Origin of the sequence: Nocardioides sp. Root240, from assembly GCF_001428825.1 — a bacterium.
In the GTDB taxonomy this organism is placed as follows: Bacteria; Actinomycetota; Actinomycetes; order Propionibacteriales; family Nocardioidaceae; genus Nocardioides.
In genome coordinates, this window is record NZ_LMIT01000010.1 from 814,591 (window position 1) to 871,983 (window position 57,393).

General features: G+C 72.9%; 51 protein-coding genes (1 of these 51 only partly in view). 24 read left to right on the forward strand and 27 right to left on the reverse strand.

Translation table 11 applies throughout. The features are described 5' to 3' along the window. Positions 1–96 precede the first annotated feature (96 nt). Genes ASE20_RS26045 through ASE20_RS13800 form a run of 5 tightly spaced genes read left to right on the forward strand, consistent with a single transcriptional unit; the run spans position 97 to position 4,582 of the window. Entirely contained in the window at positions 97–822 is a 726-nt protein-coding gene (locus ASE20_RS26045) for an alpha/beta hydrolase (protein ID WP_235538821.1), read from the forward strand. A 4-nt stretch (positions 823–826) separates the two neighbouring features. Further along, complete coding sequence (locus ASE20_RS13785) at positions 827–1,663, forward strand: SDR family NAD(P)-dependent oxidoreductase (RefSeq protein ID WP_056895082.1); 837 nt, start codon at positions 827–829, stop codon at positions 1,661–1,663. Continuing rightward, positions 1,660–2,607, forward strand: a complete 948-nt coding sequence (locus ASE20_RS13790; protein ID WP_056895083.1) for a hypothetical protein — start codon at positions 1,660–1,662, stop codon at positions 2,605–2,607. Before ASE20_RS13785 ends, ASE20_RS13790 begins: the two co-directional genes overlap by 4 nt. Then, positions 2,604–3,092 carry a hypothetical protein gene (locus tag ASE20_RS13795; RefSeq protein ID WP_056895084.1) on the forward strand — a complete coding sequence of 163 codons (489 nt, stop codon included), beginning with the start codon at positions 2,604–2,606 and terminating at the stop codon, positions 3,090–3,092. Before ASE20_RS13790 ends, ASE20_RS13795 begins: the two co-directional genes overlap by 4 nt. Continuing rightward, a complete protein-coding gene (locus ASE20_RS13800) occupies positions 3,089–4,582 on the forward strand; it encodes a flavin-containing monooxygenase (protein ID WP_056895085.1) in 1,494 nt (497 codons plus the stop codon). Before ASE20_RS13795 ends, ASE20_RS13800 begins: the two co-directional genes overlap by 4 nt. Here ASE20_RS13800 and ASE20_RS13805 read toward each other — a convergent pair. The 5 genes from ASE20_RS13805 to ASE20_RS24755 all read right to left on the reverse strand — a co-directional run bounded on the left by ASE20_RS13805 (position 4,572) and on the right by ASE20_RS24755 (position 10,387). Next, complete coding sequence (locus ASE20_RS13805) at positions 4,572–6,206, reverse strand: ATP-binding cassette domain-containing protein (protein ID WP_056895086.1); 1,635 nt, start codon at positions 6,204–6,206, stop codon at positions 4,572–4,574. The two genes, ASE20_RS13800 and ASE20_RS13805, sit on opposite strands and share 11 nt — an antisense overlap. Positions 6,207–6,339: 133 nt before the next feature. Continuing rightward, positions 6,340–7,020, reverse strand: coding sequence for a hypothetical protein (locus ASE20_RS13810; protein ID WP_056895087.1), 681 nt, complete (start codon positions 7,018–7,020; stop codon positions 6,340–6,342). A gap of 4 nt (positions 7,021–7,024) precedes the next feature. After that, a complete protein-coding gene (locus tag ASE20_RS13815) occupies positions 7,025–8,224 on the reverse strand; it encodes an ATP-binding protein (RefSeq protein WP_056895088.1) in 1,200 nt (399 codons plus the stop codon). Positions 8,225–8,301: 77 nt separating this feature from the next. Then, positions 8,302–9,030: a hypothetical protein gene (locus tag ASE20_RS13820; protein WP_056895089.1), complete on the reverse strand. Its 729-nt coding sequence runs from the start codon at positions 9,028–9,030 to the stop codon at positions 8,302–8,304. A gap of 55 nt (positions 9,031–9,085) precedes the next feature. After that, positions 9,086–10,387 (reverse strand): LPXTG cell wall anchor domain-containing protein, encoded by a 1,302-nt coding sequence (locus ASE20_RS24755; RefSeq protein WP_056895090.1) that lies wholly within the window; start codon positions 10,385–10,387, stop codon positions 9,086–9,088. A 132-nt stretch (positions 10,388–10,519) separates the two neighbouring features. On the opposite strand from ASE20_RS24755, the gene ASE20_RS13830 reads away from it, so the two are divergent. From ASE20_RS13830 to ASE20_RS13845, 4 genes are all read left to right on the forward strand, one after another. Continuing rightward, complete coding sequence (locus ASE20_RS13830; RefSeq protein ID WP_056895091.1) at positions 10,520–11,164, forward strand: hypothetical protein; 645 nt, start codon at positions 10,520–10,522, stop codon at positions 11,162–11,164. A gap of 29 nt (positions 11,165–11,193) precedes the next feature. Then, on the forward strand, positions 11,194–11,598 hold the full coding sequence (locus ASE20_RS13835) for a hypothetical protein (protein ID WP_157538527.1): 405 nt from the start codon (positions 11,194–11,196) through the stop codon (positions 11,596–11,598). 58 nt (positions 11,599–11,656) lie between these two features. Then, a complete protein-coding gene (locus ASE20_RS13840; protein WP_056895093.1) occupies positions 11,657–12,535 on the forward strand; it encodes an Fpg/Nei family DNA glycosylase in 879 nt (292 codons plus the stop codon). Between the two features lie 111 nt (positions 12,536–12,646). Further along, the gene (locus ASE20_RS13845; protein ID WP_056895094.1) at positions 12,647–12,985 is read left to right on the forward strand and encodes a rhodanese-like domain-containing protein; all 339 of its coding nucleotides are present in this window, start codon (positions 12,647–12,649) and stop codon (positions 12,983–12,985) included. Between the two features lie 32 nt (positions 12,986–13,017). On the opposite strand, the gene ASE20_RS13850 is transcribed toward ASE20_RS13845, so the two are convergent. From ASE20_RS13850 to ASE20_RS13860, 3 genes are all read right to left on the reverse strand, one after another. Beyond that, positions 13,018–13,641: a hypothetical protein gene (locus ASE20_RS13850; RefSeq protein ID WP_056895095.1), complete on the reverse strand. Its 624-nt coding sequence runs from the start codon at positions 13,639–13,641 to the stop codon at positions 13,018–13,020. An 87-nt stretch (positions 13,642–13,728) separates the two neighbouring features. After that, positions 13,729–14,484, reverse strand: a complete 756-nt coding sequence (aat, locus tag ASE20_RS13855) for a leucyl/phenylalanyl-tRNA--protein transferase (protein ID WP_056895096.1) — start codon at positions 14,482–14,484, stop codon at positions 13,729–13,731. After that, positions 14,481–15,056: a hypothetical protein gene (locus ASE20_RS13860; protein WP_157538528.1), complete on the reverse strand. Its 576-nt coding sequence runs from the start codon at positions 15,054–15,056 to the stop codon at positions 14,481–14,483. Before ASE20_RS13860 ends, aat begins: the two co-directional genes overlap by 4 nt. A 39-nt stretch (positions 15,057–15,095) precedes the next feature. Here ASE20_RS13860 and ASE20_RS13865 point away from each other — a divergent pair, with 39 nt between their 5' ends. Then, entirely contained in the window at positions 15,096–15,794 is a 699-nt protein-coding gene (locus ASE20_RS13865) for an EcsC family protein (protein ID WP_056895098.1), read from the forward strand. Here ASE20_RS13865 and ASE20_RS13870 read toward each other — a convergent pair. The 7 genes from ASE20_RS13870 to ASE20_RS13900 all read right to left on the reverse strand — a co-directional run bounded on the left by ASE20_RS13870 (position 15,755) and on the right by ASE20_RS13900 (position 24,649). Continuing rightward, entirely contained in the window at positions 15,755–16,981 is a 1,227-nt protein-coding gene (locus tag ASE20_RS13870; RefSeq protein WP_056895099.1) for a hypothetical protein, read from the reverse strand. The genes ASE20_RS13865 and ASE20_RS13870 overlap by 40 nt on opposite strands. Next, a complete protein-coding gene (locus tag ASE20_RS13875) occupies positions 16,978–18,126 on the reverse strand; it encodes a hypothetical protein (protein ID WP_056895100.1) in 1,149 nt (382 codons plus the stop codon). Before ASE20_RS13875 ends, ASE20_RS13870 begins: the two co-directional genes overlap by 4 nt. A gap of 20 nt (positions 18,127–18,146) precedes the next feature. After that, positions 18,147–19,079 (reverse strand): hydroxymethylglutaryl-CoA lyase, encoded by a 933-nt coding sequence (locus ASE20_RS13880; RefSeq protein WP_056895101.1) that lies wholly within the window; start codon positions 19,077–19,079, stop codon positions 18,147–18,149. An 11-nt stretch (positions 19,080–19,090) separates the two neighbouring features. Then, on the reverse strand, positions 19,091–20,941 hold the full coding sequence (locus ASE20_RS13885; RefSeq protein WP_056895208.1) for an acetyl/propionyl/methylcrotonyl-CoA carboxylase subunit alpha: 1,851 nt from the start codon (positions 20,939–20,941) through the stop codon (positions 19,091–19,093). 5 nt (positions 20,942–20,946) lie between these two features. Continuing rightward, on the reverse strand, positions 20,947–22,503 hold the full coding sequence (locus tag ASE20_RS13890) for a carboxyl transferase domain-containing protein (RefSeq protein WP_056895102.1): 1,557 nt from the start codon (positions 22,501–22,503) through the stop codon (positions 20,947–20,949). 122 nt (positions 22,504–22,625) lie between these two features. Further along, a complete protein-coding gene (locus ASE20_RS13895; RefSeq protein ID WP_056895103.1) occupies positions 22,626–23,792 on the reverse strand; it encodes a ScyD/ScyE family protein in 1,167 nt (388 codons plus the stop codon). A 113-nt stretch (positions 23,793–23,905) separates the two neighbouring features. Next, a complete protein-coding gene (locus ASE20_RS13900; RefSeq protein WP_200952799.1) occupies positions 23,906–24,649 on the reverse strand; it encodes a polysaccharide deacetylase family protein in 744 nt (247 codons plus the stop codon). Positions 24,650–24,845: 196 nt separating this feature from the next. Between ASE20_RS13900 and ASE20_RS13905 the strand changes: the two genes are divergently transcribed. From ASE20_RS13905 to ASE20_RS13935, 7 genes are all read left to right on the forward strand, one after another. Further along, entirely contained in the window at positions 24,846–25,403 is a 558-nt protein-coding gene (locus tag ASE20_RS13905) for a TetR/AcrR family transcriptional regulator (RefSeq protein ID WP_056895104.1), read from the forward strand. A 60-nt stretch (positions 25,404–25,463) separates the two neighbouring features. Beyond that, complete coding sequence (locus ASE20_RS13910) at positions 25,464–26,414, forward strand: class I SAM-dependent methyltransferase (protein WP_082612385.1); 951 nt, start codon at positions 25,464–25,466, stop codon at positions 26,412–26,414. Between the two features lie 97 nt (positions 26,415–26,511). Further along, complete coding sequence (locus tag ASE20_RS13915) at positions 26,512–27,645, forward strand: hypothetical protein (RefSeq protein WP_056895105.1); 1,134 nt, start codon at positions 26,512–26,514, stop codon at positions 27,643–27,645. Positions 27,646–27,660: 15 nt separating this feature from the next. Continuing rightward, a complete protein-coding gene (locus ASE20_RS13920; RefSeq protein ID WP_056895106.1) occupies positions 27,661–28,776 on the forward strand; it encodes a sensor histidine kinase in 1,116 nt (371 codons plus the stop codon). Next, positions 28,773–29,501, forward strand: coding sequence for a LytR/AlgR family response regulator transcription factor (locus ASE20_RS13925; RefSeq protein ID WP_056895107.1), 729 nt, complete (start codon positions 28,773–28,775; stop codon positions 29,499–29,501). The genes ASE20_RS13920 and ASE20_RS13925 overlap by 4 nt, the downstream gene beginning before the upstream one ends. Before the next feature lie 10 nt (positions 29,502–29,511). Further along, positions 29,512–29,895 carry a hypothetical protein gene (locus ASE20_RS13930; RefSeq protein WP_056895210.1) on the forward strand — a complete coding sequence of 128 codons (384 nt, stop codon included), beginning with the start codon at positions 29,512–29,514 and terminating at the stop codon, positions 29,893–29,895. Beyond that, positions 29,892–31,409: a cation acetate symporter gene (locus ASE20_RS13935; RefSeq protein ID WP_056895108.1), complete on the forward strand. Its 1,518-nt coding sequence runs from the start codon at positions 29,892–29,894 to the stop codon at positions 31,407–31,409. The genes ASE20_RS13930 and ASE20_RS13935 overlap by 4 nt, the downstream gene beginning before the upstream one ends. On the opposite strand, the gene ASE20_RS13940 is transcribed toward ASE20_RS13935, so the two are convergent. Beyond that, complete coding sequence (locus tag ASE20_RS13940) at positions 31,410–32,888, reverse strand: calcium-binding protein (protein ID WP_056895109.1); 1,479 nt, start codon at positions 32,886–32,888, stop codon at positions 31,410–31,412. Positions 32,889–33,187: 299 nt separating this feature from the next. Between ASE20_RS13940 and ASE20_RS13945 the strand changes: the two genes are divergently transcribed. Further along, entirely contained in the window at positions 33,188–33,871 is a 684-nt protein-coding gene (locus tag ASE20_RS13945) for an LpqN/LpqT family lipoprotein (RefSeq protein ID WP_056895110.1), read from the forward strand. Here the strand turns inward: ASE20_RS13945 and ASE20_RS13950 are convergent. Further along, positions 33,861–36,875: a BTAD domain-containing putative transcriptional regulator gene (locus ASE20_RS13950; protein ID WP_056895111.1), complete on the reverse strand. Its 3,015-nt coding sequence runs from the start codon at positions 36,873–36,875 to the stop codon at positions 33,861–33,863. The genes ASE20_RS13945 and ASE20_RS13950 overlap by 11 nt on opposite strands. 168 nt (positions 36,876–37,043) lie before the next feature. Here ASE20_RS13950 and ASE20_RS13955 point away from each other — a divergent pair, with 168 nt between their 5' ends. The 4 genes from ASE20_RS13955 to ASE20_RS13970 are packed head-to-tail and all read left to right on the forward strand — an operon-like array spanning position 37,044 to position 40,268. After that, entirely contained in the window at positions 37,044–37,733 is a 690-nt protein-coding gene (locus ASE20_RS13955) for an LpqN/LpqT family lipoprotein (protein WP_056895112.1), read from the forward strand. Next, positions 37,730–39,100 (forward strand): neutral zinc metallopeptidase, encoded by a 1,371-nt coding sequence (locus ASE20_RS13960; RefSeq protein WP_056895113.1) that lies wholly within the window; start codon positions 37,730–37,732, stop codon positions 39,098–39,100. Before ASE20_RS13955 ends, ASE20_RS13960 begins: the two co-directional genes overlap by 4 nt. After that, on the forward strand, positions 39,088–39,381 hold the full coding sequence (locus ASE20_RS13965; protein WP_056895114.1) for a hypothetical protein: 294 nt from the start codon (positions 39,088–39,090) through the stop codon (positions 39,379–39,381). Before ASE20_RS13960 ends, ASE20_RS13965 begins: the two co-directional genes overlap by 13 nt. After that, positions 39,378–40,268 (forward strand): hypothetical protein, encoded by an 891-nt coding sequence (locus tag ASE20_RS13970; RefSeq protein ID WP_056895115.1) that lies wholly within the window; start codon positions 39,378–39,380, stop codon positions 40,266–40,268. The genes ASE20_RS13965 and ASE20_RS13970 overlap by 4 nt, the downstream gene beginning before the upstream one ends. Positions 40,269–40,279: 11 nt before the next feature. Here ASE20_RS13970 and ASE20_RS24360 read toward each other — a convergent pair whose 3' ends face one another. Genes ASE20_RS24360 through ASE20_RS13995 form a run of 5 tightly spaced genes read right to left on the reverse strand, consistent with a single transcriptional unit; the run spans position 40,280 to position 46,682 of the window. Then, positions 40,280–41,041: a sirohydrochlorin chelatase gene (locus ASE20_RS24360; RefSeq protein ID WP_162261019.1), complete on the reverse strand. Its 762-nt coding sequence runs from the start codon at positions 41,039–41,041 to the stop codon at positions 40,280–40,282. Continuing rightward, positions 41,038–42,156 carry a uroporphyrinogen-III synthase gene (locus ASE20_RS13980; protein WP_225869121.1) on the reverse strand — a complete coding sequence of 373 codons (1,119 nt, stop codon included), beginning with the start codon at positions 42,154–42,156 and terminating at the stop codon, positions 41,038–41,040. The genes ASE20_RS24360 and ASE20_RS13980 overlap by 4 nt, the downstream gene beginning before the upstream one ends. 2 nt (positions 42,157–42,158) lie before the next feature. Then, positions 42,159–42,551, reverse strand: coding sequence for a nitrite reductase small subunit NirD (gene nirD / locus ASE20_RS13985; protein ID WP_056895117.1), 393 nt, complete (start codon positions 42,549–42,551; stop codon positions 42,159–42,161). Beyond that, complete coding sequence (nirB, locus tag ASE20_RS13990; RefSeq protein ID WP_056895118.1) at positions 42,548–45,112, reverse strand: nitrite reductase large subunit NirB; 2,565 nt, start codon at positions 45,110–45,112, stop codon at positions 42,548–42,550. The genes nirD and nirB overlap by 4 nt, the downstream gene beginning before the upstream one ends. Before the next feature lies 1 nt (position 45,113). Continuing rightward, complete coding sequence (locus ASE20_RS13995) at positions 45,114–46,682, reverse strand: FAD-dependent oxidoreductase (RefSeq protein WP_056895119.1); 1,569 nt, start codon at positions 46,680–46,682, stop codon at positions 45,114–45,116. Positions 46,683–46,958: 276 nt separating this feature from the next. Between ASE20_RS13995 and ASE20_RS14000 the strand changes: the two genes are divergently transcribed. Then, on the forward strand, positions 46,959–48,791 hold the full coding sequence (locus ASE20_RS14000; RefSeq protein ID WP_162261020.1) for an alkaline phosphatase: 1,833 nt from the start codon (positions 46,959–46,961) through the stop codon (positions 48,789–48,791). 77 nt (positions 48,792–48,868) lie between these two features. Continuing rightward, positions 48,869–49,399 (forward strand): hypothetical protein, encoded by a 531-nt coding sequence (locus ASE20_RS14005; protein WP_056895120.1) that lies wholly within the window; start codon positions 48,869–48,871, stop codon positions 49,397–49,399. On the opposite strand, the gene ASE20_RS14010 is transcribed toward ASE20_RS14005, so the two are convergent. The 5 genes from ASE20_RS14010 to ASE20_RS14030 form a co-directional block, all read right to left on the reverse strand. Beyond that, positions 49,400–51,463, reverse strand: a complete 2,064-nt coding sequence (locus ASE20_RS14010) for a molybdopterin oxidoreductase family protein (protein WP_056895121.1) — start codon at positions 51,461–51,463, stop codon at positions 49,400–49,402. A gap of 133 nt (positions 51,464–51,596) precedes the next feature. Continuing rightward, positions 51,597–53,180 (reverse strand): MFS transporter, encoded by a 1,584-nt coding sequence (locus tag ASE20_RS14015; protein WP_082612390.1) that lies wholly within the window; start codon positions 53,178–53,180, stop codon positions 51,597–51,599. A gap of 189 nt (positions 53,181–53,369) precedes the next feature. Next, positions 53,370–53,906, reverse strand: coding sequence for a GNAT family N-acetyltransferase (locus ASE20_RS14020; protein ID WP_056895122.1), 537 nt, complete (start codon positions 53,904–53,906; stop codon positions 53,370–53,372). Continuing rightward, positions 53,903–55,894 carry a penicillin acylase family protein gene (locus tag ASE20_RS14025; RefSeq protein WP_056895123.1) on the reverse strand — a complete coding sequence of 664 codons (1,992 nt, stop codon included), beginning with the start codon at positions 55,892–55,894 and terminating at the stop codon, positions 53,903–53,905. Before ASE20_RS14025 ends, ASE20_RS14020 begins: the two co-directional genes overlap by 4 nt. Further along, positions 55,891–57,393, reverse strand: the 3' portion of a protein-coding gene (locus tag ASE20_RS14030) for a GNAT family N-acetyltransferase (RefSeq protein WP_056895124.1). 804 nt of this gene lie beyond the right edge of the window; only the last 1,503 of its 2,307 coding nucleotides appear in the window; its start codon lies off the right edge, out of view — the gene reads right to left on this strand; its stop codon occupies positions 55,891–55,893. The genes ASE20_RS14025 and ASE20_RS14030 overlap by 4 nt, the downstream gene beginning before the upstream one ends.

A 57,393-nucleotide genomic window follows, 5' to 3' on the forward strand; every position in this document is an offset into this window, starting at 1 on the left:
AGCCGGGTGGTCCGCGTCGCCCGGCCCGTGAGCAGCGGACCCTCGCCGCGCGGCGAGTGGGTCCGCGGACCCGGCGCCGAGCGCGAGGACGGCGTGGTGCTCTACGTCCACGGCAGCGCCTACACGATCTGCTCGGCCCGCACCCACCGCGGCATCACCACCCGGCTGTCCGCGAGGACCGGGCTGCCGGTGTTCGCCTGCGACTACCGGCTGGCCCCGAACCACCGCTTCCCCGCGGCGGCCGACGACGTGCGGGCGGCGTACGAGTGGCTGGTCAACGAGGGCCACGAGCCCGAACGGATCGTGCTCGCCGGCGACTCGGCCGGTGGTCACCTCGCCGTCGACCTCGCCCTCGAGCTGATCCGCGAGGGTCGTCCGGCGCCCGCGGCACTCGTCGCGTTCTCGCCCGTCCTCGACCTCAGCATGTCGCTGGCCGCCGCACGCGAACGGATGCGCCCCGACCCGATGATCTCCGCGGCCCGGGCGGCGCGACTGCTCGACCTGTACATCGCCGGCCACGCGCCGACGGCTCCGCGGTTGAGCTTCTCCTTCGACGGCGCGGACCGGTTCCCACCGACGCTGGTGCAGGCGGGGGCGCGGGAGATGCTCGCCGCCGACGCGATCGAGCTCGCCCGCGGACTGGAGTCCGCCGGCGCCGCCTGCCGCCTGGAGGTCTGGCCCGACCAGATGCACGTCTTCCAGGCGCTCTCCCGCGTCGTCCCGGAGGCCGACCGCGCCCTGGCGGTGGCCGCGGAGTTCATCGACGACCAGCTCGAGGTGCAGCGCCGCCGCGCTGCCCTCACCCTGGTGAAGGAGGCCTAGAGCCATGGCACGACGCACGAAGCACGCCGACGCGGTGGTCACCGGCGCCGGCAGCGGGATCGGGCGGGCCTTCGCCCGCGAGCTCGCCCGGCGCGGTGGCCGCGTCGTCTGCGCGGACCTCGACGAGACGGCGGCCAAGGAGACCGTCGCCGCGATCGAGGCGGCCGGCGGTGAGGCGCTCGCCGTGGCCTGTGACGTCGCCGACGTCGCGCAGGTGCAGTCCCTGCACGACAGCGCGGTCGACTGGCTCGACCGCGCGCCCCGCCTGGTCGTCAACAACGCCGGCATCGGTGCCGGCGGCAAGGTCGTCGGTGAGGCGCCGCTGGCCGACTGGCAGCGCACGCTCGGGGTGAACCTCTGGGGCGTGATCAACGGCTGCCACGTGTTCGTGCCGACCCTGAGGGAGGCCGGTCGGGGCGGCGGGGTCATCAACGTCGCGTCCGCCGCGAGCTTCACCGCCGCGCCCCGGATGGGCGCCTACAACGTCAGCAAGGCCGGCGTGGTCAGCCTCTCGGAGACCCTCGCCGCCGAGCTCGCCGGCACCGGCATCGCGGTCACCGTGCTCTGCCCGACCTTCGTGAGGACCAACATCTTCGACGGCGAGCTGATCGACCCCGGCGCCGCCGGCATGGCCCGCCGCATCGCCCGTATCGCCGGGTTCTCGGCCGAGCGGGTCGCGCGGACCACGCTCGACGCCCACGACAAGGGCCGGCTCTACGTCGTACCGCAGCTCGACGCCCAGCTGCTCTGGCGCACCAAGCGCCTGCTCCCCGCCCCCTACACCCGCGCGGCCGGGCTGCTCGGCCGCTTCGTCCCCGATGAGGAAGGTGCTCACCGATGACCACCGCAACGGAAGCGACCTACGACTTCGACGCGATGCTGCAGACCATCAAGGACAAGCAGTGGTCGCTCGCCGACATCGACTGGGACGCCCCGGGCGCCGAGCTGGTGACCGACGAGGTGCGCGCCAAGATGAAGCCGTTCATGGCGGACCTGGTGTGGATCGAGCACGTCGGCGCACGCGGCTTCGCGTCGCTGGCCAAGAAGGCGCCGACGCCCACGATCAAGCGGATCTACGAGTACTTCCACGCCGAGGAGCAGAAGCACGCGAACGCCGAGCTCGCCCTGATGAAGCGATGGGGCATGCTCGACGAGGACGGCAACCCGCCGGAGCCCAACATCAACGTCAAGCTGGCGATCAAGGTGCTCGACGACTTCGGCGACACGCTGCCGCTCACCGGCCTGGCCACGCTGATCCCGCTGCTGGAGTGCGCGCTCGACGGCGCGTTGGTGAAGTTCCTGCTCGACGAGGTGCACGACCCGGTCTGCCACGAGGTCTTCCGGCACATCAACTCCGACGAGGCGCGACACATCACCGTCGACTTCCAGGTGCTCGAGCTGATCGGCGCCGGGCCGCTGCACAAGCTGCTGATCGAGTCGCTCGCCCTGCTGTCGCCACAGGTGGTCATCGGGCTGATCGTGGTGTTCACCCCGCTCATCAACAAGATGCGCGACAACATCGTCGCGATGGGACTGCCGGAGCAGAAGCTCTACAACGCGGTCAAGCGCTTCGCCACGATCGGCTCCCGGGGAGCGCACACGTCGCGGATCCCGGCGTACCACGTGCTGAAGGCGCAGGCCGCGATGATCATCGACCGTTCGTCGCCGTACCACCGGCTGCTGGCCGACCCCATGGTCAAGCTGACCTCGTTCGTCCCGGCGAAGGTGCTCGGCCGGCCGCAGGCGTGGGTCGACGAGCTGACCCACGAGCCGGTCGCCTCGTGACCGCCACGACGACCCGGTACGACGGCGAGCTGCTCCGCGGCGCGCAGTGGCGGGGCCGTGCGTTCACCGGGCTGTCGGTGGCGGTGATCGCGCCCGGTCGCGAGGCCGCGGTGATCGTGCCGGAGGTGGTCCGCACCGCCCGGGCGGTGAAGGTGTTCCAGGAGGAGCCGGACTGGCTGCTCCCGCTGCCGCTCCCGCTCCCCCGCGCGCTCGCCGTACCCGCCGCGCGGTTGAGCCTGCGGCTGCGCGTGCGCGACCCGTGGACCCGCCGACGGCTCACCCCGGACGCCCGCTTCAACCGGCACCGGCCGCGGGTCGACGGCCGCTACTACGCCGCCCTGCAGGAACCCCACTGCACGCTGATCTCCTGGCCCGTCTACGCCCTCGTCCCCGGCGGCCTCCGCAGCGCCGAGGGCATCGAGCACCGTGTCGACTGCATCATCCTCGGCACCACCGCCGCCCACCGAGAGGACCTCCTCGCATGACGCTCCTTGCCCAGCCCGACCACGAGGTCGTCATCGTCGGCGGCGGCTTCTCCGGCATCGGGGCGGCGATCCTGCTGTCCCGAGCGGGCTTCGAGGACTACCTCCTGCTCGAGGCCGGCGACGGCCTCGGCGGTGCCTGGCACTGGAACACCTATCCCGGTGTGGCCGTCGACATCCCGTCCTTCAGCTACCAGTTCTCGTTCGAGCAGGTCGCCGGCTGGTCGCGGGTCTACGCCCCCGGGCGCGAGCTGAAGGCGTACGCCGAGCACTGCGTCGACAAGTACGACGTGCGCCGCCGTACCCGGTTGCGGACGACGGTCACCGCCGCGACCTTCGACGACGAGGCGCACCTGTGGCGGCTCGAGCTGGACGGCGGCGAGGCCGTCACCGCACGCCACGTCGTGAGCGCGACCGGGGTGCTGACCCAGCCCAAGCTGCCCGACATCGACGGACTGGCCGACTACACCGGCACCGTCATGCACACCGCGCGCTGGGACCACTCGGTCGACCTGACCGGCCGGAAGGTCGCGATCATCGGCACCGGCGCCTCGGCCGTGCAGGCGATCCCGCACCTGGCGCGGGCCGCCGAGCACCTCACCGTCTTCCAGCGCACGCCGATCTGGTGCCTCCCGAAGCCGGACGCCCCGCTGCCCGGTGCCGCCCGCGCCGCCCTGCGCCGCGTGCCGGGGGCGAAGCAGGTCTCGCGGCTCGCGAGCCAGTCCTTCGTCGAGCTCACCTTCCCCGTCGCCGCCCACTTCGCCGGCCTCGTCCCGGTCGCCGCGGTCGGCGAGCGGCTCGGCCACGCCTACCTGCGCCGGGCCGTCCGCGACGCGTCGGTACGGGAGAAGCTGACGCCCCGCTACGCCCTGGGCTGCAAGCGGCCGAGCTTCTCGAACTCCTACCTCCCGACCTTCAACCGCGACAACGTCACGTTGTCGACCGACGGGATCGCCGCGGTGACCCCGACCGGCGTACGGACCGCCGACGGCACCGAGCACACCGCCGACGTACTGATCCTGGCGACCGGCTTCAAGGTGTTCGAGAAGGGCAACATGCCGCCCTTCACGGTGCGCGGTGCCGATGGCCTCGACCTCGACAAGTGGTGGGAGGAGAACCGCTTCCAGGCCTACCAGGGCGTCTCGGTGCCGGGCTTCCCGAACTTCTTCACGATCCTCGGGCCCTACGGCTACAACGGCTCGTCGTACTTCAACCTGATCGAGACCCAGGGCGCCCACATCGTCCGGGCGCTCCGACAGGCCCGGAAGGTCGGCGCCACCCGCGTCGAGGTGACCCGCGAGGCCAATGCGGCGTACTTCGCCTCGGCGCTGGGCCGTCGCAAGCACCAGGTGTTCTTCCAGGACTCGTGCGGCCTGGCGAACAGCTACTACTTCGACGACAACGGCGACGTGCCCTTCCGGGCGGCGACGACGCTGGAGACGATGTGGGCGGCGAAGAGGTACCCGCTCGACGCCTACGCCTTCACCGGCTGAGCTCCACGGCTGCGCCGTCCCAGCGCCGGCGCAGCCAGCGGTCGTGCGTGGCCACCACCACGGTCCCGACGCTCTCGCCGATGGCCTCCTCCAGCTCGGTGACGAGGGTGAGGGAGAGGTGGTTGGTCGGCTCGTCGAGGAGCAGCAGGTCCGGGGCGGTGGCGACCGCGACGGCCAGGGCGAGGCGACGGCGCTGCCCGACCGAGAGCAGCACGACGGGCTTGGCGTGCTCGCGCGGGTGGAGCAGGCCCAGGGAGCGCAGCGGGCGCCGTTCGGCGAGCTCGTCGCCGACCAGCGCGGCATACGTCGCCGCCGCGGTCGCGGTCAGGTCCGGGAACACCGGGTCCTGGGTGAGCTCGACGACGCGGCGGGCGCGGACCGACACGTCGCCCGCGGTGGCGGCGACCCGGCCGGACAGGACGCCGAGCAGGGTCGACTTGCCCGAGCCGTTCGCGCCGGTGACGAGCAGGTGGCTGCCGGCGTCGACGCACAGGACGGGGAGCCGGAGCCGGCCGACGACCTCGAGGTCGCGCACGTCGACGACGCGCCCGCTCCCGGCACCGGGTCCGTCGCCGGTGAGGGCCGCCGAGAGCCGCAGCGGCGCCGGGGGCTTGCGCACCTGGACCTCCTCCGCCTCGGCCAGCCGTCGCTCGGCGTCCTTCTTGCGCCGGGCGAGGGCGCGGTCCACGTTCTGGCCCTTGAACGCATGGATGAACTTGTCGTTGTCACGGGGACCACGGCCGGGGGCGATCGCGCTCTTCTCGACCCGGGTCGCCTCGCGGAGCCGGGCCAGCTCGTCCTGCTGCTCGGCGTAGGTCGCCTCCCACCGGCGTCGCGCGGCCGCGCGCTCGGCGGCGTAGGCGGTCCAGCCGCCGCCGTACCGTCGCCCACCGCGACCGTCGGTGCCCATCCCGACCGGGTCGAGGTCGACGAGGTCGGTGCACACCTCGTCGAGGAACACCCGGTCGTGGCTGGTCAGGAGCACGACCCCCGGCAGGTCGCGCAGGAAGGCGACCAGGAGGGCGATCGCATCGTCGTCGAGGTGGTTGGTCGGCTCGTCGAGCAGCAGGCAGGTCGGCCGCCGGGTCATCAGTGTGGCGAGGGCGAGCCGGGTGCGTTGGCCGCCGGAGAGGCTCCCCACCCGCCGGTCCGGGTCGAGCCCGTCGAGGCCGAGCTGCTCGGCCGCGAGCAGGGCGCGCCGGTCGGCGTCCCACGCGTCGTGGGTGAGGGCGTGGTCCAGCGCGGCGGCGTACCGGCGGGCGACATCGGGGTCGTCGAGCCGGTCGGCGAGCTCCTCGACCTGCGCCACCGCGGCCCGCAGCGGCGCGAGCGTGGTGGCCAGCACCTCGGAGACCGACGCGCTGTCGGCGAACGGCGGCTCCTGCGTGAGGAACGCGCGGTCGGGAGGTACGTCGATCGCCCCGCCGAGCTGCGCGGTCGACGGCAGGATGCCGTCGATCGCCCGCAGCAGGGTCGACTTGCCGGCGCCGTTCTCGCCGATCAGGCCGATCCGACGCCCGGGCTGGGCGACCAGGTCGATCCCGTCGAGGACGGTACGACGCCCGAACGCGACGGTGAGGTCGCGGACCACGATCGGGGCGAGGGAGGGGGTCTGTGCTGCCATGACGAAGCCTTCGGGTTTCCGAGGAGGACTCGCCGGGCGGGGCCGCGGACGCGAGTCGAGGTCAGGCAGTCATCAGCATGATGCGTCGAGCCTACGTCGGTGCCCGAGACGGACGCCAATGATTTACGGCTCGTCACAGCTCGTCGAGGATGCGGGCCCGCGCGGCGTCGTACTCGTCGCGGCTGACGAGGTCGCGCCGCAGCAGGTCGTCGAGCCCGGCCAGGCGGTCGGCGGCGGGCCGCTCGTCGGCGGGCCGCTCGTCGGCGGGCGGGACCGGCGGGGTCAGCGAGATGCCGGCCGCCGCGGTGGTCGGGGTGATCACCCGCGCCGCCTCCCAGTCGATCTCCCACTCGTCGGTCTCGGGATCGACCAGCACCGGCAGCGTGCCCGCGTGCAGGAGCGGGATCTGGATGTCCGGGACCACGCTGCGGACCTGGGCCTCGAAGGGGGTGACGCCCTCGCCCTCGATCCGCAGCCGGATCACCAGCATCGGCTGGTCGTTGACCCGCACGTTGGTCTGCTCGAACGACAGCACCCGGCCCTGCGCGCGCCGCCCGTGGGTGCGCAGCTGGTACATCTTCCGCTGCTTCGTGGTGCGGGCGTTGGCGATCGCCAGGGCGATGACGACGTCGAGCGCGGTGATCGCGATGCCGGTCGGGAGCAACCAGCCCGTGTCCGGCTCGTCGTCGGGCACGGCGAGGCCGGCCACGAGGAAGATCGGGCCGACGATGCCGCACAGCAGCATGAAGAGCAGGATCGGGATCAGGTTGCGCAGGAACGACCGCGGCTGGGGGACCTCGCTCGGAGCAGTCACGGGGTCAGGCTAGAGCCTGGGTGCGGAGGTAGCGCCCGAAGTGCGGCACGGTGAACGCGATCCGCCCGCGCTCACCGGAGTAGATCAGTCCCTTCTTGAGCAGCGAGTCCCGCGCCGGCGAGAGCGACTGCGGCTTCTTGCCCAGGAAGGCGGCGACGTCGGAGGTCGCGACCGAGCCGACCGGGTCGTCGTCGTCACCGGCCGCGTCGGCCATGGCGCGCAGGTAGTCGCGCTCGGCGGGTGTCGCGCGCTCGAAGCGCGAGCCGAAGAAGCCGACGGCGAGCTCGCGCTCCGCCTCGGGTCCGGCGACGGCGACGTCGTCGGCGGTGATCGGCGAGCGTGGGGCGAGGTCCCAGACGGAGCGGCCGTAGGCCTGGATGAAGTAGGGATAGCCGCGCGTCGCGTCGTACATCGCGTCGAGGGCCTCGGCGGTGAAGCCGGCCTCCTCCTCGCCCGCGGGTGCGACGAGGGCGCGGTCGGCGGAGTCGCGGGAGAGCCGGTCGATGCGCTGGTAGGAGAACAGCCGCTCGGAGTAGGACTTGCTCGCCGACAGCACGGCCGGCAGGTGCGGCAGGCCGGCGCCGACGACGATGACCGGGAGGCCGTTCTGGCTGAGCTCGTGGCAGGCCGCACAGAGCGCGGAGATGTCGTCGACACCGAGGTCCTGCATCTCGTCGATGAAGATGCCGATGCCCTTGCCGACGTCGGCTGCGAGTCCGCCCACGTCGGTCAGCAGCTCGACGAGGTCGATCTCGACGTCGCCGGAGTCGGCGCGCCCCCGCACCACGGGTACGGCGATGCCGGGGCTCCACCGGTCGCGCAGCTTGGTGTCGGAGCCCGCGTCGCGCTGGGCGAACGAGCGGATCACGCCGAGCACGTGGTCGGTCTCGGCGGGCTCGGGGTGCCCGAGCTCGCGGACCGCCTGGTGGAGCGCCGACGACAGCGGACGGCGCAACGACTGGTCGGGCCGCGCCTCCAGCTTGCCGGTGCCCCAGCCCTTGCGGACGGCGGCCGACCGCAGCGCGTTGAGCAGCACGGTCTTGCCGACGCCGCGCAGCCCGGTCAGCACGAGCGAGCGCTCGGGACGCCCGCGCGAGACCCGCTCGAGCACCACGTCGAACGCGGCCAGCTGCTCGTCACGGCCCGCGAGCTCGGGCGGACGCTGGCCGGCGCCGGGCGCGTACGGGTTGCGGATCGGGTCCATGATCCGACGGTATCCGGCTCTCTAGAGCGAGCCCTAGATTGCCCTAGCGTGTCGCATCGCCGTCGTACGGCGGCCGGTCAGGACGCGTTGACCGTCTTGTCCTTCGGCGGCTTCGGCAGCTCCACGCCGGCGTTCCTCTCCGCCAGGGTCAGCGTGCTCGCGCCCTCGGGACCGGTCCTCACCTGGAGCACCAGCGGCGCGCCCTCGGTCGCGATCGAGACCGTCGACGGCGACCCGTCGGCGTCCTTGCCGGTGAACCTCCGCACCGGTACGCCGCCGACCTCGCCCGTCCCCGCGTCCTCGAAGGTGTCGTACTGGCCGGCGTCCGGCACCAGGTCCGCCAGGTCGCACTCCCGGGCGCCCAGCCGGGGTGCCGCCATCCACTTGCCCTTCAGCGACGCGGCGCGCGCGGCGTCGTACTGCAGGACGGCGCGCATCATCGCCACGTCGGCGCGGACGTACGTCGTGCCGCCCACCGTCCGGCTGACCAGCCGGCCCTGCCGCTTGTTGGTGAACGTGGTCTGGCAGCTGTCGTCGTCGGTCGCGGTGTAGACGGCCGATCCCTTCAGCGCACCCGACTGCCCGGCCAGGGTGACCGTGCCGCGGTAGGTCACGTCGTCGAGGTCGAGCATCGCCTTGCGCGCTGCCTCGAGCGCATCGGCCGGCTTCGCGTCGGCAACGTCGTTGACGGGCGTGCCCGTCGGCTCGTCGCTGCCGCACCCGGTGAGCCCGGCGACGGCGGAGAGCCCGAGAAGGCCGGCCGCGACGAACGCGGCCGGCCTTCTCGTCAGTACGGAGATCCCCATGTGCGGGAGGTTAGCGGTCCTCCCACAGCACCTCCGTGCGTCGCCGCCTGCCTGCTCAGCGGGCGGCGTGCTTCCCACGCCCGCGGACCAGGCCGAGGCCGGCCAGCACGCTCGCGGCACCCAGGCCGAGCATCCACGGCTCGGCACCCGCACCGGTGGCAGGGAGCGCGTCGGCGGCGGGGGTCCGGGACTCGACGACGCCGAGCACCTCGCCCTCCTCCTGGTCGACGACGACGTCGCCGTCCAGCAGGTCCTCCTCAGCCGGCTCCTCGACGGCGGGCTCGTCGGTGTCGCCGGGCTCGTCGGTGTCCTCCGGGTCGCCGTCGCCGTCGGTCGGCTCGGTCGGGCAGTCGTCGGTCGCGGGCACCTCGGGGGTGACCAGTACCAGCTCGGTCCAGGCCGGCTCGTCCTCGCGGTCGTACGCCGCGGCGTCCTCGACCGTCGTCTCCGACCCGGCCACCGGGGCCCAGCCGTCGCCGGCCGGGGCCGTGGCGGAGGTTTCGGTGGTCTGGCCGACGGCGGGAGTGCCGGCGCGGGTGTGGCCCGTGGCGTCGTACCCGTCGGGGGCGAGGTCGCCCTCCAGCAGCCAGATCTCCTCGGTCTGCGCGGCCGCGGTCTGCGTCCACTCGCCGCGGACCCAGCCGTCCCCGGCCGGCGTCTCGCCGTCGGGCAGCTCGACGTCGTCGAGGACGCTGCCGGCCACGCGGGTCGCGCCGGTCGCGGTCGAGCCCACCGGGGCGGCGTCCCCGCCCTGCACCCAGGTGTGCTCGACGTGCGACAGCTCGGTGACCGCGGGGACGCCGGGGACGTCGACGACCGTGACCTGCTCGGTCTGCGCCGGTGTCACCTCCACCTCCTGGGTGGCGCCGGTCGGCGACCAGCCCTTGCCGCCGTTGCCGGCGTTCCAGCCCTCGACCTCCCAGCGGGTGTTCCCGGTCTGCTGCTGGACGTACTCCCACAGCACCGACACGACCGCAGGTACGACGACACGGGTCTCGACGTGCGACTGCTCGTCGACCGCGGGAGCCGCCGCGCGGTCGACGACCGTGCGGACGTACTCACGCTCGAGCACGTCGACACTGCGGCTCCAGGTCCACGTCCCCTGCGCCGCCGCCGTCACCCGGCTGTACTCGACCTCGGTGGTCGGCACGGTGCGCTCCCAGCGCCACTCCAGGTGGGTCACGGCGGGCACGGCGGTGACGACCGCGGGGTGCTGGACGGTGTCGTAGACGGCAGGGGTGCCCGGCTGGCCACAGGCCGCCTCGACGGCACCGGCCGACGGTCCGAAGCCGACGACGGCAGCCGCCGCGAGGGCGACGGGGGCGATGACGAAGCGGGGAAGGTGGCGGGGGTTCATGCCCGACCAACCGGGTGATTCGGGGTCGGGTCACTGCCCGGATGCGGAAACAGGACGAAGTCCCAGGTCGGACCTTCGAGATGTCGGCCGATGCGTTTCATCGCTGCCGGAAAAGGACACACAGGTCCCCTGATGCCCACGCTCCAGGTCTGCCCTCTCGCCGCCCGTCTCGCCGCCTCGCTCGTCCTCCTGACCAGCCTCACCGCCTGCCAGGACGAGAGCACAGGACCCACGAGCCAGCCCACCGTGCCGGCCCCGACCGGGAGTCCGACCCCCGACCGTCGCGACACGACGACGATCGAGGTCACGGAACCCGGAGCGAGGCTCGAGATCGGCGAGGAGGCCGTGCTCCCGCTGTTTGACGGAAGGCGCGGCACCGCTCTGGCGCGGGTGGCGGTCACCGGCATCGAGCCCGGCACGACCGCCGAGCTCCTGGCGGCCGGGGTCCGCAACGCGAGCGCCCACGCCCTCTTCTACATCCGCCTCGACATCGAGCTCCTCTCGACCGGTGACGAGCCCTTCAGCTCCTACTCCCCCCTCAGCAACTTCGTCGGCCTCGTCGGCCCGTTCCAGGCCAACAGCCTGCTCGCCGTCGGCGAGTCCAGCCCCTGCGACATCGATGCCGAGTTCGGCATCGACGCCCAGCACGGCGACACCCTGTCGGGCTGCATCCCGGTCTATGTCAACTCGGGCACCGAGGTCGACGGCGTGCGGTTCACCCTCGAGGGCGACGCCGGCTACGACCTGCAGGACGGCGAACCGGTCCTGTGGCGCTGACCCGGGCAACGCTCGCCGCCCTCCTCGTCGTGACCCTGCCCCTGACCGGGTGTGCCGCCCTGCGCAACGAGTGGTCGGGCAAGCACGGCGGCCCGGACATCGACGCCGAGGTACGGACCGCGGTCCGCAACGCCCTCCCGAAGGCGACGGACGTCTCCGTCGGTACCCACAAGAACGGGTTCACCCAGGAGATGGACGTCGAGGTCACCTATCCCGACGGCACCTTCGACCAGGACGACCTCCTCACGGCCGCGCGTGCCATCTGCGGGGCCGCGACCTTGACCGACGACGTCTTCCTCGAGGTCACCGACGGATCCACCCGCACCGCACTGGACCTGGCGAGCCTCGCCTCCGGTGACGCCGCGGCCCTGGACACGCCGTACGAACCGACCCAGGTCCAGATCGAGGTGGAGGGCGACTGCCCGGGACTCTGACTTCCCGACCCCGGCACAACCCCCGTGGGCCGAGGCAGGAAGCGCATAGGCTGGCGGCGTGCCCGAGCTGCCCGAAGTCGAGGCGCTGGCCCTGGACCTGCGGGGCCGGCTGGACGGACGCGCGATCACCCGCGTCCACGTCTCCGCGTTCAGCGCCCTCAAGACCTATGACCCGCCGTTGTCCGCGATCGAGGGCGCCCTCGTCGACGACGTACGACGCCACGGCAAGTTCCTCGACATCGAGGCCAGCGGCCTCCACCTCGTCCTGCACCTCGCCCGGGCCGGGTGGGTGCGCTGGAAGGACGAGGTCCCCGCGATCCCCCCGCGCCCGAGCACGAAGTCCACGCTCGCGGTCCGCATCGTCCTCGACGAGCAGGACGGCCTGACGCCCGGCCTCGACATCACCGAGGCCGGCACGAAGAAGTCGCTCGCGCTCTACCTCGTCCGCGACCCGCTCGACGTCCCCGGCATCGCCAGCCTCGGCCCCGACCCGCTGACCGACGACTTCACGCAGGAGCGCCTCGCCGCGATCCTGTCCGACGCCGGTCGCAAGCAGATCAAGGGCGTGCTGCGCCACCAGGGCACGATCGCCGGGATCGGCAACGCCTACTCCGACGAGATCCTCCACGCCGCCCGCATGTCGCCCTTCAAGCCCGCCGACAGCCTGTCCGAGGACGAGCTGACCACGCTGTACGCCGCCGTCCGCGACACCCTCGGCGATGCCGTCGAGCGCTCCCGCGGCCTGGCCGCCAGCGAGCTGAAGGCGGAGAAGAAGTCGAACCTCGCCGTCCACGGCCAGACCGGCAAGCCCTGCCCGGTCTGCGGGGACATCGTGCGGGAGGTGTCCTTCGCGGACTCGAGCCTGCAGTACTGCCCGACCTGCCAGACCGGCGGCAAGCCGCTCGCCGACCGGCGGATGAGCAAGCTGCTCAAATGAGCCCGCCGCGCGTGAGCCTGCGAACGCGCGGATGAAGGGCGAAGGGCGTCACGAGACCCATGCTCGCCGCGCGACCTGCTCGACGTACGGGCGTCGTCCTAGGCTGGGCGCATGATCCCCACCATCGAGATCGAGAACGTCCCCGACCCGCTTCCCGAGGGCCTGCTGGTCCTCGACGTGCGCGAGGACGACGAGTGGGCAGCGGCGCACATCGAGGGCGCGGTCCACATCCCGCTGATGGAGCTGCCGGCGCGGCTCGGGGAGTTCGTCGAGCTCGAGGCGCCGCAGACGCTCGTGGTGTGCAAGGCGGGCGGACGGTCGCAGCGGGCGGCGGCGTACCTCGCCCAGCAGGGGTACGACGTCGTGAACCTGATCGACGGGATGATCGGGTGGGAGCGGGCCGGCCGGGCCATGGTGTCGGACACCGGCCAGCCCGCCGTCGTCATCTGACCGCTGCGGTCAGCTGACGGGCCACGGCCGAGTCACTCGGTCGGGATGCCCTCGGTGAGCTCGGCCAGCTCGGACTGCATGCTGGCGAGGTCGTCGGGGTCGATCGACGCGAAGTCGGAGGGGTCGATCGACGGGATGTCGTCGGGGTCGATCGACGGCAGGTCCTCGGGGTCGATCGACGGGACCTCGGTGGCGTCGTCGCTCGAGCCGCTGTCACTGCCCGAGTCGCTGTCGCTGTCGGAGCAGGTCTCGTTCTCGTAGTCGTTGTAGGCCTCGACCTTCTTCTTCTCGTCGCCCGACAGACCGGCCTCGAACGGGTCCTCCTGGTCCTTCATCGCCTTCTCGAAGTCGTCGCCGCTGATGCCCTCGGCCGCGTCGATCTGGATCTCGAAGCCCTCGCGCGCGTCGTCCGGGATGTCCTCGGGCGTGCCCACGTCCTCGATCTCGCCGACGGCGTCCTTGACCAGGTCCGCGGCCTTGTCCCAGTCCTCGTCGGTGACGGCCTTGATGAGGTCGTCGTTGCCCTCGAAGCTGTTGACGGCCTTGCAGTAGTCGTCCTTCGAGGCGTCGGTGGGCGCGCCGCCGCAGGCGGACAGGGACAGGGCGAGGAGCACGGTCGCGCTGGCGGCAACCAGCGGGCGCTTCATCGGGGTCATGGGGGTTCCTTTCGCGGAATCTTTCGGACTCGACGACCCTGCCCCGCACGACTCAGGTTATTCACAGGTTTCGGCGAACAGCAGGTGTCAGACGTCCCACATCCGAGACCGCGGTACGTCGAGCAGCGCGGCCAGGCCGCCGACGTACTCCGCCCGGGGGACCTGCCGCACCCCCAGGCTGGCGAGGTGGGGCGTCACCCACTGCACGTCCACGAGCCGGCGCCCGGCGGCCCCGTCAGGATCGGCGCGGAGGCCCTCGACGAGGCCCATCAGCGCGACCTTCGAGGCGTCGGTCTCGTGGTGGAACATCGACTCCCCGGCGAAGAGGCCGCCGATCGCGACGCCGTAGAGGCCCCCGACGAGGCGGCCGTCGCGCCAGGTCTCGACGGAGTGCGCCCAGCCGAGGCGGTGCAGCTCGGTGTAGGCGCGGGCGATGCGCCGGTCGATCCAGCCGTGCGGGCGGCGCGGGTCGGCGCAGGCCGCGAGGACCTCGGTGAAGGCGGTGTCGACGCGGACCTCGAAGGTGCGGGCCGACCGGCGCAACGAGCGCGACACGCGCAGCTCGTCGAGGCCCAGCACCCCGCGGTGCGCGGGGCACCACCAGCCGACGGAGCGGCCCTCCGGCATGGGGAACAGCCCGGTCCGGTACGCCGCCAGCAGGGTGCCCGGCTCGAGGTCGGCCCCGACCGCGACCAGGTCCGAACCGTCGTGCCCCGCATCGTCCGGGTCCTCGAGCTCATCGAGCTCGTCGGGATCCGGCTCGTCGAGCACCGGCAACGCCGCGAGGTCCTCCCGACGGGGGAAGACCCAGGGCGTCGCCGGTGGCTCGACGGGGTGGGTCACTCCGCGGTGACCGACGACTCCGGCACCGTGGCCGAGGACGCCGCCTGGCCGCCGCCGACGGCGTCGGGGCACTCCTTGACGGCCCACTGGAAGAAGGCCTCGGCCTGGGCGTTCTCCTCCTTGGAGACGCCCGGGATGTCCGAGCTGCCGTCCGCGTCGCCGAAGGCCTTCTTGGCCTCGTCGTAGCTGAGCGAGGTGATCGCCTCGCTGGCGACCTCGAGGCCGGCCTTCTCGTTGGCCGGGATGTCGGCGGGGAGCTCGACCTCGGTCAGGTCGCCGTAGACGTCCTGCAGCTTGCCCCACTCCCCCTCGGTGGGCGTCGTGCCCTGGATGGAGCCGGTGACCGCCACGATGTTGGCGATGGCGCCGCAGAGGTCCTTGGCCTCGACGACACCGCCTGTGGTCGCGTCACTGGTGGCGTCCGAGGTGGCCGCGCTGGTCGGGTCGCTCGGGCTCTTGTCGTCGGACGCCTTCTCGTCGCCGTCCCCGCAGGCGGCGAGCGCCAGCACCAGGAGCGTGGCCGATGCAGCGGAGGCGAGCGGGCGGGTGATGGAGCGCATGCGATTCCTCACGTCGGAGACTCTGTCGGGGTCCACCCTACGATTGGAGTCATGGCTCCCAGTCTGAGGAAGGGGCTGGCCGTCGAGGCGGCCCGCCAGCTCGCCCCCAAGGTGACCCAGATGGCTCCCGGTCTGACGCAGTCGTTCGTGCGCGAGGCGCTGCACCGCGCGATCACCGGCGTCGGACCGCTGCCCCCGGCCGCCCAGGCGGCCGAGGCGCAGCTGCGCGAGCAGCACGGCAACGTCGACAAGGCGGTCCGCGAGGTGATCCAGAACCACGTGGCGTACGCCGGCGTGGAGGGTTTCGCCACCAACCTCGGCGGCCTGGTCACGGCGGCCGTCGTCGCCCCGGCCAATATCGCCGGCCTGGCCCTGATCCAGAGCCGCATGGTCGCGGGCATCGCGCACCTGCGCGGCTACGACCTCGAGGACCCGCGGGTGCGCAACGCGATCCTCGAGTCGATCCTCGGCGAGGACGCGGTCGTGAAGATGGTGAAGAAGAAGCAGCTCCCGGCCCCGCCGATGGCCGTCGCGACCGCGCCGCAGCACGACCCCGCCCTCGACCAGACCATCTCGACGGCTCTCGCCAACGAGCTGATCGGCCGGGTGATCGGCAAGCGCCTCGCGATCACGGTCGGCAAGCGGGTGCCGGTGGTCGGTGGCGCGGTCGGCCTGGTGGCCGACGCCTGGAGCACGTGGCGGGTGGGCCGCTACGCCGACAAGGAGTTCCTGCCCCGCACCTTGCGGTAGGCGCCGAGGGCCTGGCGGCCGCGGTCGCTGCCCTCGAGGCGTCGTACGGTCCACTCCATCGTGCGCATCAGCCGCGGCGTGCGCGCGCGGATCAGCTCGCGGCGGGCGTCCTCGAGCTTGCTGCGGAGCCGGTCGGCCTCGGCCTGGCGCTCGGCGGACTCCAGCAGCAGCGCGCGGATCGCGTCCAGCGCCGCCATGTTGACCTGGCGCTCGACGGGCTTGTCGGGATCGGCCCAGCCCTGCGCCACGGGTTCGTCGCCGCGCAGGTCGGCGAGGTCGCCGACGACGTCGTAGCCGCGCTCGGTGAGCTCGGCGATCCAGGACTCGGTCAGCTCCGCGACCCACGGGTAGTCGCTCGGCGGCAGGCTGAGCCGCGGCGACTGGGTGCGCTTCGACAGCACCTGGTGGGCCAGGAGCTCGCGCACCAGTGGCCGGTAGTGGGCGGGCGAGATGTCGCGGGCCGCGGCCTTGTTGATGCGACGCAGCAACGACGACTCCGGGACGCCGAGGCTGGGGTTGGCCCGCTCGGTGCCGAGGTCCAGGCCGAGGTCGTCGAGCCCGAAGGCCTCGCTGAACCGCCGCCACAGCTCCTCGCGCGGACCGCCCGGACGCGGCACGGTGACGATGTGGATCCGCTCCGGCGGGATGGTCGCGCCCCAGCGGGCGAGGATGTCGGGGATCTCCTGCGCGCCCCAGAACCACGCACCCACGCGGTGGCTGCGCTCCGGGTCACGGATCAGGTTCAGGAAGCGGCCGTAGCGGAAGGACGCGCGGTGCTTGACGTTCTCCTGCCACTCCGCGGGGATCTGGCGGGCGAGGTCGCGCACCGACACGATGACGTGGACCTCGGCGCCGCCGCCACCCGGCTCGTGGCCGAGCGACTTCAGCGCCCGCTGCACCTGGGTGCGCGAGGCGGTCGCGAGGATCTCGTGGCTGATGATCGCGGTGCCGTCGTGGTCGCGCACCTGCTGGGCCAGCCGGTCCCACGCGCCGACGGCCTGGCGCTCGAGGCCTCCCCAGCGCAGGCGCATCAGGTCGAGCGCGGCGAGGAAGTGGGCGTCGAAGCGGTCAGCCGGGTAGAGGATGCCCTGCCGCAGCAGCCGGGAGCGGTTCTGGAAGAGCACGTCCTGGAGGTACGACGTCCCGGTCTTCGGCGTCCCGACGTGGAGCAGGATGCGCTTGCTCATCGCGTCGGGTCCTCCTGGGTTGTCGCGGTCACCGGGTCGAGGAGCAGCCCGAGCGCGAGCGTGAGCACCTCGGCGTCGACCGGGACGACGGGCTCCGCGGGCAGCGGGCCCGGCACCAGCCGGTCGAGATCGCCGAGCACAGGGTAGCCAGCAGCGGCGAGCTCGTGCCGGGTGCGCTCGGCCTGCGCGCTGAGCCAGGCCTCGCGCGGGCGCGGGACCGTCAGTGCCGGGCCGCCGAGCCCGTCCAGGCGCCGGCCGAGGCTCTCGCGCAGCAGGCGCGGCCGGTCGGCCTCGTCGACCAGCAGGCCGAGCGGCTCGCCGACGCGACGGACGAGGTCGACGGCGTGGGCGCCCAGCACGGGCGGCGCCTGCAGGCGTCGTACGCCGAGCTCGGTGGCCAGTGCGGCACGGTCGAGCACGATCGTGACCCGCGCGGCGCCGTACTTGTGGCTGGCCGAGCGCGCCATGCGCGCGAGGTCCGCGCGCGGCGGCAGGTGCCCGAAGGCCGACGAGCTGCCCAGGAACTCGCCCCACGTCGTGCCGCCCTGGTCGAACGAGCGGGCGGTCCAGGCATGCGCGAGGACGGTGGCGAGGTCGTCGGCGAGCAGGTACGCCGTCGGCCGGCGGCCACCCGGACGGTGGCCCTGGGCGATCAGGCCCTGGCGCGCGTACTCGGCCTGCCACTGCACGCCGACCACCCGGAAGGCCCGCACCCACGGGCGTCGTACCCCCAGCGCGCGCTCGACGAGGGTCCGCTCCTCGGGGTCGTGGGCGGTCGACGCGACGTCGTCGGCGATCAGCGCGGACGCGACGCGCAGCAGCTCGTCGTCGGGCAGCGCGTCGGGGTCGACGGGTCGCGCGCCGAAGCGCCCCGGCTCGTCGGCACCGATCAGCGGCAGGTCGCTCCGGCCGCGACCGGAGACGCCGGCCGCGAGCACCCGGTCGGCCGTGGCGAGCGGGACCCGCCGGCCGGCCCCCTCGGCCGCGACGTTCAGCCGCCGCAGCAGTCCGAGCTGCTGGGCACCGGGCAGGTCGTCACGGAAGGCGTCGCCCTCACCCGTGCCGTCGGCCGGCCACTCCTGCCAGCGCGTCGTGGAACCCTCGCGCAGCGCCGCTGCCCACCCCCAGGCGCGTCCTCGACTCATGCACCCACGGTAGAGGGGCGTCAGGAATCGCTGCCCGACAGGGCCCGCACGACCGCGGACGGGCTGGGCCGGCCGAGCTGCTCGGCCATCCAGGCGCTGGTCGCGACGACCGATCCGAGGTCGACGCCGTGCTCGATGCCGAGCCCGGTCAGGAACCAGACCAGGTCCTCGGTCGCGAGGTTGCCGGTCGCGCTCTTGGCATAGGGACAGCCGCCGAGGCCGCCGGCCGAGGCGTCGTACGTCGTGACGCCGGCCTGGAGGCCCGCATGGACGTTGGTGAGCGCCTGGCCGTAGGTGTCGTGGAAGTGCAGCGCGAGCCGGTCGGTGGGCACGCCGGCCTCACGGAAGGCGGCGACCAGCGCGCGCACGTGGCCGGCCGTCGCGACGCCGATGGTGTCGCCCAGGCTGAGCTGGCCGACGCCGAGCTCGAGCAACCGGACGCCGACCGAGACGACCTGCTCGACCGGGACCGCGCCCTCCCACGGGTCGCCGAAGCACATCGAGACGTAGCCGCGGACGTCCATGCCCTGCTCGCGGGCGCGGGCGACGGTCGGCACGAACATCTCGAACTGCGAGGCGAGCGTGCGGTTGAGGTTCTTGCTCGCGAAGGTCTCGGTGGCGGAGGCGAACACCGCGACGTGGCGCATCCCCAGCTCGACGGCGCGGTCGAGGCCGCGCTCGTTGGGCACCAGCACCGGGAGCTCGCGAGCGCGGTCGCCCAGCTCGGCGGTCAGGCCGGTCATCAGCTCGGCGGCGTCGGCCAGCTGCGGCACCCACTTCGGGTGCACGAAGCTGGTCGCCTCCACGATCGGCAGGCCGGCGGCCAGCAGGCGCTGCACGAAGGCGGCCTTGGTCGCCGTCGGGACGGCGACCGACTCGTTCTGCAGGCCGTCGCGAGGACCGACCTCGTAGATCGTGACGCTGGTCGGCAGGCCCGGCTCCGGGACGACCATCGGGAGAGCGCTCACGCCTGCTCCTCCGCCCCGGTGACGACGAACAGCTCCGCGCCGAGCGCGACCTGCTGGCCGACGGTGGCACCGACCGAGGCGACCGTGCCGTCGTGCGGCGCCTTGAGCGCGAGCTCCATCTTCATCGCCTCGACGACCCCGAGCACCTGGCCCTCGGTCACCTGGTCACCGGCGGCGACGCGGACGTCGAGCACGGTGCCCGGCATCGGCGCGACGATGGTGCCGTCGCTCACCGCGGCGCCGTGGTCGGTGCTGGCGTCGGGGCGGACGAAGACGTACCGCTGACCCTGGTGGGCGAGCTCGACCTCGTGGGTTGACACTCGTTGCGTCATAGGCTCCGTGGCCTTGAGCCCACGGGGCCTATGACGTTGCGTCGGGGAGACCGTGACGGAGCCGTCGGTGAACTCCACCACGGTGGGCGCGGGCGCGCTGCCCATCCGGAAGCCGTCGCCGGCGAAGGGGCCGCCGGGTTCGCTGTGCGCGTCCAGCCACAGCCGGGCGGCGATCTGCCGGGCAGGCGCGGGATCCGGGGCGGGGACGTCGTTGCGGTCCAGCCACGCCGTGTCGATCCCGCCCGGCTCGGCGAACTCCTCGCTCGCCGCGAGCACCCGCAGGAAGCCGGTGTTCGTGGTCAGTCCGAGGATGGTGGTGTCGTCGAGTGCGGCGACCAGGGCGCGGCGCGCAGCCTCGCGGTTCGGACCGCTGACGATGACCTTGCCGAGCATCGGGTCGTACGACGTGCTGACGACCTGGCCGCTCTCCAGCGCGTGGTCCACCCGCGCGCTCGCCGGCCACGACACGAGCGCGGCGGTGCCGGCCTGCGGGAGGAAGCCGCCGAAGGCGTCCTCGGCGTAGATCCGCGCCTCCATGGCGTGGTCGCGGAAGCGCAGCCCCGCCTGGTCGAACGGGAGCGGCTCGCCGGCCGCGACGGCGAGCTGGAGCTCGACGAGGTCGGTGCCGCTGTGGATCTCGGTGACCGGGTGCTCGACCTGGAGGCGGGTGTTCATCTCCAGGAAGTAGAAGTCGCCGGTGGCGGCGTCGAGGAGGTACTCGATCGTGCCCGCGTTCGAGTAGCCCACCGATGCGGACAGCGCCACGGCCGAGGCGTGGATCCGCTCGCGCAGCTCGTCGTCGAGCGCCGGAGCGGGCGCCTCCTCGATGACCTTCTGGTGACGGCGCTGGACCGAGCACTCGCGGGTGCCGAGGTGGACGACGTGGCCGTGGGAGTCGCCGAGGACCTGCACCTCGATGTGGCGACCGCGCTCGACGTACTTCTCGATCAGGATGGTGTCGTCGCCGAAGGCGTTGATCGCCTCACGCTTCGCAGCGGCCACCGACTCGGTCAGCTCGGCGGCCGAGCGGACCACGCGCATGCCCTTGCCACCGCCACCGGCCGCGGCCTTGGCCAGCACCGGGTAGGCGAACGTCGCCGGGTCGTCGTCGATGTCGTACGACGGCACGACGGGCACGCCCGCAGCGACGGCGAGGTCGCGGGCGGCGTCCTTGCGCCCCATCTGCTCGATCACCTCGGGCGAGGGGCCGACCCAGGCGATGCCGGCGCCGGCGACGGCCCGGGCGAACCCGGCGTTCTCGGACAGGAAGCCGTAGCCGGGGTGGATCGCGTCGGCGCCGGTCTCCTTCGCGGCGGCCAGCACGGCGTCGCCGTCGAGATAGCTGGCCACCCGGACGGCGACGTCGGCGTCACGCACGTGCAACGCGTCGGCGTCGAGGTCGGTGTGCACGGCGACGGTGCGGATGCCCAGGTCGCGGCAGGTACGGAACACCCGGCGCGCGATCTCGCCGCGGTTGGCGACGAGGACGGAGCGGATCACAGTGGTCTCGGTCATCTCGATCACATCCTGAAGATGCCGTAGTGGGGAGCCGGGGATTCCACGGCCGAGGTCACCTCGAGCGCCATGCCGAGGATCCGCCGGGTGTCGGCGGGGTCGATCACCCCGTCGTCCCACAGCCGCGCGGAGGCGTAGTAGGGCGATCCCTGGCGTTCGTACTGCTCGCGGATCGGTGCCTTGAACTCGTCGTCGTCCTCGCGGCCGGCGACGGTCGCGAGCACGTTGGCCGCCTGGTCGCCACCCATGACGGAGATGCGGGAGTTCGGCCACATCCACAGGAAGCGGGGGTCGTAGGCGCGGCCGCACATGCCGTAGTTGCCGGCACCGAAGGAGCCGCCGATCACGACCGTCAGCTTCGGCACGACCGAGCAGGCCACCGCGGTGACCAGCTTGGCGCCGTCGCGGGCGATGCCGCGGTTCTCGTACTCGCGGCCGACCATGAAGCCGGTGATGTTCTGCAGGAAGAGCAGCGGGATGCCGCGCTGGTTGCAGAGCTCGATGAAGTGCGCGCCCTTGAGGGCGGACTCGCTGAACAGGATGCCGTTGTTGGCGACGATGCCGACCTGGTGGCCGTGGATCCGGGCGAACGCGCAGACCAGCGTCTCGCCGTACAGCTGCTTGAACTCCTGGAAGCGGCTGCCGTCGACGAGCCGGCGGATGACCTCGCGGACGTCGTACGGCGTGCGGGTGCTCGACGGCACCACGTCGTAGATGGACTCGGGGTCCTCCAGCGGCTCCTCCACCTCGACGGCGTCGCGACGGGCGGGCGCCGGGAGGGTGTCGACGATGCCGCGCAGGATGCGCAGCGCGTGCGCGTCGTCGTCGGCGAGGTGGTCGACCACACCCGACTTGCGAGCGTGCACATCACCGCCGCCGAGGTCCTCGGCCGTGACGACCTCGCCGGTCGCGGCCTTCACCAGCGGCGGGCCGCCGAGGAAGATGGTGCCCTGGTTCCTGACGATCACGGTCTCGTCGGACATCGCCGGCACGTAGGCGCCACCGGCGGTGCACGAGCCCATCACGGCCGCCAGCTGCGGGATCCCGCGCGCCGACATGTTGGCCTGGTTGAAGAAGATCCGGCCGAAGTGCTCCTTGTCGGGGAACACCTCGTCCTGCATCGGCAGGAAGGCGCCACCGGAGTCGACGAGGTAGATGCACGGCAGGTCGTTCTCGGCGGCGATCGTCTGCGCGCGCAGGTGCTTCTTGACGGTCACCGGGTAGTAGGTGCCGCCCTTGACCGTGGCGTCGTTGGCGACCACGAGGCAGTTGCGGCCCTGCACCCGGCCGATGCCCGCGACGACACCGGCCGACGGGACGGCGTACTCGTCTCCGTCCTTGCCGTACATGCCGTACGCCGCCAGCGGGGCCACCTCGAGGAAGGGGCTGCCGGGGTCGAGCAACCCGTCGACGCGGTCGCGTGGCAGCAGCTTGCCGCGGTCGGTGTGCTTGGTGCGGGCGGCCTCGCTGCCGCCCTGCCGGACGCGCGCCAGGCGCTCGCGGAGGTCGGCGCTGAGCTCGCGCAGGCTCAGCTCGGTCTCGGTGCTCGGGGTCTCGGACACGTCGCTAGGTTAACGATCATTAACCTGCGGTGACAAGCCCCTACGCCGACCTCGTGCCGAGATGCCGGACGACCCCCGCTCGCCGGTCAGAGCGGGCGGGGGTCGGGTCTGGCTGCCGGGGCTCAGCGGGTGCGCAACAGCGCTCCCGGCCCGAACAGCGGCCCGGCGACGTAGACCGCGCCGCCGGCCGCGTCGACGCCGCCCGGCAGGACCAGCTGTCCGGCCAGCAGCTCCTTCCTCCACGTGTGGCCGTGGCGGCGCACCAGGCGGAACAGTCCACCCGCCTCCGCACCCGGCAGGCCGAGCTCGAACGCGAGCCAGCTCGCCTTCGACAGCTCCAGCGCGAGGACACCGTGCCGGTCCGCGGCGAGGTCGATGATCGAGGTCAGCCCGTCGGCATGGCGGCGGCAGGGACCACGCCGCGGGTGCTCGGGATCGCAGGTCGCGTTCGTCGTGCCCGGCCTGACCCGCCAGACCTGCGAGGTCCCGGGTGTGGCCGGGAAGCCGCGCAGCTCACCGACGTACCAGGCACCGTCGGCCCCGACCGTCACCGACGTCGCCACCGCCTCGGCGAGGATCGGCGTCCCGGCGGGCGGGAGCGGTCCGCCCTCCTCCGGGGGGACGTCGGGCAGGCCCGCGGGGACCTCGACCCGCCGTGGCGCGAGGCGCGCGACGGTGCGGATGTGTCCGTCGGGCCAGACCCGGAGCAGGTCGTTGCCGGCCGCGTCGGCCACCAGCACGGTGCCGTCGCGCAGGGCCGCCAGGCCGAAGGGGTTGCTGTCCTCCGGGAACCCCTCCTGGTCGTCGGGGTCGGGGTCGGTGGCCTGGTACGCCGCGATGTCGGCCACCGGCCGCGGCGCGGACCAGCCGCGACGCCACTTGAACAGCGTGGCTCCGGCGGCCGGTTCGGACGGCGCGGCGGCGGCCGTGCTTCGCAGCGTGGACGCGGCCTCCTCCGGAGGCGGTCCCGCCGCGCCCGTGAGCAGGAAGACGGTCCCGTGTCGTCCCTGGGCGATCGCAGGCGGGAAGTCCGTCGCCAGGTTGCCGAGCGGTACGACGAGGGCGGGCTGCCCGCGGCGCTCGACCACGAGGCTGAAGTCGCCCCCGGTCTCGGTGACGAGCGTGCGGCCGCGCCCGAGGGCGTCGACGCCGCGGGGACCGTCGAGCTCGGCGACCGTGCGCGCCGGCGGGCTCTGACCGCCGGGGCTGCCGACCACCGCGGGGGCGCCGGCCGCGGCGAGAGCGACGGCGACCGCCGCCGTCCCGAGCCGGGCAAGGGTCGTGTTCATGGTGCTCTCCTCCGCTGTCAGAGAAGGACTGGTTCCTCCCCCGGTCCTGCCTAGCAGCGGCGGATGGGCGGGTCATGCCCGATCTGGATGAGGTTCGCTCCCGAGGCCCGGCATCAGCAGTCGAGCAGGCCGAACCGGTAGCCCCGGGCCTGCAGCCGCGTGATCACCCGCTCCAGCGCGGCGACGGTCTGGCTGCGGTCGCCACCACCGTCGTGCATCAGGATGCGCGCTCCGGGCTCGACCTCGCGCAGGATGCGCCGCACGATGCGATCGGCACCGGGCCGCGCCCAGTCCTGTGGGTCCACGGTCCAGAGCATCACCCGCTGCCCCCGCGAGCGGATGACCTCGTCGACGCGGGCGTCGTGGGCGCCGTACGGCGGCCGGACGCAGCGGGGCCGCTCCCCCAGGGCCCGCTCGGTGCGGTCCAGCTGCGCGCGGATCGCCCGTCCCCGCAGGGTGGTGAGGGAGGCGTGGTTCCAGGTGTGGTTGCCGATCAGGTGGCCCTCGCGTCGTACCCGGCGCACCAGGCCGGGGTGCGCGGCGACACTGGTGCCGACCTCGAAGAAGACCGCCTCGATGCCGTGGCGCCGCAGGATGTCGAGCACCTGGGGCGTCCAGCGCGGGTCGGGACCGTCGTCGAAGGTGAGGTAGACCGTCCCGCGGTACGGCACCCGGGCAGGCGGTACGTCGGGCGCCACCGGCCGGTGGTGCTGCGGCTCCACCTCGGCCCCGGCCGCGCGAGCCGTCGGCGCGACCGCGTCCGAGATCGGCCTCGGCACGCGCTCGGCGAGCGCCGCCCCGAGCACCAGGGCCACCATCGCGGCGAGCACCACGAGCCACTTCCGACGTACGCGCACTGCTGACAACTCCCTCATCGATTCCTGCTGGCAAGGACACAGACGCCCCAACCGGCTGGTTGGTTGTCGTCCGGCCGCGGCGGCGGTCGTCCAGGCCATGTCGGGCAACGATCGGTGGATGCCGAAGTCGTCCGGTGTGCGCGCCGGGCGGCTTCGGCGCCGCCAGGCATTGCCCGACATGCCCTAGCCTTCGGGCGTGGGTGAGTCGCGACGCGAGCAGATCCTGGCCACCGCGGCCGACCTCTTCGCGGCGCGCGGCTTCCACGGCGTCTCCGTCGCCGAGCTCGGCGCGGCGTGCGGCATCTCCGGCCCCGCGCTCTACAAGCACTTCCCGTCGAAGCAGGCGATGCTCGCCGAGATGCTGACCTCGATCAGCGAGCACCTGCTGGCCGTCGGTCGCGAGCGGGTGGCCGCGGCCGGGGGCGATCCGGCCGCTGCCCTGCGCGGCCTCGTCGACTGGCACCTCGAGTTCGCGCTGTCACGACGGTCGCTGATCGTCGTGCAGGACCGCGACTGGGAGTCGCTGCCGGCGGAGGCCCGCGAACAGGTACGGCGGCTGCAGCGCTCCTACATCGGGCTCTGGGCCGACCAGCTGCGGACCCTCAGCCCCGACCTGGACAAGGCGGGCTCGCACGCGATGGCGCAGGCGGCGTTCGGGCTGCTGAACTCCACGCCCCGTGCCGGCCACGGGATCCCCGACGCCCGGCTGCACGACCTGCTGGGATCGATGGCGCTGGCGGCCCTCGGGGTGTGATGCCCGACGGTGCAGGCGTGCCTCCGCCGTGAGGCGGGCCGCCCGCCGTACCCTCGGCCCATGGCCACCGACGACACCTCCCCGACCCCGGCCGCGCTCAGCTTCGGAGCGGTGGCCGAGGCCTACGACCGTGGACGCGCGGGCTACCCGCGTGAGGCCGTGGAGTGGCTGGTCGGCGAGGAGCCGCTGACGGTGCTGGAGCTCGGCGCGGGCACGGGCCGGCTGACCGAGCACCTGGTCGCGCTGGGCCACGACGTGCACGCGACCGACCCCGACCCGCGGATGCTCGACCGGCTCGCGCTGCGGCTGCCGGAGATGCGGGTCTCGCAGACGTCGGCCGAGGAGATCCCCGCGGCCGACGCGACCTACGACGTCGTCGTCGCTGCGGACGCGTTCGAGTGGTTCGACCACGAGAGGGCGCTGCCCGAGATCGCACGCGTGCTCAAGCGGGGCGGCACCTTCGCGATCATGCGCAACGTCCGCGACGAGCGGATCCCGTGGGTCAAGCGGCTCGGCAACCTGATCGGCCACCACACCACGGGCATGGGAGCCGGCGACGAGCTCGAGGCGTCGCCGTACTTCGGTCCTGCCGACGAGGCGACCTTCAAGCAGTGGCACGTCATCGACCGCTCGTCCGTGCAGGACCTGGTCCGCTCGCTCCCCGACGTCGCCGGCCTCGAGCGCACCGGCCAGGAGTCGCGGGTGCGCGAGGTGCTGGCGTTCTACGACGACTTCGGCCGCGGCATGGACGGCATGCAGCTGCCCTACGTCACCGAGTGCTTCCGCGCGGTCGTCGGCATCCAGCCGAAGACGATCCGGCAGGACGCGCTCGTCCAGGCCGGTCCGGCGGCGCCTGCCGCGTCCGGCGACGACACGGCCACCCCCGAGCAGCCGAGCGGCTACGTCGGCGAGGACACCGTGCCGATCTCCGCCGGCGGTGCTCCGGTGCCGCCCGCCGTCGAGCCGCCGGCCGACGACGACTCCGGCATGCTGCTCATCGACTTCCGCTGACGCCGGCCGGCGCGGCTCCCGGGCCGGACGTCGTGCGAAGTGGTCGCCCGAGCGACCCGTCCGCATGACGCAACCCGGCTCCGGGCGTTGGTCACGCATGGGCAGGTGGTCGGCTCTCCTCGCGGCGGCGCTGTTCCTGACCGCGTGCACCACGACAGGCGGCTCTCCCGCGAGCCCCGACGCCCCCGTCGTCCCCGTCCCTCCGGCACAGCCGGCCGGGGGCGCGTACGGCCGCCTGATGGACGCCGACGGGAACTCGGTCCCGGGTGGCGCGGTCACGCTGACGCAGCCCTTCGACGACAACATCGTGCTGCTGTCGGTGCGCCTGGTCTCGCTCGGCACGTTCTGCCTGATCCCCGACGCCGGCCTGTGCCCGTCGGCCCACGGCGCCGACGTGTCCGACGACGGGCTGTGGAGCGTGCCGGCCGACGAGGTGGAGGAGGGCAAGGCACTCAGCCTCGGCGGGCGGGGCCTCGCCCCGGAGGGCGGCCTGGGAGCGTTCACATCGGTGTCCGTGCCGAACGGCCGCCCGCCGGTGCACGTGCCCGACATCGTGCTCTGGCAGCCGGAGGTGCGGGTCGCCGGCAACGCCGTCACCTGGCCGGCGCTGACGGGCGTGCCCCACGGCCCCCGGGTCCGGTACGACGTCTACGTGGTCCCCGACGCGGGTCCCGGGGCCGTCGGCGACCCGGAGCCGGTACGGGTGGCGACCGGCGTGCGCCGTACCCGGGCGGTGGTGCCGGGCTGGCAGGTCGAGGACGAGGACTACCGGGTGACGGTGGTGGCGAGCACCCGACGCGGCCGGGCGGCGTACGTCTACACCGCGCCGTCCGCCGACGGCACCGGCACGAGCACGCCGCTGTCCCGTGGCCGGCCCTGCTCGACCGATCGGGGCGGGCGGCAGGTCGCCGCCGTGGGGACGTGCCCGCTGACCGACGGTGACCTGGTCCGCCACGAGCAGGTCCGGCTGCGCGGCGAGTGCTCCGTCGACCGGAGCAGCTGCCGCCCACCCCGCCACACCCGGATCTGCGTCGACCTCGGCCGCTCCCAGCCCGTGCGGCGGGTCGTGGTGCGCTCACCGTTCGACCCGGCCGACCGGGTGGTCGAGGTGTCGGGCGACGGCCGGAGGTTCCGGGACTGGCGGCCGGGCGACGCCGGGCGGTGGGTGTGCGTGCGGAGCAGCCGCTACGGCTTCTCCGGTGCGGTGCTCTCCGAGATCTCCGCCTGGTAGGGGAATGATGGGGACATGGCGAGGCTGTGGCGGCGCGGGCACCTCGGCAGCGATGCCGACCGGGCAGCCTTCCGCGCGCTCCACCAGGCCTCCCTCGCCTCACCGGCACTGCGCGAGGGCCTGACCGCCGCGAGTGCGGAGCGGGCGATCCGGCACCTGCGCACCCTGCTCGGCACCCCCGCCCTCGCGATCACCGACACCGAGGCGGTGCTGGCGTGGGACGGCGTCGGGGCCCACCACCTCGACCAGGCGGCGGTCGTCGGGCTGCTGGCCATCGAGAAGGGCAGCACACGGACCGTCGACCGCTCCCAGCTGGGCTGCTCGGAGCCGGGCTGCCCGGTGCGGACCGGTGTGGTCAGCCCGCTGGTCGTCGAGGGCCGGGTGCTCGGGACGGTCCAGGCGTTCTCGCCGACGCCGACCGCCGGCCTGGTCCGGGCGACCGAGGAGGTCGCGGAGTGGGTGTCCGGGCAGCTCGCGCTCGCCGAGCTGGACGCCCACCGCAACCGGATGATCGAGGCGGAGGTCCGGGCGCTGCGGGCCCAGATCAGCCCGCACTTCGTCTACAACTCCCTCAACGCGATCGCCAGCTTCGTGCGCACCGACCCCGACCGCGCCCGCGAGCTGCTGCTCGAGTTCGCCGACTTCACGCGCTACTCCTTCCGCCGCCACGGCGAGTTCACGACCCTCGCCGAGGAGCTCAACTCCATCGAGCGCTACCTGCTCCTCGAGCAGGCACGGTTCGGCGACCGGCTCCAGGTCACGCTCAACGTCGCGCCGGAGGTGCTGCCGGTCGTCGTACCGTTCCTCTGCATCCAGCCGCTCGTGGAGAACGCCGTCCGGCACGGGCTCGAGGGCGCCGACCAGACCGGGCTGCTCACCATCAACGCCCACGACCGCGGGCACGAGGCGCTGATCGAAGTCGAGGACAACGGTGTCGGCGAGGACCCGGACAAGGTACGCCGCGCGCTCGCCGGCGACGCCTCCCTCGACTCGGTCGGTCTCGGCAACGTGGACGCGCGGCTGCGCGCGACCTTCGGTGACGACTACGGTCTCGTCGTGGAGACCGCTCCAGGCGCCGGGACCAAGGTGATCGTCCGCGTGCCGAAGTTCGCGGCAGGAGTCTCGGTGTGAGCGCGCTCAGGGTGCTCGCGGTCGACGACGAGCGGCCCGCTCTCGACGAGCTGACCTACCTGCTCGACGCCGACCCGCGCGTCGGCGAGGTTATCGCCTGCCAGTCCGCCACCGACGGCCTGCGGATCCTGCGCGAGCGCGAGGTCGACTGCGTCTTCCTCGACATCCAGATGCCCGGTCTCAGTGGGCTGGAGCTCGCCGAGGTGCTCGGCCGGTTCAAGCAGCCGCCGCCGGTCGTCTTCGTCACCGCGCACGAGAAGCACGCGGTGGACGCCTTCGACCTGCACGCCGTCGACTACGTCCTCAAGCCGGTACGCCCCGAGCGCCTGGCCGAGGCGGTACGACGGGTGCTCGCCTCCACCGCACCGCCCGCCCCCGAGCCCGACACCCAGGTCGCCGTCGAGCGCGGCGGCGTCACCCGTTTCGTGGACCGTGGCGACATCACCCACGTCGAGGCCCACGGCGACTACGCCCGCCTGCACACCACGTCCGGCGAGGCCTACCTGGTGCGGGTGCCGCTGACGACGCTCGAGGAGGAGTGGGCGCCGGCCGGCTTCCACCGGATCCACCGCTCGCTGCTGGTGGCGCTCGGCCACGTCACGGAGGTGCGCACCGATGCCGGCCGCACGTCGGTCATGGTCGGCGCCACCGAGCTGCCCGTCAGCCGCCGCCACACCCGAGCCCTGCGCGACGTGCTGGTCCGGCGGGCGGGTGCTCGCCAGTGAGTGGCCCCCGGTGACCGAGCGGGTCCGGGTCACCGGTCCGCCCCGGCACCAGGCCGCGGGCCGGGCGTCGAGCCGGCTCGGCGACGTCCACGAGCAGACCGCGCTCGGCGACGTCTACCTCCGCTCCCTGCTCCGCGAGCAGCTCGGGCTGGCCCTCACCGTGCTGACAGCGCTCACATCGACGCTCGGCGTGCTGCCGCTGGCCTTCCACCTGTGGCCCTCGCTGAGCTCGGTCGCCGTGGTGGGGGTCCCGCTGGCCTGGCTGGTGCTCGGCGTCCTCGTGTACCCCTTCCTCCTGCTGCTCGGCTGGCGCTACGTGTGCCGCGTCGAGCGCAACGAGCGCGACTTCGCCGACCTGGTCGGCGGCGGGTCCGACGAGCCGGAGACGCCGTGAGCACGGACGCCGTCCCCGGACTGGTCGCGGTCCTCGCGGTCACGGTCGCGACGGTCGCGATCGGCACCTGGGGCCTGCGCTTCTCGCGGACGACGAGCGACTTCTTCGTCGCCTCCCGCACCGTGCGCCCACGACTCAACGCCTCGGCGATCGGCGGCGAGTACCTCTCCGCCGCATCCTTCCTCGGCATCGCCGGACTGCTGCTGGTCGGCGGGGCGGACATGCTCTGGTACCCCGTCGGCTGGACCGCCGGCTACCTCGTGCTCCTCGTCCTGGTCGCCGCTCCCCTGCGGCGCTCCGGGGCCTACACGCTGCCGGACTTCGCGGAGGCACGGCTCGGCTCGGGTTGGGTGCGGGCGGCATCGTCCCTGCTCGTGGTCGGCGTGGGCTGGCTCTACCTCGTGCCGCAGTTCAAGGGCGCCGGCATCACCCTGGAGTCCGCCATCGGCGCACCCGCCTGGGTCGGCCCGGTGATCGTCGGCCTGGTGGTGCTGGTCAACGTGATGTCCGGCGGGATGCGGTCGATCACCTTCGTGCAGGCCTTCCAGTACTGGCTGAAGCTGACCGCGATCCTGCTGCCGGCGATGGTGCTGGTCATCGTGTGGTGGGGCGACGGATCGCCCGGCGCGTCGGCGCTCTCGTCGGGCCCGGGCTGGTCGGACCCGGTCGCCGGGGGCGGCGGGATCGGCCTCTACTCGACGTACTCGCTGATCATCGCGCTCTTCCTCGGCACCATGGGCCTGCCCCACGTCGTCGTGCGCTTCTACACCAACCCCGACGGCCGCGGCGCCCGTCGCACGACGCTCGCCGTGCTCGCACTGCTCGGCCTGTTCTACGTGTGGCCTCCGGTGTACGCCGCCCTCGGCCGTGTGTACGGCGACCAGCTCGTCCGCGACGGCCACGCCGACGTGCTGGTGCTGGAGCTGCCCCGCCTGATGCTCCACGGCTTCGGCGGTGAGCTGCTGACCGGGCTGGTGACCGCCGGCGCGTTCGCCGCCTTCCTCTCGACTGCTTCGGGCCTGACGATCGCGGTGTCGGGCGTGCTCACGCAGGACGTCACCACCCGGCTGGTGGGCGAGCGGGCCTCGGTGGCGACGGCGTTCCGGCTCGCGACGGCGATCGCGGTCGTCGTACCGCTGCTGGTGGCGCTGGTCGTCGGCGAGGTCGGTGTGGCCCAGTCGGTCGGCCTGGCCTTCGCCGTCGCCGCGTCGACCTTCTGCCCGCTGCTGGTGCTCGGCATCTGGTGGCGTGGGCTCACCGACGCCGGCGCGCTGGCGGGCCTGGCAGCCGGCGGGCTCGGTGCCGGTGGGGCCGCCGTCCTGAACCTGGCCGGGGTCGATGCCCCCGGCTGGACCGGCGCACTGCTGGCCCAGCCGGCCGCGTGGAGCGTGCCGCTCGCGTTCGCGGTGATGGTGACCGTGTCGCTGGCGACGGCCGGGCGCGCACCCGCGCACGCCCGGCGGTTCCTGGTGCGCCTGCACACGCCCGAGACGCTGGGCGCCGGTCGCTCCTGATCAGGGCAGGTCGGGGACCACCGGCCCCAGCGTGAACTCCCACTCCCGGTAGAACCCCGGAGCGAATTCCATCCGTGAGCCGCCGCTGAGCGTCGGGGACTCGGGGTCGCGCGGTGCGTCGATGACGCGGCCGCCCGTGAACAGCGACGCCAGGTGGGTGCGCTCGCTGGTGGGGCAGACCATCGTCACCTCGAGCAGCTCGGGACCGCTCATCTCGAAGTAGAAGGTGTCGCCGCCGGGCGCCACCCGGAGGTCGGCGAACAACGGCTCGTCCAGAGCCTCGAAGCTGCCCGCCCGCCGGAAGGTGCAGGAGCCGGTCCCCGTTGCGCTGTACTCCCCGCTGAACGTCTCGAGCTCGTAGAACACCTGTCCGTCGAAGTCCTGCTGCTTGACGAGGGTGACCTGGAGGTTCCAGGTCACGTCGTCGACGAAGCCCGCCCCCCGGTCGTTGTAGGTACGGCCGGAGAGGATGCCCGTCCACCGCTCGGGGAGACCGACGCCCTGACAGGACTTCTCGACCTCGGCCTCGCAGAGGTCCGGATCCGTCGGCGAGTTGACCTGACCGCCCGGGGAACCGCCGTTGCAGACGTCCGCACCCGGGCCGCCGTCGCACGTGTCGACGCCGAAGCCTCCGTTGAGCTCGACGTCGTCGCCGCCGGCCGCCGAGATGACGTCGTTGCCGTCACCGCCCGTGATGCGGTCGGCACCGGCGCCGCCGTACAGCCGGTCGTCGCCGGTCCCGCCGTCGAGGATCGAGCGGTCGAACGCGGTCTTCATCAGGTCGTTGCCGGCGTTGCCGTGGATCGTCTGGCCGTCGTCACCGGTGACGATCGTGTCATTGCCGTCCTCGCCGAAGCCGAAGCCACCGGGGCCCGGCCCGAGGGTGAGCTGGTCGGCGCCCGGACCGCCCCGAAGCACGTCGGTGCCGTCGCCGCCGTACACCTGGTCGTTGCCGGAGCCGCCGGTCACCAGCTTGTCGGCGCCGCCGTTGGCGCGGACGTGGTCGTTGCCGCTGCCACCGTCGATGACGTCGGGATACGGGCTTCCCTCGATCCGGTCGTTGCCGGCGCCGCCCTCGAACAGCGTCAACCGCTTCGACGAGCGGAGGAGGTCGTCGTGGTTGCCGCCGTAGAGGCCGATGTCGTCGGCCTGGGCGACGATCGTGTCGCGACCGTCGTCCCCGTACAGCAGGCCGCCGTTGCCGGCGCCCGACAGGATCGTGTCGTTGCCGGCGCCGCCGCAGATGATGTCGGCGCCGCCGCGGCCGTTGACGACGTCGTGGCCGCCGCGGGCCACGATCACGTCGCGGCCGTTGGTGCCGTTGATCTTCTGGGAGGCGTTGGTCCCGACGATGGTCGCCTTGACGCCGGCGCAGCGCGGCGTCGCGGCGTCGGCACTGCTGCTGATGCCGATGCTCGCCGGGACCACGAGGGCCGCGACGAGCGCGGGGTGCAGGAGGAAGGGGAGTCTTCTGGTCATCCTCCGAGCCTCGACCTGCCCGCTTGGAATCGGCTTGCGACCGGCTTGGAGCGGCCCGGCGACGGTCAGGCTGCGGCCACGACAGGGGTGGCGACCGCGCGCCCGCTCGAGTGAGTTTCACCGGCCGGCCGGTGAAACTCACGCTGGGACGACGAAGCTTCCTCGTCCCAGCGTGAGTTTTGTCGTCCAAGGTCGACCAGGACGTCCGATGCTCGGGCCGACGGTCGACCGCAAGCGAACTCCAAGCGCGCCTCCCTAGCGTCCTCCACGCACTGATCCGGACCGCGGAGGAGAACCCCGTGAAGCACCCTGCCCGCCACCTCGCCGCACCCGCGGCCCTTCTGCTCGCCCTGGTACTGGCGGCGTGCGACGACGAGCCCGGGGCCCGGGCCGCCAACGTGAGGACCAGCGCTGATCCGACGGAGACGCCCGGGGCGCAGACCGATGAACCGGACGCCTCCGGCGACCCGACCACGATCCTCGAGTACCTCCAGCAGGGCGGCTTCGAGCAGACCGCCCTCGGTCCGGACGACGGCGGCCCGGTCGTCGCACTGCCCGAGCTCGACGGCTGGAGCCCGAGCGACGACTACGCGAGCGAGGCGTCGTACGGTGCGCTGGTCCACGACGCCGCCTCCGACGCCACCCAGCCGCCCAGGGTTCTCGTCCTGCTGGCCCGGATCGACGGAGGCGCCGACCCGGCACGAATCCTGGAGCTCGCCCCCGGCGAGCTGCTGGGCCTCGACGGCTACACACCCATGGACGAGGGCGAGTCCAGCACCCTCGGCGCGTACGACGCGGTCCAGGTCTTCGGGACCTACTCCAACGGCGGGCACGAGCTCGTGATCGCGCAGAAGACCGTGGTGATCCCGCACGGCGACGAGCTCCACGTGCTGCAGGTCAACGCCTACGCGCCGCCGGCCGAGGTCGACGTGCTGGTCACCGCGCTGAGCGAGATCGACGCGACGACCACGATCACGCCGTAGCAGTGGGTGCGGCCAGTGCGGCCGCCCGCTCGGCGATCGCGCCGGACCAGGCCTGCTCACCGGTGGCCCGGGCGACCCGGGCGGCGCGCTGCACCAGCTCCCGGGCGGCGTCGAGGTCGCCGTGGGCGGCCTCGATGTCGGCGATCAGGGCGAGCAGGAAGGGCGTCATGACCCGGGTGCCGTCGAAGGTGTAGTCCTCCAGCGCCTGCCGTACTACGAGCCGCGGATCGTCCTCCCCCGGCTCGCCCGACAGCGTGCGTGCCCACACCGCGATGATCCGTGCGACGGCGGCCCACTGCTCGCTGCCGGCGGCGACGAAGTCGCGGTCGACGCCGTCGGCCAGCTCGGCGGTGCCGTCGAGGCGACCGAGGATGGCGGCACTCTCGACGACGGCGATCCGCGCGACGAGGACGTCGAACAAGCTGTTGCGGGCGTGCGCGAGCTCGAAGGCGTGGCGGATGTGGGCGTCGCACTCCTCGGCGCGACCGCGACAGGCCTCGCCGAGCGCCATCCAGCACAGCACCCGCGGGTGGAAGAAGTGCAACGGGTCGGTCAGCGTCTCGGGCGGCGCGAAGGTGTCGAGCATGTGCTGCCCGGCGCTCACCAGCTCGTCGACGTCGCCCCGCAGCGAGGCACTCATCACCTGCACGATGTGGCTGACGAGCCCGATGTCGGGATCACCCGTCCGCAGGTGCTCCTCGTGCAGGCCGGCGCCGATCACCATCGCCTCGTCGATCCGGCCGTGCGCGACCAGCACCTGGCACTGCATCGCGACGGCGCTGTAGAAGCTGCGCCCCTTGAGGTCCTGACCGATCTCGAACGCCCGCCGGACCGACTCCGTCGCATCCGCGCCGGCCATCCCGCCGACGATCGACTGCGCGCCGGCGAGGTGCAGCCAGAGCGTCACCTGCCGGTCCAGGTACGCCGGCTCGGCGGGCAGTCGTTCGCAGACCTGGATCGCCTTGCGGGTCAGGTCGACGATGTCGGCGTACGCCGAGCGGTCCATCGCCCGCCGGACGGCGCCCTCCACGAGGGCGAGCGCCACCACCGGATCCAGCTCGGTGCCCGCCTGCCAGGCGTGGTCGGCGGTCGAGATCGCCAGCTCGTACGGCGAGGACGCCAACCCGGGCGCCCGCCGGGCCGCGATGGCAGCGTGCACACGGGACCGCTCCGCGCCGGACAGCTGGGCGAGCAGCGCGTCACGGAGCAGGCCGTGGCTGAACCGGAGGGCACCCGGCCGGTGGGACAGCTCGTCGACCAGTCCGGCCTGCCACGCGGGCTGCAGGCGCGCGCGCACCGCGGAGATGGGCAGGTCGACGACGTCGGCCAGGTCGGCGACCGCGAACTCCGGACCGATCACCGCCGCCGCCTCGAGCACCCGCCGGCAGGCGGGATCGAGCGCGTCGAGGCGTCGTCCGACGACCCCGACGACCGTGCTCGGGACCGTCGCGCCGGCGTCGGCGCCCGCCAGGCTGCGCGCCATCTCCTTGACGTAGAAGGGGTTCCCGCCGGCCCGGCGCCACACCTCGGCCGCCACCCCGGAGGCGACCGGGGCGCCGGCCGTCGCCTCCACGAGGCTCACCGCCGCGGCCTCGTCGAGTCCGCCGAGGTGGACGACGCCGCGGTCGCAGGACCGGGCCAGGCGGTCGAAGGCGGCCCGGTTCATCGGCCGCTCGGAGCCGAACCAGGTCCACGTCCCGACCACCTGCACCGGCAGGCGGGGGAACTCCGCGGCCACGAGGGCGAGCACGTCGAGGGACTCCTCGTCGGCGTGCTGGAGGTCATCGACCACGACGACCAGTGAGGCGTGCGCGGCGAGGATCCGCAGCGCGGTGACGATCCCCTCGACGAGGGCGAAGCCGGACGCCGGGGCGCGTTCGTCGACGGCACCGGTGTCGTCCCACTCGGGGACCAGCGCGGCGACGAGGTCGGGCGCCTCGGCCAGCACGGCCTTCCGCCCAGCCTCTCCGGCCGCACTCCCGGCCTGGCGCAGGACCTGTATCCACGTCCACAGCAGCGGGAGACGCACCCCGCTGGGGTGTCCGGCCCACGCCACGACGGCTCCCGCGGCTCGCGCCCGGTCGGTGGCGACCTGCACCAGCGCGGTCTTGCCGATCCCGCTCTCCCCGGTCACGAGCATCAGGCCGCCGCCCGCGGCGACGCCGACACCCGTGACGAGGTCCAGCTCGGCGTCGCGTCCCACGAACAGCGGCGGTACGACGGCCACGGGCCGCGCGACCGGCGACGCGGGCGCCTCCTCCCGGACCTGCCGCAGCACGGCACGCAGCCCCTCCCCCGGCGACGCACCGACCTCCTCCTCGAGGACGGCCGTGGCCCGGTCGAAGGCGCGCAGGGCATCGGCGGTCCGGTGCGCCTGGTGCAGGGCGAGCACCAGATGTCCCCAGAGCCGCTCCTGCAGCGGGTGCTCGGCGACCGCCGCCTCGAGCTCCGGCACCAGGTCGGCGCCGACGCCGAGCTGCAGCCCGGCGTCGAAGCGGGCCTCGACGGCAGCAGCGCGGAGGGCCTCGAACCGGATCGCCTCGGTCGCGGCGAACTCCTGCGCCGCGAACTCCCCGAACGGGTCGCCCTGCCACAGCGCGAGGGCAGCGACCAGGTCGTCCTCGGCTGCCCGGGCATCGCCCCGGACCAGGGCGGCTCGTCCGGTCACGACGAGGTCCTCGAAGCAGAACAGGTCGACGGTGTCGCCCTCGAGCAGGTCGAGCTGGTAGCCGTGCGGGCGCGAGACCAGCCGCGCGGGGCCCGCACCACCGGCGGTCGCGTCGAGCACCCGGCGCAGGTTGGCGACGTACGAGCGGACCGAGGTCAGCGTCTTGGCCGGCGCGGACTCCGCCCACACCGCGTCGACGATGCGGTCGACGCTGACCACCGATCCGCGGTGGGCGAGGAGGACGGCCAGCACGCAGCGCTGCTTGGGGCCTCCGAGCGCCAGGGGCGTTCCGGCCTCGCTGGCGGCCACGGCGCCCGACAGGAAGTAGTCGACCATCTCTCCCGATCCACAGCACGACGTACGGGTCCCCCGGCTCGAACCCTAGCGAGGCCGCCGCCCGCGCAGGCCGGTTCCAATCAGATTCCAAGCGCCCTACCTAGATTCCTCGTCAGTCGCAGCGTCGTGGGGGCGCTGCGGCGTGCCCCCATCCCCCCAGGAGCCCCCGTGAAGAAGCCGTCCCGCCTTGCCGTCGTCCCGACCGTCCTGCTCCTCGCCCTCGGCCTCGCGGCCTGCGGTGACGACAAGACGGATGCGGACGCCAGGAAGACGCCCAGTGCGTCCCCGACCAGCAGCTCCCCCTCGGCCGACGACAGCAGCGAACCACCCGCCGCAGAGCCGACGACGATCCCCGAGTACCTCGAGCAGGCCGGCGTCCAGCAGACCCTCCTCGACCGCGAGAACGACGAGATCGCCGTCGAGATCCCCGTCCCCGACGGCTGGAGCCCGACCGACGCGTACGCCGACGCCGCGTCGTACGGCGCCATCGCGTTCGACGGCGCCGCCGACGCGAACGACCCGCCGCGGGTGCTGGGCATCCTCGCGCGGCTGGACGGCGACGCCGATCCGGCGAAGATCCTCGAGTACGCACCCGGCGAGCTGCAGGCCCTGGAGGGGTTCACCCCGATGAACATGGGTGGCGACGCCAGCACCCTCGGCGGGTTCGACGCGGTCCAGCTCGGTGGCACCTACACCGACGGCGGCCAGGAGCTCGTCGTCGCCCAGAAGACCGTGGTCATCCCGGCCGAGTCCGCGCTCTACGTGCTGCAGCTCAACGCCTACGCACCGAGCGCCGAGCTCGACGCCCTGGTGGCCGCGATGAAGGTCATCGACGAGCAGACCACGATCACGCCGTGAGGACCGCCCTGACCACTCTGCCGGTACTGCTGGCCCTCGGCCTCCTCGCCGGATGTGGCGGAGGCGGCGGCGGGACCGCGTCGACCGACGAGAAGTCGTCCGACCCCACCGCGTCCCCCGCCGCCGCCATCGAGATCTCCGGTGACGCGTCCGCGCCCGTGAACGCCCTGGCCATCAAGGCGATCGGCGACCTGCAGTCGTTCTGGAAGGACGCCTTCCCCACGCTGTACGGCACCGACTACACCGACGTCGACGGCGGTCTCTACGCCCTGACGCCGGACTCGACCGAGGGTCCGGAGTGCGCGTCGAGCTATGCCGACGTGCAGGGCAACGCCTTCTACTGCAAGCTCGACGACTCGGTGGCCTGGGACGCCGACGAGCTGTTGCCGGACCTCCGGGAGAAGTACGGCGACTTCGTCATCCCGATCGTGCTGGCCCACGAGTGGGGCCACGCCCTGCAGCAGCGGTCCGGCTTCTTCGACCAGAACCAGCTGACCGTCTCCTCCGAGCTGCAGGCGGACTGCTTCGCCGGCGCGTGGGCGCAGCACGCCCAGGAGTCCGGTGCCTTCGACGTGACGGCTGCCGACCTCGACACCGCACTCGCCGGCATCCTGGACCTGCGCGACACCCCCGGCACGAACAGCATGGACCCCTCCGCGCACGGCAGCGGCTTCGACCGCGTCAGCGCCTTCCAGGACGGCTTCGACCAGGGCGTCGCCCGGTGCAAGGGGCACGCGGACGGCGAGCCCGCCGTGCTGGAGCTGCCGTTCAACGACGCGGCGGACGAGGCCCGCGGCGGCGATGCGCCGTACGACCAGATCATCTCCGGCGTGCCCTACGACCTCGAGGACTTCTGGTCGCAGCTCTACCCCGAGCTCGCCGACGGCGAGAGGTGGACGCCCCTCAAGGGCTACGAGCCGTTCGACCCCGCGAACGCGCCGCCGTGCGGCGACGCCGACACCTCGACGTACGTCCTCTTCTACTGCGTCCCCGACGACTACGTCGGCTTCGACAACGTCACCGACATGCCCCGCATCTACGAGCAGGGCGGCGACTACGCCGTCGCCACGCTGCTCGCGACGCAGTGGGGCCTGGCCGCGCTCGCGCGTGCCGGCGTCGAGGTGGACGAGAAGGAGGCGACCCGGATCACCGACTGCTTCGCCGGCGGCTACACGGCCAGCGTGATCCTCCACAACCGGGCGAAGACCAGCAGCTACAGCATCTCGCCGGGCGACCTCGACGAGGGCATCAAGGCGCTGCTGGTCTTCCGCGGTCCGGGCGACTCGGACCGCCAGGGTGCCGGCTACGACCGGGTGAAGGCCTTCCGGCAGGGCGTGCTGGACGGAGCGTCGTCGTGCCTCCGGTGACGCCCGAGCAGACGCCGGCACCCACGCCGCCGGAGCAGACGACGGCGCAGTGGGTGCTGGCCGCGGCCCACCCGCGGTTCCTGCTCGAGCTGGCGGCCGGCTACCCGGTCGTGCTCAAGCAGTTCGTCCAGCTCTGCCTGCTGCTCACCTATCCGGGCTGGTTGTTCTTCCTCGCGATGTACCTGCCGGTCTGGGTCGTCGGGAAGATCCTGTACGGCGTGCTGTGGGTGCTGTTCTGGCCGCTCCGCGCCTCGCAGAAGCGCGACGAGCCGGCGCCGTGATCGGTCGCAGGGGTCCGGTCCTCGAGGTCGGCCCGGGCCCGTACCGCGCCGGCGACACGGTGGCCGCCACGGTGGTGGTCCCGCGGTCGATCGAGGGCATCCACGCGGCGCGGGTCGAGCTCGGCTACGTCAACGGCTTCCGGCACGTGTGGGTCGGTGCCGCCGCCGACAGCGGCCCGGGGACGACGAAGGACGCTCACGCCTGGGTGCCCGTCGTCGACCGGCCGCTCGACGCGACCGGCGGCGTGCTCGTCGAAGGACGGCACCTCGCCGCCTTCCAGGTCCCGGCCGGGGCACCGGGCTCGTCCGGGACCGCCGGACCCCACCACCGCACCGTCGCTTGGCAGGTCCGGCTGCGGATCGAGCGCCGCGGACGGGACGTCGCCGTCGACGTACCGCTGACCGTGGTGGTCGCCGCACCGGACCCGGCACCCGAGCGGGCCGACCTGCCGCTGGTCCAGGGCGAGCGCAGGACGGCCGACTCCGTGCTGTTCGACATCGCCGCCGAGCGCACCTGCTACCTCCCCGGCAGCGAGGTCCGCGGCGTGCTCGGGCTGACCTCACGCGACCCGGTCGCACGCACCGCGCTGGTGGCCGCGTGGTTCCAGGAGCTGCTCGACTCGCACCCGCTCGAGAAGGTGCCCCCGACCGGCGCCAGCGAGGCCCACCTGCCGCGGCCGATGATCCCCGTCGCGAAGGGCGTGTCGCTGGTCCAGGGACGTCGCGTGGAGCTGCCGTTCACGCTGCCGCTGCCGACCGGCATCGACCCGACCACCGACGCCGTGCACTCCTCGCTGCGCTGGAACGTCGAGTTCAAGGTCGAGTTCTCCGGCCTGACCGGCGAGATCGTGCGCGCGCGGCTGCCGATCGTCGTGCACACCGCCTGACCCGGCCGGCGTCAGGCCTGCACGAGCTCTGATGCCAACGAGCCCGCCCGCGCGCAGACCAGGTCGACCAGCAGCGGATGCGGGCCGATCACGTCGGCGACGACGCTCGCGCCGGCGGCGAGGGCGTCGTGGCGGGCCTTGCGGTGGAAGTACCCCGTCGCCATCAGGTACGGCGACACCGCGTCCCCGGCGCGCACGACGTCGTGCAGGCGCGGGCCCAGCCCCGACAGGGTGGCGAGGCGGACCGGTGCCTCCCAGGCGTCGGCGAGCAGCGCAGCCGCTCCCTCCAGGTCGGCGGTGGCGAGCGGGTCCGAGGAGCCGGCCGCCACGAGGACGACCGGCTGGCCGGGGACGGCGCCGGCGGCGCGCAGGCGGTCGACCTGGGCACGGGCGAGCAACGGGTCGGGCCCGAGGCTGCTGCCGAGACGCACGAGGCCGGGGTCCGGCGAGCCGAGCACGGCGGCGGGGAGGTCGTGGCGCAGGTGGTAGCCGGTGGAGAGCAGCAGCGGCACGACCACGGTCGGGGCGCAGACGCCGGCGGCCACGTCGGCGAAGAGGGGCGCGCACAGCTCGACGTAGGACGTCGTGGCGGGCACGCCCAGACGCAGGCCGGCCGCCTCGGTGACGGCCGCGGCGACGAGGTTGCCGGCCGCCGTACGCGTCCCGTGGGCGACCGTGATCAGCCGCGCGGGGCTCTTGACGGAGCTTGCGTCATAGTCTCCGTGGGCTTGAGCCCACGGAGACAATGACGTCAGCTCGGGCGTTCTCGTCACGAGGTCACCGCCAGGCGGTACCCGCGCTTCACGACGGTCTGGATGCAGCGGGTGCCGAGCGCGGCGCGGAGCCGGGCGACGGCCATCTCGACGGCGTGCTCGGAGCCGGCGGTGCCGGAGGGCAGCGCGCCGAGCAGGTCGCGGCGCGAGACCACGGTGCCGGGGTTGACCAGCAGCGCCTGCAGCACGGCGTACGGCGCCGGCGACAGCTTCACCTCGACGCCGTCGAGCAGCACGTCGTCGCCGTGGAGCAGCAGAGTGTGACCGGCGACCTCGAGCGAGGTGCCGGCGGCGCGCGAGGGCAGCTCGGTCTCGAGCTGCTTGACCATCGCGGCCAGGCGCGAGCGCTCGGGGTAGATCGAGGGCACGCCCCACATCTCGAAGGCGGCGGCGGTGACGGGTCCGACGCAGGAGGCGACGACGTCGGCCTGGAACGCGGTGACCAGCTCGTCGCGGTGGCCGGTGGAGCCGGCGGCGTCCATCATCGCGGCGATCGCGGGGGCGGCGGTGAAGGTGACCGCGTGGACGCGGCGTTCGGCGATCTGCTCGATCAGGCCGAACATCGGCTCGGGGTCGGCGGCACCCTCGACGCGGTAGACCGCGACGGTGGTGACCTCGGCGCCCAGCCGGCGCAGTGCGTGGGCTGCCATGGACAGCGACTGGCCGTGCTCCTGGACGACGATCCGGACGCCGTCGAGGCGACGGCCGCGCAGGTGGCCGAGCACGTCCTCGAACGCCTCGGACTCCGGCGCCCACAGCTCGCGCAGGCCGAACCGGCGCAGCGCACCGACGCTCTTGGGCCCGCGCGCCAGGATCTCGGCCGAGCCGAGGTGGGTCACCAGGTCGTCGAGCAGACCCCAGCGCTCGGCGGCCGTGAACCACGACTTGAGCCCGATGCCGGTGGTCGCGACGAAGATGTCGACGGGCTGCGAGAGCACGTCCTTGGTGGCCGCGAGCAGGCCGACCTCGTCGATGCGGTTCGGGTCGACGGACAGCGCAGGCGCGTGGATCACCTCGGCGCCGCGGCGTTCCAGCAGGCTGATCTGCTCCTCGGCCCGGCGCGCAGCCGTCACCCCGATCCTGAATCCGGTGAGGGGCTGCTCGCTGGTCGGCACCGTCACAGTGTCTCGCACTGCGGGGGTCGGGCGGCACCCACGAGGACCACGCCGTCGACCACCCGGACGTCGTACGACGGGACGGCCACCGTCGGGTCGTCGAGGCAGACCCCCGTGCGCAGGTCGAACGGCTGCTTGAGCAGCGGGCTCGCGACGAACGGGACCTGCTCCTCGCCGGCCTCCGCGACGACCGTCCTCGTGCCGACGATGCCGCGCGAGAGCACGGACGCCTTGCCGAAGGGGTCGAAGTTCGAGAGCGCGAACACCTCGTCGTCGTAGGTCCGGAAGACGGCGACGGCCGAGCCGTCGACGAGCGCGGTCACGCCCGACTCGGGGCGGATCTGGTCGAGCCGGCACACCACCGTCTCGGTGCCGGTCTGGGCCTCGGTCGTCATCGGGGGCCTCCCACCGGGATCGTGGCGCCCAGGGACACCGGTCCTTCGTTGTTGGCGGCCTGGATCTGGCCGCGCTCCTCGCGGAAGGTGATGTTCGGGTCCGGCGTGCCGGGCGCGTTGACGAAGGACACGAAGCGGGCGAGCTTCTCCGGGTCCTCGATCGTGGCCTTCCACTCGTCGAAGTACGAGTCGACGTGGCTGTCCATCGCCGCCTCCAGCTCGGTGCCGAGACCGAGGCTGTCGTCGACCACCACCTCGCGGATCCGGTCGAGGCCGCCGATCGCCTCCATCCAGTACGACGTGCGCTGCAGCCGGTCGGCGGTGCGGATGTAGTACATGAGGAAGCGGTCGAGGTACTTGATCAGGTCCTCGCGGGACAGGTCGCCGGCGAGCAGCTGGGCGTGGGCCGGGATGGCGCCGCCGTTGCCGCACACGTAGAGGTTCCAGCCCTTCTCGGTGGCGATGATGCCGAAGTCCTTCGAGCGCGCCTCCGCGCACTCGCGGGCGCAGCCGGAGACCCCACCCTTGATCTTGTGCGGCGAGCGCAGGCCGCGGTAGCGCAGCTCGAGCTCGATCGCCATGCCGACCGAGTCCTGCACGCCGTAGCGGCACCAGGTCGAGCCGACGCACGACTTCACGGTCCGCAGCGACTTGCCGTAGGCGTGGCCGGACTCCATGCCGGCGTCCACGAGCCGCTTCCAGATGGCCGGCAGATCCTCCATCCGGGCGCCGAACAGGTCGATCCGCTGGCCGCCGGTGATCTTCGTGTAGAGGCCGTAGTCGCGGGCCACCTCGCCGATCACGATCAGCTTGTCGGGCGTGATCTCGCCGCCGGGGATGCGCGGGACGACGGAGTAGGTGCCGTTCTTCTGCAGGTTGGCGAGGTAGGCGTCGTTGGTGTCCTGCAGCGTGGCCAAGCTGTCGTCGAGGACGTGGTGGTTCAGCAGGCTGGCGAGGATCGAGGCGACCGCCGGCTTGCAGATGTCGCAGCCGCGGCCCTTGCCGTGGCCCTCGATGATGTCGTCGAAGCGGTTGTAGCCATGGACGGCCACGACCTCGAAGAGCTCCTGGCGCGTCATCGCGAAGTGCTCGCACAGCGACCGGTCGACGACCTTGCCGGTGGCGGCGAAGTGGTCCTCGACGATCTTCTTCACGACCGTCTTGCAGGAGCCGCAGGTCGCGCCGGCCTGGGTGCACTTGGTCACGCACGCCGGGCTGTCGCAGCCGCCGTCCTCGGAGACCGCGGCGAGGATCTCCCCCTTGGTCACGTTGTTGCAGGAGCAGACCTGCGCCTCGTCGGGAAGCCCGATCTCGATGCCGCCGCCGCGACCGGCCGGGAGGATGAGCTCCTCCGGGTTGTCCGGGAGCGCCATGCCGCTGCCGACGAGCGGACGCAGCACGCCGTACGCCGACGCGTCGCCCACCAGGATGCCGCCCAGCAGCTCGAAGCCACCGGTCGCGTTCTCCAGGACGACGAGCTTCTTGTAGATGCCGGCGACCGCGTCGGCGAAGACCAGCTCGAGGCAGTCGTCCGTGGTGCCGAAGGCGTCGCCGAAGGACGCGACGTCGACGCCGAGGAGCTTGAGCTTGGTGGACATGTCGGCACCCGTGAAGGCCCCGGCCTCGCCACCGAGCAGGGTGTCGACGACGACCTCGGCCATCGTGTAGCCCGGGGCGACCAGGCCGTACATCCGGCCACCCGGCGCGGCACACTCGCCGATCGCCCAGACGTGCTCGTCGGAGCTGCGGCACTGCTCGTCGACCAGGACGCCGCCGCGCTCGGCCGTCTCGATGCCGGCTGCTCGGGCGATCGCGTCGCGGGGACGGATGCCGGCGGAGAAGATCACGATGTCGAGGGGCAGCGTGTCCTCGTCCTTGAACTTGATGCCCGAGACCTTGCCGTCGGCGTCGCCGTCGATCAGCTCGGTCATCACACCGGTGTGCACGGTCAGGCCGAGCTCCTCGATGTGCCGCTTGAGGGTCGCGCCGCCGGCGTCGTCGACCTGGACCGCCATCAGGCGCGGCGCCATCTCGACGACGTGGGTCTGCACGCCCAGCTGGTGCAGCGCGTTGGCCGCCTCCAGGCCGAGCAGGCCGCCGCCGATCACCGCGCCGGCCCGGGCACCCTTCGACGCCTCACGGATCGCCTCGAGGTCCTCGATGGTGCGGTAGACGAAGACGTTGCCCAGGTCCTTGCCGGGCACCGGCGGGACGAAGGGCGCGGCGCCGGTGGCGAGCACCAGCTCGTCGTAGCGCAGCGTCTCGCCGTCGGCGAGGGTCACCGTCTGCTCGGTCGCGTCCATCGCGACGACCTCGGTGTCGATCCGCAGGGTGACCCGCGGGTCGTCGTACACGCCCCCGGGGAGGTACGACAGCGCCTCCGCGCCGACCTCGAAGAAGGACGTCAGGGCCACGCGGTCGTACGCCGGGCGCGGCTCCTCGCCGAGCACGACGATGTCGTGGGTCTCGGTGAGCCCGCGCTCGATCGCGGCCTGCACGAAGCGGTGGCCGACCATGCCGTGGCCGACGACGACCAGCTGCTTGCGGAGGTGCGGTGCCATGTCAGGACCCCTTCTGGGTGGTGGCCAGGGCAGGGCTCGGGGTGCCGAGCAGCTGCCTGACGGTCGAGGCGCAACCACCGCAACCGGTGGTGGCGCGCGTGGTGTCACGGACCTGCTCGAAGGACGAGCAGCCGCGGATCCGGCCGGCGGTGACGCCCGCGCAGGCGCACACCTCGGCATCGTCGGGGAGGGTGAGGGCAGCACTGCCCTCGTCCGCCGTGCGCTCCGGCATCAGCAGGTTCCCGGGCTCACGGGGGCCGAGGACCGTCTGCCGGTCGAAGTGCTGGGTGATCAGGCCGACGCGCGACAGGTCGCCGACCAGGGTGGCCGCGACGATCCGGCCGTCGCGGACGACGAGCCGGCGGTGCGAGCCGGAGATGGGGTTCGAGACCTCGACGACCTCACCACCGGCAGCGACCTCGCGGTCGGCGTCGCCGAGCACGGCGACGTCGAGGTCGGTCGCACGGAGCCGGGCGACGATGCGGGCGCCGTCGTACTTCACGGCCTCGTCGCACAGGATGCCGGCGAGGATGCCGGCCTGCTCCCAGGCGGGCGGGACGAAGCCGGTGGTGCGGCCGTCGTGCTCCACACAGTCGCCGAGGGCGTGGATGCCCGGGTCGGTCACGCTGGCGAGGCGGTCGTCGACCACGATCCCGCGGCGGACCTCGAGACCGGCGCCCCGTGCCAGCGCGGTCGACGGACGGCCGCCCGCGGTGAGCACCAGCAGGTCCGTGTCGAGGGTGAAGCCGTTGTCGAGGCGCAGCGAGACCCGGCCCGGGTTGCGCGGCAGCGGGTCGAGGACCCGCACTTGTCCTTGGCCGATGGCCTGGCCGAGGAGACCCGCACCGTCCGACGCGTCGTTGATCCGGATGGCCCGGGCACCGGTGTAGACCGCGACCCCGAGCTTCTTGAGGTCACGCGCCAGGATCCGCCCGGCGGCGCTGGTGATCTGCTGGTGCAGCAGGTGCTCGGCGCCCTCGACGATCTCGGTGTCGAGGCCGCGCGCGCCCAGCGCCCGCGCCACCTGCAGGCCGAGGAGGCCGCCGCCGACGACGACCGCGCGCCGGTTGACCGGGCGGCCGTCCTCGTCGGTCGTCTCGATCGCCTCGAGCAGGCGCTGGCAGTCGCCGAGGCTGCGGAAGGCGTGCACCGCGTCGTGCAGCGAGCCGTCCATCCGGACCAGGCCGCGGATCGGCGGGAGCGTGGGGATGCTGCCGGTCGCGAGGACCAGCACGTCGTACTCGATGAGGGTGCCGTCGACGAGCATCACGTCACGGTGGTCGCGGTCGACGCCCAGCACCCGGGCGCCCAGGCGCAGGTCGACGCCGTGCTCGGCGTACCACTCCGGGGAGCGCAGGGTCAGCGCCTCGGGGCGGTGCGTGCCCTCGAGGACGGCGGAGAGCAGGATCCGGTTGTACGGCGCCACGGGCTCGTCGCCGAGCACGGTCACGTCGTACAGCTCGGTGGCCCGGCGGGCCACCAGCTCCTCGACGAGACGGGTCGTGGCCATGCCGGAGCCGACGACGACGAGCCGCTGGCGCGGCTCCTCGGGGCGGTGGCTCTCGGTCATGTGTCCATGGTGGTCGCCGGAGATTTCGCGTCCCGGCGCTCGTGCCGCACCCCGAGGTCAACTAGTCCTCACAGCCTCACCAACCTCACGGGATCACGCCGTGAAGCGCGTCACGGCCACGTAAACCCGCCGGCCTCCCGGGGGCCACGCGGTGGTGTTCACCTCGGGTCCACCACGCGGCCATGCTGCGCCCGATGCCCGGCTCCCGGGCGTGCCTACCGTCCGCGACGAGCGGACTCGGCTGTCGGGTCCGCACGGACACATGAAGGAGTGCACGTGCACCCCCGGATGAGGACTGCGGCCCTGGCCGCACTGGCGCTCGTCGGCGCCACGAGCAGCACGCTGGTCGCCACCCCGCACGCGTCGGCCAACGCCGACGACGGGATCAAGAACGTCATCTACCTGCTCGGGGACGGCATGGGCCGCACCCAGGTCAGCGCCGCCCGCCAGCGCTACCACGGCGCCGACGGCGAGCTCTCGATGGAGAAGCTCGGCACGACCGGCCAGGTGGCGACGTACGCCGTGCAGAAGAACTCCGGCCAGCCCGGCGCGGCCGACTTCTCCCCGAACTACGTCACCGACTCCTCCTCCGCCGCGACGGCGTGGGCCTCCGGCGTGAAGACCTACAACAACGCCAACGGCATCGACGCCAAGGCGACCATCACCCCCACGCTCATGGAGCTCGCGCATGCCGCCGGCCTCGCGACCGGCAACGTGTCGACCGCCGAGATCACCGACGCGACGCCCGCCGGCCAGATGAGCCACACCCTGCAGCGCGCCTGCCAGGGCCCGAACTACGTCGAGGCGTCGTGCCAGCTGCCCGAGGTCACCGGCGGCAGCCCCCTCGCCACCGACGACCTGCGGGTCACGCCGATCGCCGACCAGATCGCCACGAACCAGACCGCCGACGTCATCCTCGGCGGCGGCCTGAGCCGCTTCGACGCCGCCAACAAGGCCACGCTCGAGGGCAACGGCTACACGGTGCTCAGCGACCCCGGCACGCAGACGGTCGCGAACAAGACCCAGCTCGCCGCCGTGCCGGCCGATGCGGGCAAGGTCTTCGCGCTCTTCTCCAAGGGCAACATGACCATCGAGAAGTACAAGCGTGAGAACCCCGGTGAGCCGGAGGCCCAGGAGCCGACCGTCGCCGACATGACGACGAAGGCGATCGAGGTCCTCAAGGCCAAGTCGGACGCGTCCGGCAAGGGCTTCTACCTGCAGGTCGAGGGCGCCCTGATCGACAAGCGATCGCACGCCAACGACGCGGCGCAGACCCTCGAGGAGACCAAGGCGTTCGACGACGCGGTCAAGGTCGCCTACGACTTCGCGAAGCAGGACGGCCACACCCTCGTGATCGTCACCGCCGACCACGAGTGCGCCGGCTTCAACATCATCGAGAAGGGTTCGTTCACCAACGCCGAGGCCGCCGCCCCGCCGGCCAACAACGACGGCAAGAACACGTCGAACCCGTCGCGTCCCTCGTCGGGCGCCAAGGACGCGGTCCGCTCGCACGACTTCATCAACGACGGCGGCGCCGGCCAGACGGACGTGAAGAACTTCGCCCCCGCGACGTTCGGCACGGTCGACCAGGGCCCGAACTACACCTCGCTCGACGGCACCGCGAACGGCGCCCTCTGGCTGACCTACCTCTCCGGGAACCACACCGGTGCGGACGTCCCGATCTTCTCCTACGGCGCGGGATCCGAGCTGCTTGACGGGGAGATCGACAACACCGACCTGTTCGACATCGTCGGCTCCGCACTCGGCGTTCGCCCGACCATCCCGCTGCCGGCCGACCCGACCGTGACCGTCACGGCCACCCCGGCTCCCGGCAAGGTCGCGACCGCCCTCGGCATCACCGGCCCGACGCTGGTCAAGCCGCTCGTGACGGTCACCTACCGGATCACGGCGAGCAAGGTCCCCAACGGCGGCAAGGTCGTCATCAAGGACAACGGCAAGGTCGTCAAGACCGTGCTGGTCAGCGCCGGCCGGGCGAGCGCCGCGCTCAGGCTCGCGCGCGGCACGCACCGCCTCGCGGCGTCGTACGCCGGGTCGTCGAAGACGCTCCCGTCGTCGACGCCCACCCTCACGGTCGTCGCACGTCGCTGACCGTCCGCTCCACCCGAGGGGCCCGCGCCGACGCGTGGGCCCCTCGGCCGTACTTCCCGCACCACCCAGGAGAACCCGTGAAGCCCCTCGTCGCCGCCGGTACCGCCGGCGCCGCCTCCCTCGCCCTCGTCGCCGGCCTCTGGCTGGCGGTGTCCGGCTCCGACGGCAGCCCGTCCGCCGATGCGGCCAGCCTCCCGACCGGACCGGTCGTGAACACCTCGCTCGGGCTCCCAACGCCCACCGGCGATCCGGAGCTGCCCGGCATCCGTGGGCTCGCGCCCGCCTCCGGCACGGTCGGCCGGCTCGCCGGCCCCTTCGACGACCGCTTCGTGACCCGTGGCGTCACCTTCGACGGCCGCGCGCTCCACGGTTCGCTCACGGTGACCAGCGACGTCAGCGAGATCCTCGCGCTGCAGGTCCTCGCCGGCTTCTACGACGCCGACGGCCGCTTCGTCGGTCAGGCCCGCTGGGACTTCCGGCCTCCCGAGGAGGGCCATGAGGAGGGCCACCCCGACGAGTCGGTGGACTTCGTGGTCGAGGTGCCGGCGAAGCTGCGCGGCAGGGCGGCCGCGGCGTCGTACGGCGTGACGAACCTGGTCAACGAGTAGTCAGACGAGCACTTCCGCCGCGCAGACCTTGAACTCCGGCATCCGGCTGGACGGGTCGAGCGCGTCGTTGGTGAGCCGGTTCGCACCGACCCAGTGGAAGGGCACGAAGACGGTGTCGGGGCGGATCGTGGTGACGACGCGCGCCGGCGCCTTCATCTCGCCGCGCCGGGTGCGGACCACGACGGGAGCGCCGTCGTGGGCGCCGATCCGGTCGGCGAGCATCGGGTGCATCTCGACGAAGGCACCCTCGTCGGTGAGCCCCTTGATGCGACGGGTCTGCGCGCCCGACTGGTACTGCGCGAGTACGCGGCCGGTCGTGAGGTGCACCGGGTACGACGCGTCGGGCTGCTCCGCGGCGCCGACGAACTCCTGCACCAGGAAGCGCGCGCGGCCGTCCGGCGTGGCGAAGGTCTCGGTGAACATCCGCGGCGTGCCCGGGTGGTCCGGCGTCGGGCAGGGCCAGAAGACGCCCTTCTCAGCGGCGATCCGCTCGTAGGTGATGCCGGCGTAGTCGGCCTTGCCCCCGGCGGACGCCCGGCCGAGCTCGGCGAAGATCTCCTCCGGCTCGACGGAGAACTCGATCGGTGAGTCGAGCCGCGCAGCCAGGCCGGCGATCACGTCGAGGTCGCTGCGGACGCCGGCCGGCGGCGTGATCGCGCGCTGCCTCAGGATCACGCGGCCCTCGAGGTTGGTCATCGTGCCGCTCTCCTCCGCCCACTGGGTGACGGGGAGGACGACGTCGGCGAGCGCGGCGGTCTCGGACATGACGATGTCGCAGACGACGAGCAGGTCGAGGGACTCGAGCCGCTTCGTGACGTGGGTGGCGTGCGGGGCGCTCACGACGATGTTCGAGCCGAACACGAGGAGCGCCTTCGGCCCACCACCGTCACCGAGCGACTCCAGCAGCTCGTACGCCGACTTTCCCTTGCCGGGGAGGGATTCCGGGGCCACGCCCCACACCGACGCGACGTGGGCCCGGGCTGCGGGGTCGTCGATCATCCGGTAGCCGGGGAGCTGGTCGGCCTTCTGGCCGTGCTCGCGGCCGCCCTGGCCGTTGCCCTGACCGGTGAGGCAGCCGTAGCCGGCGTACGCCTTGCCGGGCATGCCGAGCGCGAGCGCGACGTTGATCCAGGCGAGCACGGTCGCGGTGCCCTGGGCGTGCTGCTCGGCGCCGCGAGCGGTCAGCACCGTCACGCGGTCGGCCTCGGCGAGCAGGTCGACCAGGGCGCGCAGCTCGTCGGTGGCGATGCCGGTGGTGCGCTCGACGCGCTCGGGCCACCACGAGGCGACCGAGCGCCGGACCGCGTCGAAGCCGGTGGTGCGAGCGGCGACGTACTCCTCGTCGATGGCGCCCTGCGCGTCGAGGAGATGGAGAACGCCCAGTCCCAGGGCGAGATCCGTGCCCGGGACCGGCTGCAGGAAGAGGTCCGCACGCTCGGCGGTCGACGTCAGCCGAGGGTCGATCACGACGACCTTTCCGCCACGCTCGCGCAGCCGGTCGAGGTGGCGGGCGGCCGGCGGCATGGTCTCGGCAAGGTTCGAGCCGACGAGGACGACGACGTCGGTCTGCTCGATGTCGGCGAGCGGGAAGGGCAGGCCGCGGTCGACGCCGAACGCCTGGTTGCCGGCGCTGGCGGCCGAGCTCATGCACCAGCGGCCGTTGTAGTCGATCTGGCTGGTGCCGAGCGCGACGCGGGCGAATTTCCCGAGCTGGTAGGACTTCTCGTTGGTCAGGCCACCGCCGCCGAAGACCGCCACCGCGTCCTTGCCGTGCGCGGCCTGGAGGCTCGTGAGCTGTGCGGCGACCAGGTCGAGGGCCTCGTCCCAGCTGGCTCCGCGGAGCTCGCCGGTCGCGCAGTCCCGGACCAGCGGCTGCGTGAGCCGCTCGCGGCTGCCGCGGAGCTCGCCGGACGTCCAGCCCTTGCGGCACATCGCGCCCTGGTTGACGGGGAACTCGTCCCACGCCCCGATCTCGATGCCGGCGCGGCCCTTGCGGGAGATCGCCATGCCGCACTGCAGGCTGCAGTACGGGCAGTGGGTCTTCACGGCGGCGCTCTCGGTCATGTCATCCATTCCAGCGGGACGGCGTTTCACGTCACGGGAGGCCGCGAGGCCGCGAGGTCAACATGTCCTCACGGCCTCACGGCCTTGTCGTTGGTTGAGGTGCGAGCGCAGCGAGCCTCGAGACCTCGGTGGCTCAGACCCCGACGTACCCCGTGTCGGCCTTGGCGCCCGTGCGCTTGCGGAGGTAGACCGCGAAGGTCAGCACCAGGCAGGCGACGTAGAACACCGTGAAGATGGTGAAGGCGCTCTTGGTCGCGTCCAGCGGGGCGGTGACCCACGGGCTGTTGAACGTGATCGGGATCAGGAAGCCGCCGAGCGCACCGACGGCACCGATGATGCCGACCGCGGCCGAGGACTTCTTGGTGGCGTCGAGGACGGCGAGCTCGCGCTCGGGGGTGCCCTCGCCGGTCGCCGTGACGGCGTCCTTGCGGAAGATCGCGGGGATCATCTTGTACGTCGAGCCGTTGCCGATGCCGGTGCAGGCGAAGACGAACAGGAAGATCGCGAGGAAGAACGGGAAGACGTCGGCGTTGGAGTCGACGGCGGCGCGCACCGCGTCCGGGAACTGGAAGGCCGCCGGGTTCGCCGCGATCTCGGCGAGCTTGGCCTTGTCCGGCGGCGGGGGCAGCTCCTGGAGCTGGCTCAGCGTGAACAGGATGCCGAGCGTGCCGAGCACCAGTCCGGCGAACGCGCACACGGTGACCCGCGCACCGCCGAAGCGGTCCGCCAGGTAGCCGCCCAGCGGGCGGGCGACCGAGCCGACAAGTGCGCCGAGGAAGGCGTAGAAGGCGAAGTTGATGCCGATGCCGTGGACGGCCGGGACGGGCTGGCGCCAGAAGTTGAGCTTGATCAGCAGCGGCATCGCGGCGGAGTAGCCGATGAACGAGCCGAAGGTGCCGATGTAGAGGATGGACATCACCCAGGTGTGCTTGTGCTTGAGCACGCTGAGCTGCTGCTTGGTGTCCGTCTTGGCGTTGGACAGGTTGTCCATGAAGAAGAACGCCGCCAGCACGGCCACGACCGCGAGCCCGGCGTACACCCAGGCGGCGCGCTCGAGGTGGATGCCACCCTCCGACGCCTTGACCAGGCCGAAGATGCCCGCGCCGCCGACGATCACCGGCAGGAAGAACTGGATGATCGCGACACCCAGGTTGCCGCCCGCCGCGTTGAGGCCGAGGGCCGAGCCCTTGAGCCGCGCCGGGTAGAAGAAGTTGATGTTGGCCATCGAGCTGGCGAAGTTGCCACCGCCGAAGCCGGCCGTCGCGGCGATGACGCAGAACGCCCAGTACGGCGTGTCCGGCTGCGTCACGAAGTACGCGAACGAGAGCGTCGGGATCAGCAGCAGGCCGGCGCTGACCATGGTCCAGTTCCGGCCGCCGAACTTGCCGACCGCGAGCGTGTAGGGCACCCGGATCAGCGCACCGACGAGGTTCGGGATCGCGATCAGGAAGAACAGCTGCTGCGGCGTGAACGTGAAGCCCTGGGCGACCAGGAACGCCGAGGAGACGCTCCAGATCAGCCAGACCGAGAAGCCGAGGTGCTCGGCGAAGATCGACCAGATCAGGTTGCGCTTGGCGATCGGCGCCCCGGTGGACTCCCAGAACTCGGGGTCCTCCGGTCGCCAGTCGTCGATCCACCGGCCGCCGCGGCGGCGGCTCGGCTTCGGTACGGGCGAGGCGGCGACGAGGTCGTCGCTGCTCGGGCTGGTGAGAGTCATGGTGGCTCCTGGCGGCGTGACCCGGGACGTTCGTCCACGGGACAGGGGTCGGTTGATGACCCTGATCCTGCGCGCCGCTCGTTTCGGCCCTGCTCGCCGCGAGATTTCGTTGCGTCAACTCGATCTCACGGGCTCACGCACCTCACGGGCTCACCTCGGAGCCGGTCTGTGTCGGCCGGTCCGGCCAGGTCAGTGAACCCCCGCGATCGCCAGCGCCTGCTCCCGGTCGATGAAGAAGAACTGCGCCGGCTTCTCCGCGATGCTCGTCCGCAGCTCGACGAGCGGACCACGCTCGGCGCCGAGACGCTCGAGCAGGCCGACGGAGGCCGTGTTGCGGGCGTCGGGCTCGAGGACGAGACGCCGGCATCCGGGGACGTGGGCGACGAAGTCCATGCCGGCGGCGATCACCTCGGGGGTCCGGCCGGCCCGGCGTGGGTCGCCGGCGAGGAGGAGGTGGACGCCGACGTCGCCGGGGCGGCGGTCGTACCACTCGCCGATCTCGTCGACGGCGGGGTCGTAGGTCTGCAGGAGGCCGACGGGGTCTCCGTCGAGCACGAGCAGGTACGCCGCCAGGTGCTCCTGCTCGTGGATGTACCGGTAGACCGCGGCGACGTCCTCCTCGCCCAGGTCCGCCATCCCCCAGAAGGCGGCGCGGTCCGCGGTCACCCACGCGGTGAGCAGCGCGGCATCCGCCTCCGGGTCGACGGGGCGCACGGTGACGGTCATGAGTCCTCCAGGGGGATGGTGCCGCCGGCGGCCCATGCCGCCTGCTGGTCGTGGTGGTGCGGCGAGGCGGGGTCGCCCGAGGCGCCGAGCGGGACGACCCAGCGCGAGGCGCCGGCGAGGTCCCAGACGAAGCGGGCGACCGGGCCGTGGACGCAGGCGCCGGCGCCGCCGAGGGCGCGGGTCGCGAGGACGCAGTCGTCGTCGCCGGCGACCGCGATCAGCGGCGCACCCTCGCCGGCGGGTGCAGCAAGGCCGAACTGCTGGTGCGGCGTCAGGGGTACGGCGAGGTGCGCGCTCCCCCATGCCCCCGCCCCCGGTACGGCGGCCACCTCCTCGAGCGCGTCGGCGACGGCCTGCAACGGGTCGACCCCGAACGGCTTCGTCGCGCGCAGCAGGGCCGGCAGGGCCAGCCGCAGCCGCCCGCGCAGGTCGAACCACGGTGCGTACAGCTCGCCGTGGGGCGTCGCGTCCACCCCCGCGAGGGCCGGCGCGGCAGCGAAGGACTCGACCACCGCCGCCCGGACTGCCGCGAACAGGGAGGCCTCCACGCTGGAGGTCGTCATCCGGCGGTCCCAGGCCAGCAGCCGGTCCCGCAACGCGCTGGCGGGGGCGGACAGGTCGAGCAGGCCGGCGGCCAGGTCCAGCAGCGACTCCCCCGCCACCTGGCGGTCGTCGGCCAGCGCGTCGGCGAGCGTCTCCGGCGTGAGGGGTCCCGAGGCCGCGAGCTCCGCGACCACCTCGGCCAGCCGCCGTGCCCGGTGGGGCGGCGCGAAGTCGTCGCCGATCCGGGCGAACTCCTCGGTGGCGCGGTCGTTGGCGGTCACCAGCACCTCGCCGGTACGACGCGGCAGGTCCTCGACCCACCCCGTCCAGCGCCCGTCCCCGGCCGACCGCACGGGCACCCGGCCGACGACCCGGTGCTCCACGGCACCGCCGGCGTCGGCGACGAGCAGGTTGTCGACCGGACCGACCCAGTGCCCGAAGGCGGACGCGACGTCGGCGGCCGACCGCGACCGGAGCAGCGGCAGCAGGGTGTCGAACCCGAGATTCCCCAGCACGTACGAGGGATTGCGCAGGCTGAAGGTCGCCGCGTCGCCCGGGCCGCCGACCACGACCGGTCCGCGCTCGGTGACCAGCACCTCCAGGGGCACGGCGTCGTACGCATCGGCGCCGGTGCGGACCCGCACCACCTCGACCCGCCGGGCGACGGGCTCCCAGCCCCGCCCGGACCCGGGGGCACCGCGCGCGATGACCGCACCCCGGTGGCGGACCAGCTCCTCGACGTACACGTCCTCGTCGTCGGCGACGGCGTTCGTGACGCCCCACGCGACCGCGCCGGCGTGGCCGAAGTGCTGGACGCCGGGGACGCCGACGAAGGTGAGTCCGGCGACGTCGAAGGGATCGTCGGGGTCGGTGCACGTGAGCCGGACCTGGGCGTAGCAGCCGGGCGCCTCGATCACGCGGTGCGGGTCGCCGGCGACGATCGGCAGTCCACCGGCCGTCAGCGACCCGGCCACGGCGACGGCGTTGCTGCCGCCGGGCAGGCCCTCACTGCGGAGCAGGGCCAGCGCCTCCGGAGCATCGGCTCCGAGCACCGTGCCGACGTGGTGCTGCCACAGCTTGCTCGGGAAGCGCGAGAACAGCAGGTGCTGCACGGCGAACACGGCCAGCGGGGTCCAGCGGTGCCAGGCTCGTTCGAGCACGTCGTTGATCCCGTCGACGTACGCATCCACGAAGTCGCGGCTCTCCGGGGCCAGCGCCGCGTACGCCCGGCGCGCGACGTCGACGAGCAGCGCACGCCGGGCGAGGACGTCCCACTCCAGCGCGGACGGGCCGAACAGCTCCGCACACGTCCCCTCGGTACGACGGCGCTCCACCTCCAGCTGCCAGGCCCGGTCCTGCGCCGTCGCGCGTCCCTGCTCGCGAGCGACCTCCAGGACCGTGGCCCCGGTGACGTGCGGGATGCCCCACGCATCCCGGGTGATCACGGCGCCACGGGAGGGGTCGCGACAGGATTGGCCAGCGTCCCGGCGAAGATCAGCGACTCCGCCTGGTCGGCGATGTCGACCATCTGCAGGGTGTTGCGCAGCTGGAGCCGGTTGAGGCAGCTGTGCCGGAACCGCTCGCGCAGCAGGTCGTAGCGACCCGCGGCGTCGGCGAGCTCGGGGTGGTCGGCGGCGTGCTCCTCGATGGTCGCGCGCGCGATCGCCCAGAACTCGTCCTCGGGCAGGATCCCGTCCTCGTCGAGGATCGCCGCGACGAAGCGCAGCACCCCGTCGAACACGTCCGTGTGCACGGCGAGCGCCTTCACGTCGTCGGGGAAGGAGCCGCGGATCCGCTCCACCTCGGGGGGCAGCGGAAAGTCCCCCATGAGCGCGACCTCCTCGCCGATGTCCTTCATGAACGCACCGACCGGGACGTGGTCGCGCAACCGCAGCAGCAGGTTCTCGCCGTGCGGCATGAACGCGAGGTCGTAGGCGTGGAGGCAGTGCACGAGGGGACGCAGGTAGGCCCGCAGGTACGCCCGGACCCACGTCGCGGCGTCGACCGGGGACGCCTTGATCCACGCGGTGACCAGCGCGTCACCGTCGGCGTCGCGGTGCAGCAGCGCGGCCATCGTGGTCAGCTGCTCGCCCACAGGCGTCCGCGGGAGCGGGCTCTCGCGCCACAGCGCCGCGATCATCTTCCGGTACGGCGACGTGCCGGCCAGGCGGTGGAAGGCGTCGCCGGTGTAGCCGATCGCCGCCAGCTCGCGCAGCACCTCGAAGCCGCACGCCTGCAGCTCCTCGTCGGCGTGCACGACCGAGGCGACCCAGTCGTTGATCGCCGGCGTCGCCTCCATGTACCTCGGCGAGAGTCCCCGCACGAAGCCCATGTTCTGGATCGCCAGCGCCGTCTTGACGTAGTGCCGATCCGGACGGCTCGCGTTGAAGAAGGTGCGGATCGACTGCTGCGGCCGGTGGTCGTCCTCGCCCTCACCGAGGTGGACGAGGTCGCGGCGCGCGACGTCGGGCGCGAACGTGATCGCCAGCTTGTTGGTCCACTGCCACGGGTGCACCGGCAGGAACAGGTAGTCCTCGGCCGCCAGGCCCAGCGCTGCGAGCCGGCGGTGGAAGCGGTCGCGGACGGGCGCCGCCAGCTCGGCGTCGTACAGGGACTGCTCGGACTCGCCCTCCCCCAGCGACAGGTGGGTGAGCGAACGCCGGGCGGCGACCCAGTGCAGGCGCACCGGGCGCCCGGCCTCCGGGGCGTACGCCGTGTAGTCGTCGATCCCGAACCCGATGCGGCCGTTGTTGGCGACGAACGCCGGGTGTCCCTCGGTCATCGCGGACTCGATGTCCTGGTAGCTCGCGTCGACCAGCTGCGCGACCGGGACCGCCCGGTGGCACAGCTTCCACGCCGTGGAGGCAAGGGTGGAGGCGATCTCCTCCAGATAGGTCGGCAGCAGCTGGTCCGGGATCCCGAGGACGGGCGCCAGCTCGGCGAC

Excerpts from the sequence above, each read along its gene's own strand:
- ASE20_RS13785 (WP_056895082.1), top strand. The coding sequence starts at position 827 with ATGGCACGACGCACGAAGCACGCCGACGCGGTGGTCACCGGCGCCGGC.
- ASE20_RS13790 (WP_056895083.1), top strand. The coding sequence starts at position 1,660 with ATGACCACCGCAACGGAAGCGACCTACGACTTCGACGCGATGCTGCAG.
- ASE20_RS13800 (WP_056895085.1), top strand. The coding sequence starts at position 3,089 with ATGACGCTCCTTGCCCAGCCCGACCACGAGGTCGTCATCGTCGGCGGC.
- ASE20_RS13805 (WP_056895086.1), bottom strand. The coding sequence starts at position 6,206 with ATGGCAGCACAGACCCCCTCCCTCGCCCCGATCGTGGTCCGCGACCTC.
- ASE20_RS13815 (WP_056895088.1), bottom strand. The coding sequence starts at position 8,224 with ATGGACCCGATCCGCAACCCGTACGCGCCCGGCGCCGGCCAGCGTCCG.
- ASE20_RS13820 (WP_056895089.1), bottom strand. The coding sequence starts at position 9,030 with ATGGGGATCTCCGTACTGACGAGAAGGCCGGCCGCGTTCGTCGCGGCC.
- ASE20_RS24755 (WP_056895090.1), bottom strand. The coding sequence starts at position 10,387 with ATGAACCCCCGCCACCTTCCCCGCTTCGTCATCGCCCCCGTCGCCCTC.
- ASE20_RS13830 (WP_056895091.1), top strand. The coding sequence starts at position 10,520 with ATGCCCACGCTCCAGGTCTGCCCTCTCGCCGCCCGTCTCGCCGCCTCG.
- ASE20_RS13845 (WP_056895094.1), top strand. The coding sequence starts at position 12,647 with ATGATCCCCACCATCGAGATCGAGAACGTCCCCGACCCGCTTCCCGAG.
- ASE20_RS13850 (WP_056895095.1), bottom strand. The coding sequence starts at position 13,641 with ATGACCCCGATGAAGCGCCCGCTGGTTGCCGCCAGCGCGACCGTGCTC.
- ASE20_RS13865 (WP_056895098.1), top strand. The coding sequence starts at position 15,096 with ATGGCTCCCAGTCTGAGGAAGGGGCTGGCCGTCGAGGCGGCCCGCCAG.
- ASE20_RS13870 (WP_056895099.1), bottom strand. The coding sequence starts at position 16,981 with ATGAGCAAGCGCATCCTGCTCCACGTCGGGACGCCGAAGACCGGGACG.
- ASE20_RS13875 (WP_056895100.1), bottom strand. The coding sequence starts at position 18,126 with ATGAGTCGAGGACGCGCCTGGGGGTGGGCAGCGGCGCTGCGCGAGGGT.
- ASE20_RS13880 (WP_056895101.1), bottom strand. The coding sequence starts at position 19,079 with ATGGTCGTCCCGGAGCCGGGCCTGCCGACCAGCGTCACGATCTACGAG.
- ASE20_RS13885 (WP_056895208.1), bottom strand. The coding sequence starts at position 20,941 with ATGACCGAGACCACTGTGATCCGCTCCGTCCTCGTCGCCAACCGCGGC.
- ASE20_RS13895 (WP_056895103.1), bottom strand. The coding sequence starts at position 23,792 with ATGAACACGACCCTTGCCCGGCTCGGGACGGCGGCGGTCGCCGTCGCT.
- ASE20_RS13910 (WP_082612385.1), top strand. The coding sequence starts at position 25,464 with ATGGCCACCGACGACACCTCCCCGACCCCGGCCGCGCTCAGCTTCGGA.
- ASE20_RS13915 (WP_056895105.1), top strand. The coding sequence starts at position 26,512 with ATGGGCAGGTGGTCGGCTCTCCTCGCGGCGGCGCTGTTCCTGACCGCG.
- ASE20_RS13920 (WP_056895106.1), top strand. The coding sequence starts at position 27,661 with ATGGCGAGGCTGTGGCGGCGCGGGCACCTCGGCAGCGATGCCGACCGG.
- ASE20_RS13940 (WP_056895109.1), bottom strand. The coding sequence starts at position 32,888 with ATGACCAGAAGACTCCCCTTCCTCCTGCACCCCGCGCTCGTCGCGGCC.
- ASE20_RS13950 (WP_056895111.1), bottom strand. The coding sequence starts at position 36,875 with ATGGTCGACTACTTCCTGTCGGGCGCCGTGGCCGCCAGCGAGGCCGGA.
- nirD (WP_056895117.1), bottom strand. The coding sequence starts at position 42,551 with ATGACGACCGAGGCCCAGACCGGCACCGAGACGGTGGTGTGCCGGCTC.
- nirB (WP_056895118.1), bottom strand. The coding sequence starts at position 45,112 with ATGGCACCGCACCTCCGCAAGCAGCTGGTCGTCGTCGGCCACGGCATG.
- ASE20_RS13995 (WP_056895119.1), bottom strand. The coding sequence starts at position 46,682 with ATGACCGAGAGCCACCGCCCCGAGGAGCCGCGCCAGCGGCTCGTCGTC.
- ASE20_RS14010 (WP_056895121.1), bottom strand. The coding sequence starts at position 51,463 with ATGACCGAGAGCGCCGCCGTGAAGACCCACTGCCCGTACTGCAGCCTG.
- ASE20_RS14015 (WP_082612390.1), bottom strand. The coding sequence starts at position 53,180 with ATGACTCTCACCAGCCCGAGCAGCGACGACCTCGTCGCCGCCTCGCCC.
- ASE20_RS14020 (WP_056895122.1), bottom strand. The coding sequence starts at position 53,906 with ATGACCGTCACCGTGCGCCCCGTCGACCCGGAGGCGGATGCCGCGCTG.